Origin of the sequence: Desulfogranum mediterraneum DSM 13871 (assembly GCF_000429965.1) — a bacterium.
Taxonomy (GTDB): domain Bacteria; phylum Desulfobacterota; class Desulfobulbia; order Desulfobulbales; family Desulfobulbaceae; genus Desulfogranum; species Desulfogranum mediterraneum.
Genome location: NZ_AUCW01000016.1, coordinates 1 through 57,671, shown reverse-complemented (window position 1 = coordinate 57,671; position 57,671 = coordinate 1). Strand labels below are relative to the sequence as shown.

Genomic DNA, 57,671 nt, shown 5'->3' with positions numbered 1-57,671 from the left:
CCCGCCTACGGCTATCTCTTTCCTGAAGCCGGGACCAGTGAACCTGGCCAGGAGAACGAGCAGGAGTCGCCCCTCTTATCCGCCGAATTTATCCGCCTGAGCGCGCTCTACACCCCGCTCCACGATCACCTTGCCGACAGCGATCAGGGTGATCGCAGCAACTGAACGAGCCAAGCCATGCACCCACTTGATCCCTACCAGATCCCCCTGACCGGCAGCCGTCTGATCGAAGCCAGCGCCGGCACCGGCAAGACCTATACCCTGACCCTGCTCTACCTGCGGCTGCTCCTGGAGCGTGGCCTGGGCGTAGACCAGATCCTGGTGGTCACCTTTACCCGGGCGGCAACCGATGAGCTGCGTACCCGGATCCGCGGGCGACTGCGGGAGGCCCTGGACACGGCCGATGCCCTGGAGAGCCGCCAGGAAGCCGGGTCTGACCCCGCCCTGGAGGCTCTGCTGGCCGGCCAGGAGCGGGAGCAGACCCGGCAACGACTCAACGACGCCCTGATCCGCATGGATGAGGCCGCCATCTTCACCATCCACGGCTTCTGCCAACGGGTGCTCCAGGAAAATGCCTTTGCCTCAGGCCTGCCCTTTGCCATGGAACTGCTGGAGAGTGAACAGGCCATTCGCCTGGAAATTATTCAGGATTTCTGGCGCAACCGCTTCTACGGGGTCAGTACGGAGATGAGCCGCTGGCTGCGTAGTCACTGGCCCGATCCCGAGACCCTCCTCAGGCGGCTGAGCAGTACCCTCTCCCTTCAACAGGCCAGGGTGCTGCCCGAGATCGACCCCCGGGAGCTGCCTCCGCTGGAGGAGCAGACCAGGCTCCAGCTGGAGCTGGTGATCACCCTCTGGCAGGAACAGCGCAGCGAGCTGAGCACCATCCTGGAAAAAGACCCCTGCCTGCAGCGAAACCAGAAGGCCTATCGCCTGGACATGGTGGAGCAGCTGGTCGGCGGGATGGACCGGCTGGCCGAGGAGCAGACCCTGCCCTATCTGCTGCCGGACCTGCTGAAGCTCCTCTGCCAGGACTCCCTGGAGCGCTTGATCCTGAAAAAGTGCGCCACCGGGCCCAGCCATCCCTTCTTTGGCCACTTTCAACAGTTTTTCCGGCTCCATCACCGCTACCTGGAGCAGTTACGCCTCAGCCTGCTCCAGGAGGCCAGGAGCTACCTCCAGAACGAACTGCGCCGCCGCAAGGAGGAACAGGCCCAGCTCTCCTATGACGATCTCCTCACCACCCTCCATCGGGCCCTGGAAGATCAGGAGAGCGGTCCCCGCCTGGCCGCGGACCTGGCCCGCCAGTACCCCGCCGCCCTGGTAGACGAGTTCCAGGATACCGACCCCCTCCAGTACCGGATCTTTACCGCCATCAGCGCCGCAGGGAAAGGGCAGAGTCTCTTCATGATCGGCGACCCCAAGCAGGCCATCTACAGCTTCAGGGGGGCAGACATCTTCACCTATATGGGCGCCCGCAGTCGCACCCCGGCGGACAACCGCTACACCATGTCCACCAACTACCGCTCCTCTGCCCCCATGGTCCGGGCGATCAATCGGCTCTTTGCCCGGGATACCCCCTTTCTCTTTGCCGATATCTCCTTTTATCCGGTCCAGGCAGCTCCGGCTGCTGAAGGGCAGGCCCTGAAGGTCGACGGCCGCCCCCTGCCCCCCTTAACCGCCCTGCTGCTCTCCAGCGAGCGCGTCCCGGTCAGCTCCCGGAGCAAGGCCATCAACAAGGAGAACGCCACCGCCGCTGCGGCCCGGGCCACGGCCGAAGAGATCGCCACCCTGCTGGGCCTGGCCGCAGCCGGGCGTGCCACCATGGATGAAGCCGGCAGCGATCCGAGGCAAAGGCCCCTGACTGCCGGGGATATCGCCATCCTGGTCCGCACCCATCGGGAGGCCGAGACCATCCAACAGGCCCTGGGGTACCACCGCATCGCCTCGATCTGCTCCAGTCGCCAGTCGATCTTCAACACCCCCCAGGCCCGGCAGCTGCTCCAGCTGCTCACCGCCCTGTTGGACCTCTCCGACAGCGGCGCGGTCTGCAATGCCCTGGCCAGCGACTACTTCGGCCTGGATGGCGTAGCCCTGGCCGAGCTGCAGAGCGGCCACGAGGCCTGGGAAAATCAGCTCGATCGCCTCCACCACTATCAGCAGCTCTGGCAGGAACAGGGGATCATGCCCATGCTCCACCAACTGCTGGCCCGTGAGCGGGTGGTGGCCCGGCTCAGCGCTCAGCTGGGCGGAGAACGCAAGCTGACCAACATCCTCCACCTGGCCGAACTCCTCCAGCAGGCGGCGGCAGGCCTCCATGGCCACGCCAGCCTGTTCCGCTGGTTCACAAACCAGCTCCACGGCCCCGATCCCGAGGCCGAGCCCCAGCAGCTTCGCCTGGAAAGTGACGAACAGCTGGTCAAGATCGTCACCATCCATAAGGCCAAGGGGCTGGAGTACCCGCTGGTCTTTCTCCCCTTTCTCTGGAGCAGCCGTTCCCTCAATGACCAGGAGCCGCTGATCTTCCATGACCGGGCAACGCTTGCCCCTGTGGTGGACCTGGGCAGCGGCGAACCCTCCTCCCTCCGGCTGGCTAAAGAAGAGCACCAGGCCGAGGCCATCCGTCTGCTCTATGTGGCCCTGACCCGGGCCCGCTGCTGCTGCTTCTTCTCCTGGGGTACCATTCTGGGCATGGAACAGGCCGCCCTCAGCCGCCTGCTCCACCCCCTCTCCATGGAGGGCCCGCTTGGGGAGGGACAGATCCTCCAGGACCTCGAGCTCCTCAACCGGGAAGAGCCCCTGGTAGAGATCCAGCTGGTGCCCAAAGCAACCCGTCCCTCCCTCCTGCCCAGCCAGAGGGAAGAGGCAGCGCTGCTGGTCAGGCCCTTTGAGGGGTCCATCCGGCCGGGCTGGCTGATGACCAGTTACTCCCAGCTGACCGCGGAGCATGGCTCCCGACCGCCCTCTGCCCCAAGCCAGGATGCAGACAGGGACCTGCAGGAAGAAGAAGAGGGCCTCAATGCCTTCTCCTTTCCCCGTGGCCCGGCCGCCGGCACCTGTCTCCATGCCGTGTTGGAACAGGTCGACTTCACCGCCCCTGCGGCCAGTTGGAGCGGGATCATCGCCAAGGAGTTCAGTCGGGCCGGGATCGACGAAGAGTGGATCCCCTGCGCTCAGCAGTGGCTGGAGGCGGTGCTCGCCGTTCCCCTGATCGATACCCCCCCACTGAACCTGGTCCCCAGCCACAGGCGGGTGGACGAGCTCGCCTTCCTCTTCCCCCTGCACCAGCTGCAAGCCAGCCGCTTCAACCAGGTACTGGCCGGCTGGTCCATCCCTGCCCTGATCCACTCCGCCCAGAGCATCGACGGGATGATGAAGGGCTTCATTGACCTGGTCTTTGCCCATGGAGGACGCTACTTTATCGTCGACTACAAGTCCAACTTCCTGGGGCCGGCTAGCGACTGTTACCGGCAGGAGGGGCTGGCCCGCGCCATGATCGAGCATCGCTACGACCTCCAATACCTGATCTACACCCTGGCCCTGCACCGCTACCTGCAAGGCCGACTGGCAGACTATGACTATGAGCAGCACTTTGGCGGGGTCTACTACCTCTTTCTCCGGGGCATGGACCCAAGCTATCCACCGGGAAACGGGGTCTACGCGACCAGGCCGGAGCAGGAACTGATCCGCGAACTTGACCAATGCTTCCAGGGAAACAGACCATGAGGCCCGACTTGAGAGAACTCCTGGCCAACACGACCCTGCGGCCCATAGACCTCCAGGCCGGGCGCTTCCTGGAACAGTTGACCGGCAAGAGCGACGAACCAGCGATCCTCCTGGCCGCAGCCCTGACCTCCAGGGCCGTGGCCGACGGCCATGTCTGCCTGCCCCTGGACCAGCTCCAGCTGCAGTGCAACCGGCTGATCCCGGCAATGGCGGCCTCCCCGGCCGAGTTGCGCAGCCGCCTGCTGGCCACCCCGGTGGTGGGCTCCCCCGGGAGCCCCACCCCGCTGATCCTGGACCAGGAGGACAACCTCTATCTCCACCGCTACCATGCCTACGAGGAAGGCATTGCCCGGGAACTCCGCCGCCGAAACCGGCTCCGCCTGGAACCGGACCTGGCAGCGGGGCGTGCCGTCCTGGGCGAACTCTTCCCGGCAGCTGCAGAGAACGGAACAGCCCCAGCCAAGGACCCGGACTGGCAGTATGCAGCCACCGCCCTCTCCCTGTTGAGCCCCCTGCTGGTGGTCTCCGGAGGTCCGGGTACGGGCAAGACCTTCACCGTGGCCCGGATCATCGCCGCCCAGATCGCCATGGCCCCGGAGCCCTTACGGATCGGCCTGGCCGCGCCCACGGGCAAGGCGGCCACCAGGCTCAAGGATGCGCTGGCCCAGGCCCAGGGTGCGCTGCCCCCACGCTTTGCCAGGCAGATGCCTGACCAGGCCCTCACCCTCCACCGTCTGCTGGGGTTTCAGCCGGCTACAGGCCGATTCCGCCACAACCGCGACAACCCCCTTCACCTGGATATGCTCCTGGTGGACGAGGCCTCCATGATCGACATCCCCCTGATGGCCGGACTGATGGAGGCCCTGCCCCCAAAATGCCGACTGATCCTCTTTGGCGACAGGCATCAGCTGGCCTCGGTGGAGGCCGGCAACCTCCTGGCAGATATCTGCAGCCCTGGCCTGCCCCAATGGTCCAGGGCCACCTCTGCCGACCTGGAGGCCCTCACGGCTCACTCCTATCCCGGCGGCACGGCCTCTCCTGCGGAGATGGACGACAGCGTGGTCCAGCTGCAAAAGAGTTATCGTTTCCAGGCCGGTTCCGGAATCGCCACCCTGGCCAAGGCCATCCAGAGTGATGATCCCCAGGCCCTGGCCCGCTGTCTGCGCACCCCCTACCCTGACCTGGAGCTGACCGCCCCTGACCCCGGCCGGTCTCGACCCAGGCTGGAAGACTTTATCCGTCACTCCTTTAAACCCATCTTCAGCGCCCGCTCCCCCATGGCAGCCCTGCACTGTTTTGAACAGAGTCGGATCCTCTGCGGGGTCCACCAGGGAGAGAACGGGGTCAAGGCCGTCAACCAGCTGGCACAGGAACTGCTTCTCGGGCCCGGCCGGCAGCCGGCACCTGGCCGGCACTACCGGGGACAGCCCCTGATGATCCTCCAAAATGATTACGCCCTGGGCCTGTTCAACGGTGACAGCGGCCTCATCTGGCCCGATGAGCAGGGAAAGCTCCAGGCCTGGTTCCCGGGCGCTGACGGCAGCCTGCGCACCATCTTGCCCAGGCGCCTGCCGCTCCATCAGACCGGCTACGCCATCACCGTGCATAAATCCCAGGGCTCGGAGTTTGATCGGGTGCTGCTGCTCCTCCCTGGACGAGACACCCCCATCCTCAACCGGGAACTGCTCTACACCGGGGTCACCAGGGCCCGCAAACACCTCACCCTGGAGGCCAGCCCGGAGCTCCTGGAGAGCACGGCCGCCCGGCCGGCCCAGCGTTTTTCCGGGCTGCATCACAAGCTGCGCATCCCCTGGTAAGACAGCTGCAGAGCCCCCTGACAACGGACGAAAAGCATATGGATATCAGAAAACTGGAAGTATTTTGCAAGGTGATAGAGCTGAAGAGCTTCACCAAGGCCGCAGAGTGGGCCATGCTCTCCCAGCCCACGGTCAGCGAACACATCCGCAGCCTGGAACAACAGCTGGGGCAGCAACTGATCGACCGCCTGGGACGTACGGTGGAGGTCACCCCGGTGGGCCGACTCTTCTATGGCTATGCCCTCAAGCTCATCCGCCTCCAGGAGGAGTCGCTCCAGGCCGTTGAACGCTTCAGCGGCCACCTGGCAGGGCGGGTAATCCTGGGCTCCAGCACCATCCCGGGGACCTATATCCTGCCCCGGCTCCTGGCCGCATTGTTCAAGGCACATCCCGACATCCAGGCAGACCTCAACATCGCCAACTCACGTGCCACGGCCCGCAAGGTGATGGACGGCAGCTATGACCTGGGAATCGTCGGAGCCCGTTGGAACGACCGCAGCCTCCAGTGGACCAGGATCTACCAGGATCGGCTGACCCTGGCCGTTCCCCCGGGTTCGCCCCTCACTGCCCGCAGTTCTGTCCAGGTGGAGGATCTCCTGGGGCACCCCTTTATCCTCCGTGAACCCGGTTCAGGCACCCGCAAGATGGTGGCCCGGATCCTGGAACGGAAGGGCTGCCGGGAGAACGACCTCCAGAAGGTGACGGTCATCGGCTCCACGGCCGCGGTCAAGGAGGCGATCAAGGCAGGCCTGGGTATCTCCATCCTCTCCAGAAGAGCGCTCTCCGAGGACATCGACCGCGCCACCATCATTGGCCTCAGCCTGGAAGACGATGCCATGGAGCGTCCCTTTTACCTGATCCAACGCAAAAATCGCGCCCTGACACCGGTGGCCGCGGCCTTCTCCGCCCTCCTCCTCCGGGATGCCGAGCTGACAAGCAGGCCCCCGCTTTCCGAAGAGCCCGACCGGCTCTAGCCAAATGCCGGGGCCGAGGCCCCCTGCCCCTCAACCCGGTGCAGCTCTCTCAAGCGACACCCCAGAGCCCGGCTGGCTGGGGTTTGCCGGTTTGACAAGCAGCGGAACCATTGCTACCTGTTTCTGAAGAGAGTGCTACCCCGGGCGGCAGCCCGCAGCCCCCTCTGTCCACGGATACTACCCAGGAGAATCCCATGACCGATAACGCCATAGCCATGGTTCTGGCCTCGTTCACCGCCGATGCCCTTGCCCTGGCCCCCCACTGGATCTACGACACCCAGGCCATCAAGGAACAGTTCGGCCGGGTGGATCAGCTGCTCCAACCCCGGCCCGGCTCCTACCACGCCGGCAAAAAACGGGGGGACTTCACCCACTACGGAGACCAGGCCCTGGTCCTGCTCCAATCCCTGGCCCGACACCAGGGGTTTCAGCTGGATGCCTTCTGCCGGGACTGGCAGCAGTTGTTCAGGGCCGACTATACGGGCTACCTGGACGGGGCCACCAACACGACCCTGGCCAAGCTGGAGGAGGGCACGGAAGCCGAGAGCTGCGGCTCCTCCTCCGCAGATCTGGGTGGAGCGGCCCGGATCGCACCCCTGATCTTCTGGTATCATCAGGAGGAGGAAGCACTCCTCCGGGCCGTGAGCGCCCAGACCGAGATGACCCACAACCACCCGGCCACCGTTGCCGGAGCCCTGTTTCTGGCGCGCTCTGTTGCTGCCATCCTCCGCGGAGACGAGCCGCGCACTGCCATAACCCGAACCCTGGAGGCTGGGCTTGCTGATCTGGACCTGGATATCCGCCTGCGCAGCGCCCTGGATAGCGAAGACCAGGACTCCGGCGAGGTGATCAGAGGCTTTGGCCAGGCCTGTTCCATCTCCTCGGCCCTGCCTGGTGCGGTCCATCTGGTACTTGCCCACCCCGACGACCTCCAGGCTGCCCTGATCGCCAATGTCATGGCCGGAGGTGATTCTGCGGCCCGCGGCCTGGCCGCCGGCATGCTCCTGGGCGCCCATCTCGGAGTCGAACAGATCCCCCAGCCATGGCTCAGGGAGATGAGTGCCTACCAGCAGATCATGACCCTGTTGGCCCGAAAAAGCAGCAGCTGAATAAGCGCTTTCCCTGACTCTTCTCCATCAGCACAGGGGGGAAACCACAGCTCCCCCCTTGTTGGGATCCCCCTTGACCTTCCCCGCCCCAGCCCCTGGTGCCGCCCCTGGGGGTATGCTGCCGGGGATCTTCCCTTGACCCTGCTGATTCCAGCGAGGCTCCAGGAGCGGGCTCCGCTCCTCCAGGCATCCTCTTTTTCCGAAAAGCGACCAGGAAGATGTTTCATTCTGGTGAGTCATCTCCTATGATGTATAACTGTATAGATATACAGATGTATAACAGATGGATAACAAATGGATACTGATCGTGTTCTTTGCCTGCCCCAAGAGCACTCGACCCTGCCCCGACGACCCTTGAGAAGCAGCGAGCGATTACGCGGGCGCAGCGATACCCTGGAGCGCCGGCCCCGCCCCCAGCTCCCACAAGCAAACGACCTTTATTGGAGGTACCATGAGCGCATTGAAAGACACCCAGACGGAAAAAAATATCCTCACCGCCTTTTGCGGCGAATCCCAGGCCAGAAACCGCTACACCTACTTCGCCTCCCAGGCCAAAAAGGACGGCTATGTCCAGATCTCCCATATCTTCGAAGAGACCGCCAACCAGGAAAAGGAGCATGCCAAACGTTTGTTTAAACTGCTGGAGGGCGGCGAGGTTGAGATCAGCGCCTCCTTCCCGGCCGGGGTGATCGGCACCACCGCAGAAAACCTGGCTGAAGCCGCCCAGGGGGAAAACTACGAACACACCACCATGTACCCGGAGTTCGCGCTTACCGCCCGCCAGGAAGGCTTCCCGGAGATCGCCGAGATCTTCGAGGCCATTGCCGTGGCCGAAAAACAGCATGAAAAGCGCTACCTGGAACTGAAGGCCAACATCGAGCAGAACCGGGTCTTTTCCCGCTCCGAGTCCAAGAGCTGGCGCTGCCGCAACTGCGGCTACCTCCACCAGGGTACGGATGCGCTGGAGCGCTGTCCGGCCTGTGACCATCCCCAGGCCCACTTTGAGCTGCTGGGAGAGAACTGGTAGGCGGCAGCAGCGAGGCCTGCCCCCGGGGGTGAACCCTGCCGCTCCTTTGCCGCCAGTTCCCCCCGCCTCGCCCCAGGTCACCGGCCTCAATCTTTAGCTTTCATTTCAGGCGATTAGTTTTTTTCAAAAAAAAACAGACCACTCCTTTACAGCCAAAAGAGAATGATTACTCTATGCAACTAGTTATTATTATCAACAGCTATCGCCTCTAAAAAGTCATCGAAATTAACAACTTGCACAACAGACTTTCAGAGGTACCATTTTTTCCAACCACCATAAGGAGAACACCATGGCTCAGATTACCCTGCAGGGCAACACCATCGATACCGTCGGCACCCTACCCGCTCCCCAGTCTGTTGCACCTGCATTCTCTCTGGTCAAGACCGACCTTTCAGAGGTCAGCGCCGCTGACTTCAAGGGCAAAAAGATCGTCCTCAACATCTTTCCCAGCATCGACACCGCGGTCTGTGCCGCCTCGGTACGCCGCTTCAACCAGATCGCCTCTGAGAAGGAAAACACCGTGGTCCTCTGCGTCTCTGCAGACCTGCCCTTTGCCCACCAGCGCTTCTGCGAAGTCGATGGCCTGGACGACGTGATCCCGGTCTCGGTCTTCCGTTCTCCGGCATTTGGCCAGGACTACGGAGTGACCATCAGCTCCGGCCCCATTGCCGGGCTGCTCTCCAGGGCTGTGGTGGTCATTGACGCCGACGGCAAGATCAGCTACAGTGAACAGGTACCTGAGATCACCCAGGAGCCTGACTATGATGCGGCCCTGGCCGCACTTGACTGATCCAGATTCGAGCCCCCTGGTCCCTTGAAGAGCTGGAGTTTCAGCCAGCAACGCTTCCAGGGACACCTGTCCGATTCATCTGCTCTGCCCCGGTCGCCCTCCCCGGACGACCGGGCAGCATCCCGGAGGAGCTGATCATGCAGTGGCGACAATTCCTGACCCCGGTCCGATCCCTCACCCCGGCCCAGACCGACGCCTATCTCAAGGCCCATCCCCTCGATTCCTACACCCTGCTCGATGTCCGCCAAGCCAAGGAGTACCAGGCCGGTCACCTTGCCGGTGCCAAGCTGATTCCTGTGGGAGAACTGGACCAGCGACTGGAAGAGCTGGATCCGGGCAAGCCCATCCTGATCTACTGAGCCATTGGCGGTCGGAGCCGAGTTGCGGCTCAACTCCTCAAAGGCAGAGGTTTCAAAGAGGTCTACAACCTGAGCGGGGGAATCAAGGCCCGGCAGCAACCGACGGCCCGCGGACCGAAAGAACTCGGCCTGGCCGTCTTTACAGGCCCCCTCTCCTTTAAGGAGATCATCCTCACCGCCTATGGCCTGGAACAGGGACTGCGCGATTTTTACCTGGAACAGCGTTCCCGGACAAAAAATTCCGCGGCCCAGGGACTGTTCTCCACCCTGGCCCAAGTCGAACTCCTCCACCAGGAGCAACTGCTGGCACTCTACAACGAGCACCACACTGCCCCCCTTGAACAGGACCAACTGGAAGAGCTGGTCCGCCAACGTGGCATGGAGGGTGGGATGACCACCCAGGAGTACCTGGATCTCTACCAACCGGACCCGGACAACCTGGACCACACCCTTTCCCTGGCCATGGCCATCGAGACCCAGGCCCTGGACCTCTACCTCCGAGCCGGCGACCAGGCCCGGGAACCTGGGAGCCAAACCATCTTTTACCGGATCGCCGAACAGGAGCGCACCCATATCAAACACCTGGCCAACCTCATCCAGGAGCAGACTCACGACCCGGACCATGGCCCCACCCCTGGCTGAAGCCGTGGGCAGCACAGACCCAGACACGACAGCGAGGCTGACCATGACCCCAAAAGAGCTGGTCCTCCTGGGCGGAGGACATGCCCACATGACCGTCCTGGCCCACCTGGCCGACCTCCAGCAGGCCGGCAGCCGGGTGACCGTGATCCAGCCCTCTGCCCATCACTACTACTCGGGCATGGGGCCGGGCATGTTGGGGGGCAGCTATACCCCCGAACAGATCCGCTTCCCCACCAAGCGCCAGGTGGAAGAGCAGGGGGGGACCTTTATCCTGGACCGGGCGGTGCGGATAGACCCCGAGGCCCAGCTGATCCACCTTCAACAGGCTGATCGCCCCCTTGGCTACGACCTGCTCTCCTGCAACGTCGGTTCCCAGGTGCGCAGCGATGCTATCCGCCCGGACAACACCAGCCTGTTTACGGTCAAGCCCATCGAGACCCTGGTCGCAGCCCGCAGCCGAATCCTCAGCCAGGGCAGAGAGCGGCCGCTCTCCATCGCCGTGCTCGGCGGGGGGCCCTCGGCCGTGGAGATCGCCGGCAACCTCTGGCGGCTGGGCGACTCCGGGGCCATCCTACCCCCGACCATCACCCTGATCAGCGGTAAACACTTCCTGGCCCGGCTGCCGTCCCGGGTCCGCACCCTGGCCCTCAACTCGCTTAAACGGCGGCAGATCACGATCCGCTCCGGTCACTATGTGCAGCAGGTGGCGGGCAGGACCATCATCCTGGACAACCAGGACACCCTCCAGGCCGATATCATCTTTTCCGCCATCGGGATCCAACCCTCCCCCCTGTTCCGCGACTCAAGCCTGGCCGTCGGCCCTGAGGGAGGCCTGCGGGTCAACCGCTTTCTCCAGAGTGTCGACCACACCAACATCTTCGCTGGTGGAGACTGCATCTTCTACCAGGAGCAACCCCTGGATAAGGTGGGAGTCTATGCAGTCCGCCAGAACCCGGTGCTCCTCCACAACCTGCTGGCCTCACTCCGGGGCGAGCCCCTCCAGGCCTTTACCCCGGGCGGCAGCTACCTGCTGATCTATAATCTGGGGGATGAGCGCGGCATCTTCTCCAAGTGGTCCCTGGTCTTTGGCGGCCGTCTGGCCTTTGCACTCAAGGATTGGATTGACCGCCGTTTCATGGCCAGTTTTCAACCCAGCCGCCAAGACAGCTGAACCAGGCAGGGGAAGGGCACCCCTCTGCCGAAAAACTGCTGGTATCGTCAATTGCGAACAACTTTATTGACAATACCCTCAATTTTCTTTATCCATAATGAAATATCAGCTGGACCCAGGGATTCTTCATGAAAATTGATGCCATAAATATTGCCATTATAAATCACCTCAAGGATGGGCGGGCCTCCTACAAGAAAATCGCCGACAAGCTCTCCTTGGCCGAGGGGACCGTCCGTTCCAGGATCAGGAAACTGATTGATGAGGGCATCCTCTCCATCAACGGCCTGGTCAACCCCGAGGCCCTGCCCGATCAACAGGTCGTCATGGTCGGGGTCCGGGTCAAGGACATGGATCTGGTCAAGAAGGGTGAGGAGTTCAGCAAACTCAAAAACGTGATCTCGGTCTGTGTGGTCACCGGTCGCTTCGACCTGATCGTCACGGTGATGCTCGACAATGTCTTTGGTCTGCTGGAATTTTTCACCGAAGAGGTGGCCACCATCGACAACATCGGCTCGGTGGAGACCTTTGTGGTCTACAAGAGTTTCAACCTCAAAGTCCCACTCCCGGGCTGAGCCAGGAACCGCGATCCATGGCCCGCCAACCTCAGAGTAAGGAGTCAGAGATGAAAACAACCCCCCTCCACAACTGGCACGTTGCCCAGGGTGCCAACATGGGCACCTTTGCCGCCTATGAGATGCCCCTCTGGTATCCTGCCGGGGCCAAGGCGGAACACCTGGCCGTGATCACCGCTGCCGGGCTGTTTGACACCAGCCACATGGCGGTACTCACCATCCAGGGCCCAGGGGCCCGTGCCCTGCTCCAACGCTGCCTGAGCAAGGACCTGGACACCTGTATCGGCAAGGATAAGACGCCCCTGGTGGCCGGCCGCTGTGTCTATGGGATCTTTCTCAGCCCCTTGGGCGGGGTCATCGACGATGCCATTGTCTACCAGTTTACGGCCACGCAGTTCATGCTGGTGGTCAACGCCGGCATGGGAGCCACCATCGCCGCCCATCTCCGTGAGTACAGCGGCGACGAGCAGGTCACGGTCGACGACCTCACCGACCAGGTGGGCAAGATGGACCTCCAGGGCCCGGCCGCAGGTCGCATCCTGGCCAAGATCATCAAGGATCCGGCCGCCCTGTTCCGGAAGATGATCTACTTCTCCTTCAAGGGCTCCTTTGACCAGGCTCGCCTGGCCACGGCCGAGATCACCCTCAAGGACGACACCCCGCTGATGGTCTCCCGCACCGGCTATACCGGCGAGTTCGGTTTTGAACTCTTTGTCGCCCCCGAGCATATCGCCAAGCTCTGGCAGCAGCTGCTGGAGGCTGGCCGGGACGAGGGTCTGATCAGCTGCGGCCTGGCTGCCCGGGACTCCCTCCGCTCAGGCGCCGGACTCCCCCTCTCCCACCAGGATATCGGCGACTGGCCCTTTACCAACAACCCCTGGCTGTTCACCCTGCCCTGGGATGCCGACGGCAGCGGCTTCAGCAAGGAGTTCATCGGCCGGGCCGGTTTGGAGCAGAGCAGTGAGAGCTCCTGGACCCTGCCCTTTGCCGGCTATGACCTGCGCAAGATCCCGCTGGGCAAAGAGAGCCGGGTCACCGATCTTGACGGCACCCCCATCGGTGTCCCCCTGACCTGCACCACAGACATGGCCATCGACCGGCTCGGAGAGACCATCGTCAGCCTGGCCACGCCGAGTTCAACGGGTCGGCCCGAGCCATTCTCCCCCCGGGGGCTCTGCTGCGGTTTTGTCAAGGTGAACAGCCCCTTGGCCGTCGGCAGCCAGGTGCTGCTCACCGACGGCAAACGTAAACTCAAGGTGGAGATCCGCAACGATATCCGACCGGACCGCACCGCCCGAAAACCCATCGCCCAGATGGTCTCCAGCCAGGAGTAAGCCAAAATCAGAGGGTCGCCCCTGGCCGGCGACCAGCCAGCCAACAAACAAAACAATCAACCACGCTGAGGAGAAACCATGAAAGAGTTACAGGAACTGCATCTGCCGGAGAATCTTGGCTACACCGAAGACCACGAATGGGCCCAGCTGACCGGCGACACCATTCGGGTGGGTGTCAGCGACTATGCCCAGGATCAGTTGGGTGACATCGTCTTTGTCGAACTGCCTGCAGTGGGCGACAGCTTCAACCGGGGCGACGAGTTCGGCACCCTGGAATCGGTCAAGGCGGTCTCGGAACTCTACCTGCCGGTCTCCGGCCAGGTGGTGGCCGTCAATCAGGAGCTGGAAGACGCCCCTGAACTGCTCAACGAAGATCCCTACTCCAACTGGATCCTGGAAATCAAGCCTGCGGCCGCCGAGGAGTATGACCAGCTGCTCACGGCTGCTGCCTACCTGGAACTCCTCCAAGGATAAGCCCATGCGATACCTCCCCCATACCCAGGAAGAAATCAGCGCCATGCTCCAGGTGACGGGCAACTCCAGCCTGGAGGATCTCTTTGCAACGATCCCGGATACGTGTCGGATGAGCGACCAGTGGGAGCAGCTGCCCGAAGCCCTGAGTGAATGGGAGTTGGACAGCCATATCCAGGCCCTGGCCGATACCATGGAGGTGGACCAGCGGGCCACGGTGCTGATCGGTGCCGGCAGTTACCACCACCATATCCCGGCTACGGTCAAGGCCCTGATGAGTCGTTCGGAATTCCTCACCGCCTACACCCCCTACCAGCCGGAGATGGCCCAGGGCACCCTCCAGGGCATCTTTGAGTACCAGACCCTCAGCGCCAGACTGCTGGGCATGGATGTGGTCAACGCCTCCATGTATGACGGCGCCTCGGCCCTGGCCGAGGCCATGCTCATGGGACTGCGGGTGGCCAAGAAGAAGCGCCGGGTGGCCATCTCCCAGGCCGTCCACCCCCACTACCGGGAGGTGGTCCGGGCCTACCTCAGGCCGACCCCCTATGAGCTGGTGGAACTGCCCCATGGGACAGACGGCCGCACCGACCTCTCGTCCCTGGCCGAGATCGAGGATCTGGCAGCCGTGGCCATCCAGTCGCCCAACTTTTTCGGGGTGATCGAGGATCTGGGCACGGCCGGGGAGGAGATCCATGGCCAGGGGGCCCTGTTCATCACCGCTTTTTCCGAGCCCCTGGCCTACGGCCTGCTCAAGAATCCCGGGGCCTGCGGGGCCGACATCGTCTGCGGCGAGGGCCAGAGCTTCGGCCTCTCCCGCAGCTTCGGCGGCCCGGGACTGGGCATGTTCGGCTGTCGCCAGCCCTTTACCCGTAACCTGCCCGGCCGCCTGGTGGGTGAGACCCGGGATCTGGACGGCAAACGGGGCTATGTCCTCACCCTGGCCACCAGGGAGCAACATATCCGTCGGGACAAGGCCACCTCCAATATCTGCTCCAACCAGGGCATCTGCGCCATGACCGCCGGGATGTATATGGCCTCCCTGGGGGGCACCGGCCTGCAGGAGCTGGCCCGGCTCAACTATGACAAGAGTCACTACCTGATGGCGGCCCTGCAGGAACGCGGGGCACGCTGCTGCTTCAGCGCCCCCTTCTTCAACGAATTTGTGGTGGAGTTCCCCACCGAGTTCAAGGCCGCCCACCAGCGGCTGCTGGCCAAAAATATCGTTGCCGGGATCGACCTGGGACGCTGGTATCCTGAAATGAGTGGTCGCTACCTCTTTGGAGTCACCGAGACGGTCTCCCGAGAGGTCATGGACACCATAGCCAATGAGGTGCAATCATGAACCATTCCATCGCCACCAGCGGCCTGATCCTGGACGAACCCCTGCTCTGGGAAAAGGGCAAGAAGGGACGCCGGGGCATGTCCATCCCCTCAAGTGATGTCCCGGCAGCAGCCTTGGACCCGAATCTGCTGGGGGAAGCGGTCGATTTCCCTGACCTGAGCGAGATCGATGTGGTCCGCCACTACACCAGGCTCTCCCAGTGGAACTTCGGGGTAGACACCGGGATGTACCCCCTGGGCTCCTGTACCATGAAGTACAATCCCAAGACCAACGAGCAGCAGGCCGCCAACCCGGCCATCGCCGCGGCCCACCCCATGCTGGCAGATGAACAGAGCCAGGGCGTACTCCGCCTGCTCTTTGAGCTCCAGCAGCTCCTGGCCCTGATCACCGGCCTGGACGCGGTCTCGCTCCAGCCGGCGGCAGGCGCCCATGGTGAACTCACCGGGATGCTGATCTTCAACGCCTACCATGATAGCAGGGGCTCCAAACGGACCAAGATCCTGATCCCGGATACAGCCCACGGCACCAACCCGGCCTCGGCCGCGCTCTGCGGCTACCGCTCCATCCCGGTCAAATCCGATGAGCACGGCATGCTCAGGGCCGAGAGCGTGGCCGCACTGATGGATGAGGAGACCGCCGGGATCATGCTGACCAATCCCAACACCCTGGGACTGTTTGAGCAGGAGGTGCGGGAGATCGCCGCCATCGTCCATGCCAAGGGCGGTCTGGTCTACGGCGACGGGGCCAACATGAATGCCGCCTTGGGGATCATGGATGCCAAGAGATGCGGGGTGGACGTGCTCCACCTCAACCTCCACAAGACCTTTTCCACCCCCCACGGCGGCGGCGGCCCCGGTGCCGGCCCGGTCTGTGTCACCAGCGAGCTGGAACCCTTTCTGCCGGTGCCCCGGGTGATCCACGACGGCGAGTGCTTTCGGCTGGAAGAGGAGCAGCCCCTCTCTGTGGGGCGGGTCCATGCCTTCCACGGCAACTTCGGAGTACTGGTGCGGGCCTACAGCTACATCCTCTCCATGGGCAGGGAGCTGAAGAGAGCCAGTCAGCTGGCGGTGCTCAATGCCAACTATATCAAGGAGCGGCTCAAGGGCGACTTTCACCTGCCCTATGACCAGCCCTGCATGCACGAGTGTGTCTTCAGCGACAAGCTCCAGCAGGAGTACAAGGTCAGCACCCTGGATATGGCCAAACGCTTAATCGATTGCGGCTTTCATCCGCCCACCATCTACTTCCCGCTGGTGGTCCACGGGGCCCTGATGATCGAGCCCACCGAGACCGAGTGCAAGGAGGAGATCGACCAGTTCATCGCTGCCCTCAAACATATCGCCCAAGAGGCCAGGGAGCAGCCGGAACTCCTCCGGGCCGCTCCCCAGCGGACCAAGGTCAGACGGCTGGACGAGGTCCAGGCCGCGCGCTGTCCCTGCCTCATCGGCGCGGTCGCCCAGCCCGGGGAGTAACAACAGATGGAGGCAGCCTGGTGTGATCTGGAGCAGATGGAGTACGACCGTGCCTACTCCCTGCAGACCCGCCTGGTGGAGCTCTGCCGCCGCCGGCGGCAGTCGGTCTTTATCCTCAACGTGGAGCACCCCCGGGTCTTTACCCTGGGCCGCAGGGGCGGTCGGGAGCACCTGATGGTCAGCCCCGAACGCCTGGAGGCAGAGGGGATCCAGCTGGTCCAGATAGAGCGGGGCGGCGAGATCACCTATCATGGCCCCGGCCAACTGGTGCTCTACCCGATCTTCCACCTCCGCAGCCTGGGACTGTCGGTCTCCGCCTATGTGGAGCTCCTGGAAGAGGTGATGCTGCGCACGGCCGCCGACCATGGGATCAGGGCCTGCCGTGATCCACGCAACCACGGCGTCTGGGTGGGTGACGACAAGCTGGGCAGCATCGGCATCGCCATCCGTCATGGGGTGACCTTCCATGGCCTGGCCCTCAACGTCAACACCGAGCTGACCCCCTTTGGCTGGATCAATCCCTGCGGCCTGACCAACACCCGGATGACCTCCTTTGCCTGCCAGGGACAAGCACCGGAGCCCAGGGAGGTGCAGCAGCGGCTGAACCACCACCTGGCCGCGCTGCTCAACCTTACCCTCACCCCAACCCCCTTAACCACCCTGGAGGCCGCCTTGGAGGCGGCCCGGAAAGACTGATCATGGATACCCCTCCCCCCCCTGAGAAGAACCATAAGCCTGAGGCCCCTGCCAGGCCGAGAAAACCCAAGTGGCTCAAACGCAGGCTGCCCACCGGCCCCACCTATGAACGAATCCGCGGCCTAGTCAAGGAGAGCCAGCTGGCCACGGTCTGCCAGGAGGCCATGTGCCCCAACCAGTTTGAATGCTACGGCAAGGGTACCGCCACCTTCATGATCCTGGGCCATGCCTGCAGCCGAAACTGTCGCTTCTGTGCGGTCAGCCACGGCCCCTCGGGGCCGCCCGATCCCGAGGAACCCCGACGACTGGCCCAGGCCGTGGCAAGCATGGGACTGCACTATGCGGTGATCACCTCGGTGACCCGGGATGACCTGGCCGACGGCGGGGCCAACCACTTTGCCCGGACCATCCAGGCCATCCGCCAACACTCCCCCGGGGTCAGAATCGAGGTCCTGATCCCCGACCTCCAGGGCGATGAACAGGCCTTGGAGACCATTGTCCGGGCCGGGCCCGATGTGCTCAACCACAACCTGGAAACCGTGGCCCGCCTCTATCCCCTGGTCCGGCCCCAGGCCATCTATAGACGCTCCCTGGAGCTGCTGGCCCGGGTCAAGGCCATGGACCCGGCCATGATCACCAAGTCAGGCCTGATGGTGGGGCTGGGAGAGAGCGCTGCAGAGCTGCACCAGGCCTTTGCAGACCTGCTGGCAGCCCACTGCGACCTCCTCACCCTGGGCCAGTACCTCCAGCCTTCAAAAGAGCACCTGGAGGTGGTCCGCTACCTGCCTCCCGAGGAGTTCGCGCTCCTCAAGGCCCGGGCCCTGGAGCTGGGCTTTGGTGGAGTGGCGGCCGACCCCTTTGTCCGCAGCTCCTACCAGGCCGAGGAGCTCTATAGCCTGGCCAGAGAGCGGGCCAGCGGGTCGGCTCAGCACCGCTGAAGGCAACTCGGAGCTAGACATAGAAAAGGGCGCCTGAAAAGGCGTCCTTTTTTGGTTAACCGCTGGATAAGCCCAATTAAACCGTGGTCACCCCCTTCTGCTCAAGAAAACGGAAGTACTCCTCCACCGTGGGCAGCTTGCCTGCCAGACCGCTGATGGCGGTGAGTTCGGCTGAGCCCAGGAAGACCCGGGCCCCGTCACCGAGACGGTTATCAAAGTTGCGGGTGGAGGTGGAGATCACCGTGGAACCGGGACGGACCCGGGCCTGGTTGCCCATACAGAGGCTGCAGCCCGGGATCTCCACCCGGCCGCCCACCTGGGCATAGACACTCAGCCCCCCCTCCTCCCGCAGACGGTCCCGCTCCATCCGGGTGGCCGGCGCCACCCAGACCCGGGCCGCGGCATAGGGCTCGTTGCGAAACAGCCGGACCGCCTGACGGTGATGCCCCAGATGGGTCATGCAGGAACCGATGAAGGCCTCATCCACCGGGGTGCCGGCCACCTCCTCCAGCAAGCGGACATCGTCCGGGTCATTGGGACAGGCCAGGATGGGCTGACTGAGCCGGTCCAGATCGATCTCCACCACTGCCTTGTAGGAGGCCCCCTCATCGGCCCTGAGCAGGTGGGGAGCGGCCAGCCAAGCCTCCAGCGCCTCCACCCTGCGGGCCAGGGCCTCCCGGGCCTGATAACCCTCGGCGATCAGCTCGCGGAGCAGGGCCACATTCTTTTCCACCTGGGCCACCACGGCCTCCAGGGGCAGGGCCAGGGTACAGGCGGCGGCACTGCGTTCTGCCGAGGCATCGGCCAGCTCAAAGGCCTCCTCCACCCCCAGGTCGTCGATGCCCTCGATCTCCAGGATAGTACCGGCAAAGACGTTCTTCTTGTTCTTCTTCTCCACGCTGAGCAAGCCCTCCTGGATGGCCTGATAGGGGATGGCGTTGACCATGTCCCGGACCGTGATCCCGGGGCGGCGGCGGCCGCGGAAGCGGACCAGCACCGACTCGGGCATCTCCAGGGGCATGAAGCCCAGGGCTGCGGCAAAGGCCACCAGGCCGGAGCCTGCCGGAAAGGAGATCCCCAAGGGAAAGCGGGTGTGGGAGTCCCCGCCGGTGCCAACGGTATCGGGCACCAGCATCTTGTTGAGCCAGGAGTGGATCACCCCGTCTCCGGGCTTGAGCGCCACCCCGCCGCACTCCACGGTGGTCTCGGTCATGGTCTGCCAGCGCCCCGGATCCGAGGCCTTGGGATAGGCGGCGGTATGGCAGAAGGACTGCATCACCAGCTCGGCCTTGAAGCGCAGACAGGCCAGCTCGGCGATCTCCTGCATGGTCATGGGACCGGTGGTATCCTGGGAGCCCACCGTGGTCATGGCCGGCTCGCAGACCGTGCCCGGCACCACCCCGGCCACTCCGCAGGCCCGACCGATCATCTTCTGGGCCAGGGTATAGGGCTGATCCGCCGGAGGTTCCGGGTTGCTGACCTCGGCAAAGACCGCAGGCGCCGGCAGCTCCAGGGCCTCAGCTGCCCAACGACTCAGGTTGCGGCCGATGATCAGGTTCAAGCGTCCCCCGGCCCGATACTCATCCAGGAGGGTGGCCGGCGGCGGCTGGAGGCTGATGGTGCTGCCGTCGAGCCGGGTCAGGGTCCAGCCATGGGGGTCGAGGATCAACTCCTCGCCGCTCTCCAGGCCGCCGAGATCGCACTCCACCGGCAGCATCCCGGCATCCCGGGCCGTGGCATAGAAGATGGGGGCAATGGTACTGCCCAGGATCACGCCGCCTCGCTTCTTGTTGGGAATAAAGGGCACCTCTTCGCCGATATGCCAGGCCATGGAGTTGATGGCCGACTTGCGGGAGGAGCCGGTGCCGACCACGTCTCCGCCAAAGGCCACCCGCTCTCCCTGGGCACGGTAGCGGCTTATGGCAGCGATCCCCTCCGGGAAGCGGCTGTGGCCGAAGAAGGTGGCGTGCAGGGGGATATCTGCCCGGGACTGGGCCTGGTTGCCGGGGGAGAAGTCATCGGTGTTGATCTCGCCGCGGACCAGATAGGCCCGCAGCCGGAGCTCTGCCGGCAGGGGTGGCCTGCTGGTGAACCACTCGGCCCGGGCCCAGGACTCCAGCACCCCCCGGGCATGGGAGTTGTGTTGGCCCAGGCTGACCACCTCCTGGAAGGCATCATAGACCTTGATCAGCCCCTTCAGGGCCTCGGCAGCCGCAGCAGCCACCTCCTCCACCTGGAGCAGCCTGATCAGGGCGCTGACATTATAGCCGCCCTCCATGGTGGCCAACAGCTCCACCGCCGCCTCCCTGGAGAGCAGTGCGATCCTGCACTCCCCCAGGGCCACCTGTTCCAGCCAGGCCGCCTTGACCTGTGCCGCCTTACTGACCCCCGGCTCCACCCGATCCCGGAGCAGTTCCAGCAGCCGGGCCTGGTCCTGATCCTCTGCCGGTAACAGGGCGGTAATCTCTCTGACCTGCTCGGCAGTGAGCGGCAGTGGAGGCAGGCCCTGGGTACGACGTTCTTCTGCGGCCACGGTATACTGTTCAAGCATGAGCTACTCCTTATCTGATCAATCAAATGAATACGCGACTATCACCGGCTAAGATTAGCAGATTTCAATTAAGTTGGCGTCTGTTTTTCGCATACCAGCCATGGTTTCCGGCCCTGCTGGGAACGATTCCCAGCCACAGCCGGTTACATGGGGGTGATTTCCGTTGAACTTTCCCTGAAGAGATATAGGTTAACTGGAAACTTTTACATCCCTTTTAACCACCTCAGAACCAAAAAACCTCCCATGAAACCGTCTCAGACCACCGTTAGCGAGGACAAGGATCGCTTCCAGCTGGGCAGGGTCCTTACCCTCTCGATCTGCCACTTCATCCACGATGCCTACACCAGCTTCCTGGCCCCCCTCTTGCCCCTGCTCATCGAAAAACTCTCCATGTCCCTGACCCAGGCCGGACTCCTGACCACCGTCATGCAGATCCCGGCCCTGCTCAACCCCTACCTGGGCAGTCTGGCAGACAAGGTCTCGGTCCGCTACTTCATTATCTTTGCCCCCGGGGTGACCGCCATCTGCATGAGCCTGATCGGGGTGGCCCCCAACTACGCCACCCTGGTGCTGCTCTTCTTTATCGCCGGAATCAGCGTGGCCTTGTTCCACGTGCCGGCACCGGTCCTGATCTATCGCTACTCCGGGATGCGCAAGGGTCTGGGCATGAGTTTTTTCATGACCGGCGGCGAGCTGGCCCGTACCCTGGGGCCGCTGGTGGCCATTGGCGCGGTTTCGCTGCTGGGCCTGGAAAACATCGCCCCCCTGATGGTGGTGGGCATCGCTGCCTCCCTGCTGCTCTACTTCCGCTTCCAGCATGTGCCGGTAGCCAAGAGGGCCAACCACTCGGCCACGATGAAGGATGCCTGGCAGGAGAGCCGCCATATCTTCCGGCCCCTGGGTGCGATCCTCTTTTTCCGCGGTTTCATGCACGCCTCGGGTGCCACCTTTCTCCCCACCTTTGTCAACGAGTACACCGGCAGCCTCTGGCTGGCAGGAATCAGCCTGACGGTCTACGAGAGCGCCGGGGTGCTCGGGGCCATGAGCTGCGGCCACCTCAGCGACCGCTTCGGCCGGCGCAGGCTGCTCCTGCTCACCCTGCTCTCGGCTCCTCCCTTTCTCTTTGCCTTTGTCCTCTTAAACGGCTTCTACTGGCTCCAGCTGATCACCCTCTTTGGCCTGGGCTTCACCCTGCTCTCCACCACCCCGGTGATGCTGGCCATGGTCCAGGAACATGCCCCGGACCATCCGGCCACGGCCAACGGTTTTTTCATGATGATCTCCTTTCTGGCCCGCTCCGCGGTGGTGGTGCTGGTCGGGGCCATCGCCGATCTCATCGGCCTGGGCAACACCTACCTCTTCAGCGCTGCCCTGGGCCTGGGAGCCATCCCCTTTATCCTGAGCCTGCCCGGAGAGGTGCAGCGCCTTAAGGAAGAACCAGCGGAGGAACCGGCCTGAAACACCCCTGCCAAGGAGGGCAAGGGCCGAACCAGGACCATGCTAAGCGGTCAATCTAGCGGCAAAAACCACACTTCAAAAATAAATCTTTACATAAAGAAACGCATCGGGTAAAGTCGTTCCTTTTTACCAATTCTGAACACAGACGTACTTGCTCAACCATTGAATACACATAACTCATGGTAGTCAGTCGTTATTTTTCGGGGTTGCCTCCTAACCCTGCAGACTACTTTCGACGTATGTACTAAGGAGTTGCAGAACCGCTGTAACTCCTTTTTTTTTATTTACTGTAGCATTTACAAGAATAATTCCCAAGCGGCCTGAAAGCAGCAACCGAGGAACGCGTAATGAAGAAAGATTTAGCAAAAGTCCGTAACATTGGAATCAGTGCCCACATTGATTCAGGAAAGACCACTCTGACCGAGCGTATCCTGTTCTATACGCAGCGAATCCATGCCATCCACGAAGTGCGCGGCAAGGATGGCGTCGGTGCTACCATGGATTCCATGGAACTGGAAAAGGAACGCGGTATCACCATCCAGTCTGCGGCCACCTACTGCTCCTGGAAAGATCATGATATCAACATCATCGACACCCCAGGTCACGTCGACTTCACCATCGAGGTAGAGCGCGCCCTCCGGGTCCTTGACGGCGCGGTACTGATCCTCTGCTCCGTGGGCGGGGTCCAGTCCCAGTCCATTACCGTCAACCGCCAGATGACCCGCTACAAGGTGCCCAGGATCGCCTTTATCAACAAGTGTGACCGCACCGGGGCCAACCCCTACCGGGTCACCGGCCAGCTCCGCGACAAGCTGGACCTGAACGCCATCATGATCCAGCTCCCCATCGGCCTGGAAAACGACCTGGAGGGTATGATCGACCTGGTCACCATGAAGGCGGTCTACTTTGACGGCGAGCAGGGCGACGAGATCCGGATCGAAGAGATCCCGGCCCACCTCCGCGACGACGCAGACGAGAAGCGCGAAGAGCTGCTCGACGCAGTCTCCATGTTCTCCGATGACTTGATGGAGGCCATGCTCGAAGAGGAAGAGATTCCCGAAGAGATGATCCACGAGGCCATCCGTAAGGGAACCCTGAGCCTGGAGCTCACCCCGGTAATGATCGGTTCTGCCTACAAGAACAAGGGTGTCCAGCTGCTCCTGGATGCGGTCAACTCCTATCTGCCCTGCCCCACGGATATCGAGAACATCGCCCTGGACCTGGACAAGGAAGAAGAAGAGATCCCGGTCTCCAACGATCCCGAGGACAAGCTGGTGGCCCTGGCCTTCAAGCTGGAGGACGGCCGCTATGGTCAGCTGACCTATATCCGGACCTATCAGGGCACCATCAACAAGGGTGACTCCATGATCAACAGCCGTACCGGCAAGAAGGTCAAGATCGGCCGACTGGTACGGATGCATGCCGACGAGATGGAAGAGATCGACCATGCAGGCTCCGGTGACATCATCGCCCTGTTCGGGATCGACTGTGCCTCCGGAGACACCTTCTGTAACGACGGCCTCAACTGGTCCATGAGCTCCATGCATGTGCCGGCCCCGGTTATCTCCCTGGCCATCAACCCGGTGGACAACAAGGCCCAGGTCAACATGTCCAAGGCCCTGAACCGCTTCACCAAGGAAGACCCCACCTTCAAGACCTATGTGGACCACGAGACCAACGAGACCATCATCTCGGGCATGGGCGAACTCCACCTGGAGGTCTACATCGAACGGATGAAGCGGGAGTACAAGGCCGAGGTGGAGATCGGTGCACCCCAGGTGGCCTACCGGGAGACCATCCTCCAGCGGGCCGACTTCGACTACACCCACAAGAAACAGACTGGTGGTTCCGGTCAGTATGGTCGGGTTGCCGGTTACCTGGAGCCCATCGAAGAGAGTGATTACGAATTTGTTGACGAGATCGTCGGTGGTGTCATTCCCCGCGAATTTATCAGTTCCTGTGATAAAGGCTTTAAGAAATCCCTGGCCAAGGGTACACTGACCGGATCACCCATCACCGGCATCAAGGCGGTGATCAATGATGGTAGCTTCCATGCTGTCGATTCCTCGGACGTGGCCTTCCAGCAGGCGGCCGTAGGTGCCTTCAGACAGGGCTTTGCCAAGGCCAACCCTGTGATCATGGAACCCATCATGAAAGTGGCCGTGGAAGGACCTTCTGAGTTTCAGGGTTCGGTCATGGGCAGTCTCAACCAGCGACGCGGTGTGATCATCGGTACCTTTGAAGAGGGCAACTACACCGTGGTCGAGGCAGAGATCCCGCTCTCTGAAATGTTTGGCTACTCCACAACCCTTCGTTCCCTTACCCAGGGCAAGGCGGAATTCACCATGGAATTCTCCACCTACAAGCAGGTGCCCAAGAGCGTGAGCGAAGAGTTGATTAAGGCGTACGAGGCACAGAAGAAAGACGCGTAAACTTTCTGGACACCAACCTTGATGTGCAACAAAGATTTAACCTTGATGAGGTAACATTATGGGATACGAACAACTGGTAAGCCAGAATCCGGTCCAGTCGCTGTCCATGGGCGACAAGAAAAACCAACTGGGCCTGGTCATGGCCCGCGCAGGCCTGGGCAAGACAGCACTGCTCGTCCAGATCGCCCTTGACTCTATTCTTCGTGGCAACAAAGTCATCCACGTGAGCATCGGAGAGTCCATCGACAAGACCCGGCTCTGGTACGATGACATTCTCAAGTTGATCATCGAGGAACAAAAGCTGGAGAATGCCACAGAGCTGATGGAGATGGTCGCCCGCAATCGGATGATCATGACCTTCAAAGAATCCGCCTTCAGCAGGCCCCGCCTGGAAGAGCGACTCAATGACCTGGTGCTCCAGAACATCTTTCAGCCCTGCTGCCTGGTGGTGGATGGTTTTGATTTTGAAAACTCGGACCGGCCCATGCTGGAAGACATCAAGGACCTGAGCGAGAGCATGAGCCTCCAGGCCTGGTTCTCCGCGATCAGCCACCGGGGCGACGACCGTTTCTCTCCCACAGGGGTACCGGCACCCTGCCACGAGGTCGACGACCTCTTTGACACCGTGATTCTGCTCAAGCCGGAATCCGATGCCACCATTCAGCTGGATGTTATCCGTAACTCCGGCGAGTTGGTGGAGACCGGCAACGGCCTCAGCCTGGACCCCACCACCATGCTGGTTAAAAAAAGCTGAAAACCGGCCAAGGTGGCCGTCTCCCGGAGACGGCCACCCCCCTCCGGCTCCCTCCTATGCGCTTTCGCCCCTGCATCGACCTCCATCAAGGCAAGGTCAAACAGATCGTCGGCTCAACCCTGTCCGACGACAACCAGGCCGCCCTGCAAGTCAACTTCTCCTCCAGCCAGCCCCCAGCCTTTTATGCCGGGATGTACCGCCGGGATCAACTCCGCGGCGGCCATGTGATCATGCTTGGCCCGGGCAGCGAAGAAGCGGCCCAGGAGGCCCTGGAGGCCTGGCCTGGCGGCCTCCAGGTCGGCGGCGGCATCTGCATCGACAATGCCCGCCAGTGGCTGGATCTGGGCGCCTCCCACATCATCGTCACCTCCTGGGTCTTTCACAACGGCATCCTGGATCAAGAACGGCTGGCGCAGTTGGTCCGGCTGGTCGGCAGAGAACGGCTGGTCCTGGATCTGAGTTGCCGCAGGCAAGGGGAACACTACTATGTGGTCACCGACCGCTGGCAGCGTTTCACCAGCCTGGAGGTCAACGCTGAAGTGCTCACCGGACTGGCCGACTCCTGCGCCGAATTTCTGGTCCACGCCGTGGATGTGGAAGGCAAGGGCATGGGCCTTGACCCTGAGCTCCTGGAACTCCTGGCCTCCCATAGCCCCATCCCCACCACCTATGCCGGCGGCATCGCCTCCATGGCTGATATCCGGCTGATTCAATCCGCCGGTCAGGGGCGGATCGACTATACCGTGGGCTCAGCCCTGGACATCTTCGGAGGCACCGGCCTGGGATATCAACAGCTGGTCGATCTCCATGAGCACACCCCCTGAAGCCGGCGGCGAGCAAGAGCTGGCCGAGATCAAACTGTTCGTCCCTCCCCATCTCTATCGCGCCTTCCAGCGTTGTCTCTGGATCCAGGTCCATGAAACCGGCAAGAGCCGGCTGGAGATCATGGAAGCCTTGGTCCACGACTTCCTCTGCAAGCATAACTGCTGACGAATCTCCGGAAAACGAGGAGTTTCCTTGACCAGGAATTCCAGGTTATTTAGTATACAGCAGAGAATCCACATTTTTGAAAGCAGTTAGATCAGAGGATGACGCCATCCCCCCCTTTCCTCGGTTATAGATATTCCATGAGCAGCAGGGACAAGAGAATAAAGAAAATTCAAGACGTTGTCAGCAAGATGCCCAGCCTGTCCACCACGGTGAGCAAGGTGCTGGAGATCTGCAGCCGGCCGGATACCGCGCCCAACGATCTCAACAAGGTCATCTCCCTGGATCCGGTCCTCACCGGTCAGGTCCTGAAGCTGATCAACTCGGCCTACTACTCGCTGATGAACAAGGTCACCTCGCTGACCAGGGCCATCATCATGCTGGGCCTGAATACCGTCAAGAACCTGGCCCTGTCCACGGCGGTCATCCGCTGCGTTGGTCAGGCCAAGAAGTCCAAGGCCCTGCCCATCAAGCACTTTTGGGCTCACTCCATCGGCGTGGGGGTCATGGCCAAGCTACTGGCCGCCGAACGGGGGGTGGACATGGGAGAACGGGAGGAGTACTTCGTGGCCGGGCTGCTCCACGACCTGGGCAAGATCCCCTTTGGCGACGAGTACACCGAGGTGGTCCGGATGACCCGCAGGCAGCAGACCTCCCTGATCCAGGTGGAACAGGAGATCCTGGACATCGACCACGAAGAGGTAGGGCAGATGATTGCGGAGAAATGGAAACTCAACAGCGCCCTCACCGATGCCATCTGTCACCACCATACCCCCCAGGAGGCGGCCCCGGAAAACCAGGCCCTGGTCGCCACCGTGGCCCTGGCAGACTTCTACACCTGCCTCTTTGATATCGGCAATGCCGGCAATCGCTTTCCTGACGAATCCCAACTCCCCACCCTCCTGGCCTTGACCGGCCTGGAGTGGAAAACCATCAGCGGTTTATCCGAACTCGTCGAACAGGAGATCACCAGGGCCGAGGTCTTTCTCCAGGTCTAGGCATTTCGCTTCCAGCAGCTATCACGCTTCCCTCAACCAGTGGGCTAACAAATGATTCAGGTTAAATTCTGGGGTGTTCGCGGCTCCATCCCCTGTCCCGGGCCAAACACCATGAAGTACGGTGGTAATACCGCCTGCATCGAGCTCCGTTTCCCGGAAGTGAATCGCCATATCATCATCGATGCCGGCTCCGGCATCCGTGAACTGGCCAACTCCATGCTCAAGAACGACCTGCCCAAGGGCCCCATCTCCACCGAGATCTACCTCAGCCACACCCACTGGGATCATATCATGGGCTTTCCCTTCTTTGTGCCGGCCTATATTCCCGGAACCACCATCAAGGTCTACGGTCCGGTAACCTACGAGGATGAGCCCCTGGAGGCGGTGGTCGGCGGCCAGATGAAATATCGCTACTTCCCGGTGAACATGGGGGACCTGGCCGGCAACATCGAGTACCACCGCCTCAAGGAAGACCCCCACATCGATCTGGGGGACGGCATCATCCTCTCCACGGCGATCATCAACCATCCCATCACCGCCCTGGGCTACCGTTTCAGCTTCAGGGATGCGGTCTTTTGTACGGCCTATGACACCGAACCCTACCGCAACCTCTTTATCACCGATCCGGAGCATCCCGACTACGACGAGCTGATGGCCTACGAGGGTGAACAGGCGGCCCGGGAACAGAACCTCCTGCTGGAGCAGTTCTTTGCCGGAGCCGACCTCCTGGTCCATGACGCCCAATACACCCAAGAGGAGTATGAGAACGGCAAGATCGGCTGGGGACACACCTCGATTGAGTCGGCCATTGAGGCCGCCAAACGGGCCGGGGTCAAACAGCTGGCCCTGTTCCACCATGACCCGGAACGCAGCGACAGCCAGCTGGACCAGATGAGCGAGAGCTACTGCCAGGGGGAAAACGGACGGAACATGGAACTCTTCTTTGCCCGGGAGGGGCAGGAGATCATTCTCTGAGCCCCCTGACAATACCTTCCTGAGCCGGCCCTGCCCCGGGGCTCATTCGCCGGACCTGGGGGCATCGTTGCGCCGGGGTCAGGCCGCGGCTCATCCTCCTGGATTGCAAAAAACAGGCCGCAGACCTATAGTTGATACCAGGGTCGTTGCCTTTTCCACCGTTTTTTGAGTATTCTTTTTTAGTATAACGCCGAGATTGGCCCGAGAGGTATTCAGGAGTATCCTTGGATACCATAGGTATTGAAAACCAGGCACCGGCTAACCGATAAGGACCACACCATGAGTAGTGTACATCTTGACTGCCTCGACCTGCCCTGCCCCAAGCCGGTACTGAAAACCAAACAAGCCTTTGACCAGGGTGCCACGGAAATCAGCGTGCTTCTGGACAACGAGTCCTCCATGCACAACGTCTCCAGATTCGGCCGTAATCAAGGCTGCAGCGTGGAGGTCAGCAACCAGGATGACGGCACCTTCCTGCTGACCATCACGGCCCCGGCTGAGGGACCAACAGCGGCCCCCCTTGCCGAGGAGGAGTATCAGTGCCAACTCCCCCCAAAGCAGGGGCTCATCTATGTGATCGCCGCCGACACCATGGGTCGCGGCGACGACGAGCTGGGCTGGGCCCTGCTCCAGACCTTTGTTCAGACCATCAAGGAGGTGGAACCGCTTCCGGAGAAGATCCTGTTCTACAATGGTGGGGTCAAGTTGGTCACCGAGGGCTCCGGAGCCCTGGAGGCCCTGCTGGCCCTACAACAGCTCCAGGTGGAGATCCTGGTCTGCGGAACCTGTCTTGATTTCTACGGGCTCAAATCCGCCATCAAGGTGGGCCAGATTTCCAACATGTACGATATCATGAGTGCCATGGCCGAGTCCTCCCAGGTCATCAGTCCCCACTGATGACCGACCGACCATGCCTGTTGCCACCTCTTTTTCCAGGCCGTCCCCGGGCTGTAGCCGGAACCTTGCCGGGCTCTCCCCCGGGGTATGCCCCTCTGGCCGGCTCCTCTCTGCAGGGGTCAGCTCGGGCACTCCCTCTGACCCTGCGCTCTGCGACGCCATGATCCACAGCCCAGGGATAGCCGGAATGGTTATCCCGGCTGCCGGCCGCAGGCTCCACCCACAGCGCCCTCAGCTGCAACCAATTTATTCGGGTCATCATCCCGGCTAAATACAGCCCCATAGAGAATCCCATGCCTCGATTCACTCCCCCCATCGCCTGCCTACTCCTGCTCCTCACCCTGCTGGTTCCCTCTGGCTGGGCCAAGGTCTTTCCCGTTGAGTTCAACGCCAGCCGCAACCAGATCATTGCCTACATCCTCAGTCATCAACTGCCGGCTCAACACTTCTCCCACGAGCCCTTTGACAACAGCCTCTCCCAGGCGGCATTTCAGCTCTACATCCGCCAGCTCGATCCCCGCAAACGCTTTCTGATCCAGTCTGATGTGGACCAGCTGGGTGCCTTTGCCGACCATATTGACGATGAGCTCAAACGGGGCCGCATCGTCCTGGCCGATGCCGGGGCCGAACTGCTCAATGACCGGATCCGCAAGGTCCAGGGGTTCATCGATCCCCTGATAGCCGAGGGCTTTGATTTCAACCAGGCCGAGTACCTGGAGGTGGACCCGGAGAAGGTCGAGTATGTCGCCGATCTGGCCGCTCTTAAAGAGCGCTGGCGCAAGACCCTGCAGCTGCAGATCCTGGACACCTACTTTGACACCCTGGATGCCGAGAAGAAGAAGGCCAAGGCAAAGGAGCCGGCGGCAGCCAAGAAGAGCAGCCCGCCGGTCAAGACCCGGGAGCAGCGGCTGGCTGCGGCCGCCGATAAGGTGCAGAGCCGAACCCATCGCGTCCTGAAGCGGCTCCTCCAACAGAGCCGTCAGGACCATTACAATCGTTATTTTGATGCGGTGGCCCGTGCCTTTGACCCCCATACCAACTATATGCCGCCCACCTCCAAGGAAGATTTCAACATCCACATGAGCGGCTCCCTGGAGGGTATCGGCGCCCTGTTGCGGGAAGATGACGGCATGATCAAGGTGGTCCGGATCATCCCTGGCAGTGCAGCAGAACGCCAGGGTCAACTCCAGGGTGAGGATACCATCCTGGCGGTATCGGAAAAGGACGGGGATCCGGTGGAAATCAGCGATATGCGCATCCGGGAGGCGGTCAGTTACATCAGAGGCCCCAAGGGCAGTGAGGTCCGGCTGACGGTCCAAAAACCCGATGGTTCACGCCTGGTCATCCCCATCATCCGTGACGTGGTCCAGATTGAAGAGACCTATGTCAAATCCACCATCCTTCCGGCTGAGGATCGGGCAAAGATCGGCTACCTCCGCATTCCCAGTTTTTATCGGGACTTTGCCGCCACCTCCAACGGTAAAAAGGGGCGCAACGTCACCGACGATACCCGGCGCGAGCTGGAAAGGCTGAACCAGGACAAGATCGACGGCCTGATCCTGGACCTGCGCAACAACGGCGGCGGTGCCCTCACCGATGCAGTCTATATCTCCGGTCTGTTCCTGCCCGGAGGACCGGTGGTTCAGGTCAAAAATTCACAGGGAATGATCAGGGTCCTGGAAGACGAGGACAGCGGGGTGGTCTATGATGGCCCCCTGATCGTCCTGGTCAACCAGTTCAGCGCCTCGGCCTCGGAGATTCTGGCCGCAGCACTCCAGGATTACGGCCGGGCCCTGGTCATCGGCGGCAAGCATACCCATGGCAAGGGCACAGTCCAGGCCCTGCTGGACATGAACCGCAACCTGCCCCTGCTCCAACTGAAGAAGTATGATGATCTGGGGGCGCTCAAACTGACCATCCAGAAATTTTACCGGATCAACGGCGGCTCCACCCAGTTCAAGGGGGTGGAACCGGATCTGGTGGTCCCCTCGATGCTCGATTACCTGGAAAGCGGTGAACAGTACATGGACAACTCCCTGCCCTGGGATCAGGTCGAGGACGTGGGCTATGAGCAGTGGCAGGGGGCACGATTTGAGCGCGACCCAGCCAGGCGGCAGGGCCTCGGCTGGGTGCAATCCAGTAAAAAATTCCAGCAGATTCGCCAGGAGGCCGACAGGGCAAAAGATCGGCAGGAAAACACCCGGGTGGCCATCTCCCTGGAGGGGATGAGAGGGGAGCGCGAGGCGCTGGAGGCGACCCGCAAAAAAGCCCGTGAGGCCGGGCTCATGGACGACGCTGCCGACGACGACAGCGAGCGCAGGGAACGCCCACTGAGCGAGCAATTGGACGACGATCCCTTTGTCCAAATATCGCTGTATTTATTGGAAAACAGCGCAATTACAGGGCAGGTACTCAGCGAATCGCCGTAATTTTTACCTTGAAATCACCTGCTAATCATGATAGAGCATGTGCTGCATGAATCATCATTCATTTTCCTGCGCGAATTATGCCCTCCATCAGTGATATGGGCTTGAGCCAGGGGCTGTCGTTCTAAAGACAGTCCTTTCAAGCATAACGCCGTCGCTGATTTGACTATGCGCAGGGGTACCCTGGCCTGGTCCAGCACTGGCAGCGAATATCATGGAATTAACAGAGGCTCTTCAGCATAAGCAAAAAGATATCCACGCGCTCTGGCTCGATAGAACGCTGAACAGTTACGTTTCGCCGGGTTTTTTCAAGAAGGCGAAGGATCCCTTTGCCAACCCCGTCGGGGTCAACATCAGCAAGGCCCTGGAGTCGATCTTCAGCCTGCTGGTGGCCAGGGCAGAACAGAGCGAATTCTCCCAACCTCTGGATCAAATCATCCGCATCCGTGCGGTCCAGGATTTTACTCCGGCCCAGGCAGTAGCACCGCTACTGGAGCTGAAATGGGTCATCAAGGAGATTTTCAAAAAGAACGATAAGACCAGGGATCTGCTGAGTCAACTGGATAATTTCGATTGCGAGATTGACCGGGTGGCCCTGGCAGGGTTCGATATCTACACCGAATGCCGGGAACAGCTGCATCGCTGCCGGATTCGTGAACTGAAAAGCGGCAGCCATCTGATCACCGATGGCGGTTGTCCTTCCCGTCTGCTGGACAAAGAGACGGCGTTGGCAGACAATAAGCAGTCAGACAAGTAAACACCTCATACGTGTGACCGGCCGGATGGTTACAGCAACGTCACCTGTAACCCTGTAGTTCGGCTTTTGTTATAACTTTTAAGTTATATTTAACTTGAAATGCGAAGGAGTGATCGATGAAGTACGCCTTCCCGCTCGCGGCAGTGGTTGCCTTGGTGCTGATAGCGCTAATCGGTGTGCAGATACCAGGAATGCAATACTTTTTCGGTGTTGTGATTCCCTATCTGGCAATGGCGCTGTTCCTCGGAGGGTTTTGCTACAGGATTATCAGCTGGGCAAAATCACCTGTTCCCTTTAAAATTCCGACCACCTGCGGTCAGGGCTATTCTCTGCCCTGGATCAAGCAGGACAAGTTGGAAGCGCCCGTGAACACCTCTCAGGTGGTGGCGAGGATGTTTTTAGAAATATTCCTCTTCCGCTCTCTCTGGCGTAACACAAAAGCGACCGTCTATGACGGTCCCAAACTGACCTATGAGTCCAGCAAATGGCTCTGGCTGTTTGGTATTCTCTTCCACTACAGCTTCCTGCTGGTGGTTATTCGTCACATGCGCCTGTTCCTTGATCCTGTTCCATTTCTGGTTTCCTTTGTCGAAGTCGGAGACTCCCTGCTGCAGATCGGCGCACCGACCATGTACATGACCGATGTCACCCTGGTCCTTGGTCTGCTCTTCCTCTTTGGCCGTCGCCTGGTTAACCCCCATGTGCGCTACATCTCCCTGGCCAATGACTACTTTCCGCTGTTCCTGATCTTTGGGGTCGCGACCACCGGAATCCTGATGCGCTTCTACCTGAGAAGCGATGTCGACATCAACGCCATCAAGCAGCTCGCCGTTGGCCTGGTGACCCTTCATCCTACCATCACCGCCGAGATCAGTGCTCTGTTTTACGCGCATCTCTTCCTGGTCTGTGCGCTGCTGGCCTACTTCCCCTTCAGCAAGCTGATGCACATGGGCGGCGTCTTCATGAGCCCCACCCGCAACATGGCCAACGACACCCGGATGAAACGTCACGTCAACCCATGGAACCCCACCATCAAGCCGCACTCCTATGCCGGCTACGAGGATGAGTTCCGTGCAGATATGGTTGAGCAGGGTATTCCCGTTGAGAAAGAGTTGCCGCCGAAAACCGACGAGTAAGCTCGACAAAATATAGAGTAAAAGGATAACGCAATGGCAGTAGTAAAGGTAGATAAATTGGCACGAAGCGTTGCCGAGGGACCCTCGTTGATGACGGGCGCCTTTCCGACCAAGGACTGGATGGAAGTGCCTGCGGTTTTCAAACCTGGCAACTATGCGTACCCCACAAAACCGGAAAAGCTGGAGTATCTGAACAGCCAGCAGGGAGTGAGCTTCCCCAATGCCCGTGAGTGGAATCCGGAAGACGAAGACTGGAAGCTCCCGGACAACTGGAAAGACATCATCATCCAGGGATTAGCCGAGCGCCTTGATAAGTTCCGCAGCCTGAAGATCTTCATGGATTGCTGTGTCCGCTGCGGGGCCTGCGCCGACAAATGTCACTTCTTCCTGGGCACCGGTGATCCCAAGAACATGCCGGTCCTGCGGGCGGAGCTGCTCCGTTCGGTATACCGGGAAAACTTCACCCTGGCAGGTAAGATCCTGGGTAAGCTGGCCGGTGGTCGCGAGATGACCGTGGGCGTACTCAAAGAGTGGTTCATGTACGCCTACCAGTGTACCGAGTGTCGGCGCTGTTCCGTATTCTGTCCCTACGGGATCGACACCGCCGAGATCACCATGATGCTCCGTGAGCTGCTTCACCTCCTGGGTATCGGGATCAACTGGGCCATGGAACCGGTGGCCAACTCCAACCGCACCGGTAACCACATGGGACTGACCCCACAGGCCTTCAAGGGCAACGTGGACTTCCTCTGTGAAGATATCGAGAATCTTACCGGTGTCACCGTTAACCCGACCTTTAACCGTAAGGGTGCCGAAGTCCTCTTCATCACCCCCTCGGCAGACGTCTTTGCCGAGCCCGGTATCTTCACCTGCATGGGCTACCTGCTCCTCTTCGAGGCCATCGGTCTGGACTATACCTGGTCCACCTATGCCTCCGAGGGTGGTAACTTCGGCCTGTTCACCTCCAACGAGATGATGAAGAAGCTCAACGCCAAGATGTATGCCGAGGCCGAGCGGTTGGGTGTCAAGTGGATCCTGGGCGGTGAGTGTGGTCACATGTGGCGGGTGGTGCATCAGTACATGGATACCATGAACGGCCCTGCCGACTTCATGGATATCCCCAAGTCACCCATCACCGGCACGGTCTTCGAGAATGCTGCCACCTCCAAGATGGTTCATATCTCAGAATTCACCGCTGACCTGATCAAACATGGCAAGGTGAAATTTGACAAGAGCCGCAACGCCCATGTCAAGGCGACCTTCCACGACTCCTGTAACCCTGCACGGGCCATGGGACTGCTGGACGAGCCCCGCTACATCCTCGACCATGTGGTTGACGGTTGGGTCGAGATGCCTGAGAATACCATTCGCGAGAAGACCTTCTGCTGTGGTTCCGGTACAGCCCTGAACACCGACGAGATCATGGAGATCAGGATGCGTTCCGGCCTGCCTCGTGCTAATGCGGTGAAGTATGTCCATGACAAACATGATGTAAACACCCTTGGTTGTGTTTGCGCCATTGACCGAGCTACCCTCACCACCCTGGTAGATTACTGGGTTCCCGGAGTACAGGTAGCCGGATTGAGCGAACTTGTTGGTAACGCATTGGTTATCGAAGGCGAACAACGACAGGAACTGGATGAAGGTCTGCGGACCTTGGTCTAAATCCCGGTTGAAATGGAGGAATAACAATGTATGACAGTGGTAAAATCATTCCGGGACTGATCATTTTTGTCCTGTTTATCACGATACCCATCTGGTACAACCACGGTGACGCAGGCGATGCACCCAAGCCTGAGCTGCCCAAGGATGCCAAGAATTGCGTCCTTCCGGTTGAAGATATACGCGCAAACCATATGCAGCTCCTCAACACCTGGCGTGACGAGGTGCTGCGTGACGGTGAACGAGGCAGCTTTGAGCTGGATGGAAAACAGTATCAGAAAAGTTTGATGTTAACATGCATGGAGTGTCACACCAGTAAGAAGAAGTTCTGTGATACCTGTCATGATTACGCTTCTGTTAAGCCATACTGCTGGGACTGTCACATAGCTCCGGTAGAGTGAACGGCAAAGAAGGAGATATACTGATGGATAAGAAAAGAAGAGATTTCCTCAAGGTTGCCGGAATTTCTACCCTGGCCGGCCTTGGCGGGACCGCCGTGGTTGACCGGCTCGTTTCTGGCAGCAGCCCGGCGGCAGCAAACGCATCTGGCGCGGCCCAGGAAGCACATGGTGTAGAACCAAAGGCCCATGCCCCGGCAACAGCGCCCACGGGTAAACGCTACGGCATGATCGTCGATACCCGTAAGTTCCAGCATGATCCCAGCCTGGGTGAGAAGGTGGAACAGGCCTGTATCACCGCCCATAACGTCCCCCAGTTCCCTGAGAAGAAAGACGATATCAAATGGATCTGGATGACCGACTACGAGAACTGCTTTACCGAGAAGAGCCTGCTCTACAAGGATGAGGCTACCGAAGATCATCAGGTACCGGTACTCTGTAACCATTGCGACAACCCACCCTGTGTACGTGCCTGTCCGACCAAGGCGACCTTTAAGAACAAGGACGGCCTGGTCATCATGGACTTCCACCGCTGTATCGGTTGCCGCTTCTGCATGGCCGCCTGCCCCTATGGCATGCGTAGCTTTAACTGGCGCAATCCCCGGCCCTTTATCAAAGAGATCAACAAACATTTTCCCACCAGGATGCGCGGTGTCGTGGAAAAATGTAACTTCTGCGCCGAGCGGATCGGGGTCGGTGAAATGCCAGCCTGTGTCGAGGCATGTGGCAACACGAAGGCCATGGTCTTTGGTGACCTGAATGATCCTCATTCAGAGATACGGAAGCTGCTGAAGGAGAACTATACCATTCAGCGTAAGCCCTCCCTGGGTACCCATCCATCTGTCTTTTACATAGTATGAGGTTGCCATGTTTGAAAAAGCACTAAAAGGAAACAATTACTACTGGATGTGGCTGGCCTTTCTCGGCTTCTTCATCGGGGTGGCAGTGATCTGCTACCTGCGACAGTACTTCTACGGTCTGGGTCTGACCGGGATGAGCCGGGACGTGTCCTGGGGATTATACATCTCCCAGTTCACCTTCCTGGTCGGGGTGGCGGCTGGAGGGGTGATGCTCGTCCTGCCCTACTATATCCATAACTACAAGGCCTTTGGCCGGATCACCATCCTGGGTGAATTTCTGGCCATCGCCGCCCTGCTGATGTGCCTGATGTTCATCATGGCTGACCTGGGACAACCCCTGCGCGGTCTGAACGTCATGCTCCATCCCACCCCCAACTCGATGCTCTTTTGGGACATGTGTGTGCTCTGGGGATATCTGCTCCTCAACTGTCTCTGCGGCTGGGTCATCCTCACCGCCGAGCGCAAGCAGGTGGCGCCACCGAAATGGATATACTTCTTTGTCTATATATCCATCCCCTTTGCCATCTCCATCCACACCGTAACCGCCATGCTCTACTGTGGTCTGCCCGGCCGTCACTTCTGGCTGTCTGCGATCATCGCGCCCCGCTTCCTGGCCTCGGCCTTTGCTGCCGGTCCTGCCCTGATCGTGGTCATGGCACTGATCCTCAAGCGGGTGGCCAACTTTGACGCCGGTAAAGAGGCGCTCAACAAGATGGTGACCATCATCATCTACGCGGCCCTGGCCAACATGTTCTTTGTGGGTCTGGAGTTCTTTGTCGGCTTCTACTCCAACATCCCGGGCCATATGCATACGCTCACCTACCTGTTCTTCGGGCTGGAGCACCATGGCCATATGTACAACAATCTGGTCCCCTATATGTGGGGCTTTATCATCCTCTTCTTTGTCGGCATCGGCCTGATCAGCCATCCCTACACCCGCAAGCAGAGTGACCTCTGGCTGGGTCTGGGTTGTGCCTCCATCTTTATCTCCTTCTGGCTGGATAAAGGGATCGGCTTTGTCCTGGGCGGCTTCGTGCCCACCCCCCTGGAAGAGATCGTGGAATACTACCCCACTGCCAATGAGCTGTTCATCACCATCGGCATCTGGGCCACCGGATTCTTCATCCTCACCATCCTCTACAAGATCGCCATCGGCGTCGAGCATGAGGTAGAGGCCTAGCACTCCACGAAGACAGGCAGTAATTAAAAAGGCCCCTGGTTCTCCAGGGGCCTTTTTTTGTCTGCTGAGGGGCAATCTTCGGCAGAGCGGCTGCCCCTGCCTGGCCGAGTTCTCTGCTCCTGGGAATCCTGGGAAGCATGGTCCTGCCGCCCCTTAAGCAGGATCCCTCGCCAGGGCGCTCCGCGGCTCAGCTCTGCAGCTGCGGATAGACCAGCGCGCTCCTGCGGGCACACAGCCCAGGCCGGGCTGCCGCCTGCTCCAGTGGGATCTCCACGGCCCGGGCGGCCTGAGGCCGGAGAGTCGGTCCTGCCTCGGTAGTGTGCTCAGCCGGCCATCCTCTGCAGGTAGAGTTGCCAGAGGGCGCTGATCTGTTCGCTGAAGAAGAGGTAGCTGATCGCAGCCAGGGCAAGGAAGGGACCAAAGGGTACCCTGGTCTGGCTGCCCGAACGGCCCCTGATCATCATGACGATGCCGACCAGACTGCCGGTGAGGGAACTGAAGAAGATCACAAAGAGCAGGCTCTGCCAGCCCAGAAAGGCACCGATCATGGCCAGAAGCTTGATATCCCCGCCGCCCATGCCGTCTCTGCGGGTCAGCAGGTAGTAGCCCAGGGCCACCAGGTACAGGACGCCTCCCCCGCAGAGAATCCCCAGACCGGACTGGACCCAGCTGAGGTCGGTCACCAGGAAAGAGCCGCCAAAACCAAGCAAAATTCCGGGCAGGGAGATCAGATCAGGAATAATTTGGTGATGGATATCGATAAATATGATAACCAGTAATCCAGCCAGAAAAACAAAGTAGTAGAGATACTCCCAAGCCAACCCCACCCGGACAAAGAGGGCCGCACTCAACACGGCCATGCAGGCTTCCACCAAGGGATACTGCAGCGATATTCCGGTTCTGCAATACCGACACCTCCCACCTATCAGGCAGTAGCTGACCAAGGGGATATTATCGTACCAGCGCAGGGGAGCACTGCAGGCCGGGCAGTGGGAGCCCGGATAAACGATGGAGGCCCCCTCCTGGGGGAGTCGCAGGATAACCACATTGAGAAACGAGCCGATGATCGCTCCGAACACCGCCAGTATCACCAAGACCATTGACTCCATGGACATCCCCTCCTCTCCGACCCTTGGGCCGGCGCTTGTATTCAGCTGCTCTTTTCTTGAAACCCGGGGCCCAGCACGACGCCTGCCCCTGCTCTCTCTGCAGCAGAGATCCCGGCAGCGGCTCCAGCCGGCCCGCTCTCTGCCACACCATGAACTCCATAGTACCGCTAACCCCCACCCGGTTGAAAGCGAAAAACCATTGCCCAGCTCAACAAACTCCACTCTAAGCTCATCATGTCTAAATTTCAGGTAACATCCCCGATTCGCTCCTGCAGCCAACTGACCCCGGATATTATCCGGGTCTCGCTCCTGGCTCCGACCATTGCCCGGGCCGCCCGGCCCGGGCAGTTTGTGATGGTCGCCGCCGGCAGCAGCCGCGATCCCCTGCTCAGAAGGCCCTTTTCCATCCACAACGTCACTGCAGACGGTGAGGTGGTCCTCCTCTACAAGATCGTTGGTCAGGGGACCCGGTTGCTGGCCCAACTGCGGGTCGGCCAAAGCATCGACCTGGTCGGTCCCCTGGGCAAGGGCTTTTCCCTGAGCCCCGACACCCCGGCCTGTCTGGTCGGCGGCGGTATGGGTATCGCCCCACTACTCTTTCTGGCCAAGGCGCTCTGCTCCTCTCCACGCCCCCAGGAGCATGCCATCCTCCTGGGCGCCCGAACCAGGGATGAGCTGGCGCCCCTGGTCGAGGACTTCCGCGAGCTGGGATACCCGGTTCACGCGGCCACCGATGACGGCTCCTATGGCCACCACGGCTTTGTCACCGAGCTCTTCCAGGAGCACTCCACGCCCGCACACGAGGTCTGCGTCTGTGGACCCACCCCGCTGATGGCTGCCATCGCCCGCCAATGCCTACAGGCCGGGAATCGCTGCCAGGCCTCCCTGGAGACCCATATGGCCTGTGGGCTCGGCGCCTGCCTGGGCTGTACCATCCAGGCTCAGGGCGGCGGCTATAAACATGTTTGCAAACACGGTCCCGTATTTGATGCCAACGAGGTGCTATGGACAATCTAAACCCTTCCCCTGATCTCAGGGTCAACATCGGCAGGCTGGAACTGGCCAACCCGGTGATGACCGCCTCCGGCACCTTTGGCTATGGCCGGGAATTCAGCTCCTTTGTCGACCTGGACCGGATCGGCGCCATCGTGGTCAAGGGCATCTCGCTGGAGCCGCGCGCCGGTAATCCTCCCCCCAGGGTGGTGGAGACCCCCTGCGGCATGCTCAACGCCATTGGCCTGGAGAATGTGGGCGTGGAGCAGTTCCTGGTCCGCAAGCTGCCCTTTCTCCAACAGATCAAATGCAAGGTCCTGGTCAACATCCTGGGTGATTCCGTCGAGGAGTACGTGGCCCTGGCCCGGCACCTCTCCGGTCACCAGGGGATAGACGGCCTGGAGATCAACATCTCCTGCCCCAATGTCAAGAAGGGCGGGGTCGCCTTCGGCACCTCCCCGGAGATGGCCGCTGCGGTCACGGCTGCTGTCAAGGCGGCCACCGATCTGCCGGTGATCGTCAAGCTCTCCCCCAATGTGACCGATATCGTGACCATGGCCAAGGCCGTCGAAGACGGCGGTGCCGACGGCATCTCCCTGATCAACACCCTGATCGGCATGGCCATCGATGCCACCACCCGACGCCCCAGGCTGGGCAACATCATCGGCGGACTCTCCGGCCCGGCGATCAAGCCGGTTGCCCTGCGGATGGTCTGGCAGGTGGCCAGCAATGTGCGTATCCCGGTGATCGGCATCGGCGGCATCGGCACCACCGAAGATGCCATCGAGTTTCTCCTGGCCGGCGCCAGCGCCGTCCAGGTGGGAACCGCCAACTTCTACGCCCCCTCGGCAGCAGATACCATCCGCCAGGGCCTGGCCGACTATCTCAGCGACCAGCCGGAAGAGTCCCTGGGAGAACTGATCGGCTCCCTGATCATCGAGGATGGATCATGAGCCCCGGGCGCGGCCTGGTCTGCGTCTCCCTGGCCGGAGGCGAACCTGGCGGCCAACTCCAAGAGCTGCAGCGGTTGGCCCCCCGGGCGGACGTGGTGGAGATCCGCCTGGACACCCTGGAAAACCCCGATATCGGCAGTTGGCTGGCCACCATGGAGCGGCCCCTGCTCTTTACCAACCGCCCGGCTTGGGAGGGGGGCAACTTCTCCGGCCCGGAGGAACAGCGCCTGGCCCTGCTGGCCCGGGCCATTGAGCTCGACGCCGCCTACATCGATCTGGAACTGGCCACCGAACCCGAGCGGCGCCTGGCCCTGATCGACATGGCCAGGGACAAGACCACCCAGGTGATTGTCTCCAGCCATGACTTCAAAGCCACCCCGCCCCAGGCCGACCTCCGGCAGACCCTGGAGCAGATGATGGCCAGCGGCGCCGACTGCGGCAAGATCGTTACCACGGCCCAGGACAGCGACGATGTCATCCGGGTCCTGGGACTGCTGGAGATCGCCCACCAGGCAGCCTTTCCCTTAAGCGCCTTCTGCATGGGCGGCCCCGGCCGGATCAGCCGCTTTGCCGGCCTCTACCTTGGCGGCTTCATGAACTATGTCGCCCTGGACCAGGCCAGTGCCACCGCACCGGGTCAACTCTCCGCAGCCCACTGCCAATCCCTTATCCAACTCTTTGAAGACTATGCAGATTAACGGAACAACCCGACTCTACGCCATCGTCGGCAACCCGGTGGGCCACTCCCTGAGCCCGGCCATGCACAATGCCGCCTTTGCCCACCTGGGGATCAATGCCGCCTATGTCCCCATCCAGGCCGAGGATATCAAGGCCACGGTGGACGGCCTGCGCCAGCTCGGATTTTGCGGAGCCTCGATCACGGTCCCCTTTAAGGAGGGGGTCATGCGCTGGGTGGATGAGCTCGATCACACCGCCATCCAGATCGGGGCGGTCAACACCCTGGCCTTCCACCGGGGCTCGGATCAGACCATCCACTGTCACGGCTACAACACCGACTGGGTCGGTTCCAACCGGGCCCTGGCCGACCATCTCACCCTAAGCGGCAGCAGTGCTCTGATCCTGGGTGCCGGCGGCGCTGCCAAGGCCGTGGCCTTTGGTCTGGTCAACGCCGGAGTCGAGGTCTTTATTGCCAACCGGACCCACCACAGGGCCAGGCAACTGGCCAACGAGCTGGGCTGCAACGCCGTAGCCCTGGAAGATATTGGCCGGCTGCAGTGCGAGATCCTGATCAACACCACCTCGGTGGGTATGGCACCCCATGACCAGGAGTGCCCTATCCGGGAAGCACTGCTCCCAGGTTTCAGGGTGGTCATGGATATCGTCTACGCCCCCCTGGAGACCCGCCTGCTCAGAGCGGCCCGGGCCTGCGGCTGCACCGTTATCGACGGCCTGGCCATGCTCCACTACCAGGGAGCGGCCCAGTTCAAGATCTGGACCGGCCAGGAACCACCTGCCGAGGTCATGCGTCAGGCTTTGTTCTCCGCCCTCCAGGGTGGCTGATCCCTGCTTGACCGCAGCAGACATCCCAGCTCGCCCACCTCAACCCAAGCGCCGAGAGATCATGATAGAAATCATTCCCGTACCCCGTATAGATACCACCATCTCTGTTCCCGGCTCCAAGAGCCTGACCCAGCGTGCCCTGATCGCCGCTGCCCTGGCCCAGGGCAACTCCTGCCTGAGCGGCCCCCTGGCCAGTGAAGATACGGCCTATACCATCGGCGCCCTACGCTCCATGGGCGTCCGGATCGATGACCAGGACCCTGGCCAGTGGCAGGTCCAGGGCTGTGGCGGCCGCCTGGAGACACCGACCCAGGAGATCTACCTGGGCAATAACGGCACTGCCACCCGTTTTCTGACCTCAGTGGTGGCCCTGGGAAGGGGTCGCTTTCAGATCAACGGCAGCAGACGGATGAGAGAGCGTCCCATCTCACCGCTGATGGAGGCCCTCACCGGCTGGAAGGTGGATATCCGAAGTGATGCCGCCAACGGCTGTCCCCCCCTGACCATCCAGGCCCAGGGCATTGCCGGCGGCAAGACCATTCTCCCGGAGGGCCAATCCAGCCAGTATCTCTCCTCCCTGCTGCTGGTGGCCCCCTATGCGGCAGCTCCGGCCGAACTTGAGGTCCTGGGCGAGGTCCTCTCCCAGCCCTATGTGGAGATGACCCTGGCGGTGATGGCAGACTTCGGCATCCGGGTTGAGGCTGCCCCCCGGCTCAACTACTTCCGGATTCCCCAGGGCTCCTACCAGGGACAAGACTACGCCATCGAGGGCGATGCCTCCAGCGCCTCCTATTTCTGGGCCGCAGCAGCCATCAGCCGCGGCAGGGTGACGGTGGCCAATGTCCCTGTCCCCTCGCTCCAGGGCGATGCCGGCCTGGTACCGCTGTTGGCCCGGATGGGATGTGAAGTGCGCCAGACGGCTGCCGGTTTAGAGGTCAGGGGACCTGAGAGGTTGGAGGCCATAGAGGTGGACATGGGCGACATGCCCGATGTGGCCCCGACCCTGGCGGTGGTGGCTGCCTTTGCCGAGGGAACCACCACCATCAACAACATCGAGCATCTCCGGATCAAGGAGTGCGACCGGGTAGCGGCCGTGGTGAGCGAGTTGCGCAAGCTCGGCGCCGAGGTGGAGGAGGAGCAGGACCGGATTCGCATCCACGGCCGCTCCGGCGGCAGCAACCTCCATGGCGCCACCCTGGAGACCTACGAAGACCATCGCATGGCCATGTGTTTTGCCGTGGCCGGGCTGCGTATCCCCGGGATCAGGATCAGCGGCGAGAGCTGTGTGGCCAAGTCCTTTCCCGATTTCTGGCAACGATTCGACCTGCTCCGTGACTAGAGCTGACCAGAGCTGGCTCAAGGAGTGGCGATGATGAGCCGCCTTTTTCAGGCAGCTCTCTTCTCAAAAAAGGCTTAGGCCAGGTAAACGGCCTGCCCTAAGCCCTCTCTGCCTGCCTTATTGCCTGATGCTCACCTGGCGGAGAACCACCGCAGCCCCCTGTTCCACGCCCAGGAGGGCCGCCGCATCGCCCTGATTGACGGCAACCTCCAGAAAGCCGTCACTGTCCCATAAGAGCCCGGGCCGCCCTCCATCGAGCAGGCCATAGGTCCAGGAGAGGAGCATCACCATCCTCTGGCCGCTAAGCTCAACCTCAAGGGGCAGATCCAGGCGCAGGGCCGTGAGGTCCGTGGCCCGGATGGAGGTCCGGATATTGCCGAAGCTGTCGATGCGCAGCACTGCGCCGCGTACCTCCCCTTCTCCCTGCTCCACCCGCCCAGCCTCCAGGAGGATACAGTCAGCTGGGGCATACTCCTCCCCCAGACTCTTCAATGAGCGTCCCCGAGCCAGATCCGCGGCCAGGGGGGCCATGATATCGCGACCGTGGAAGGTGGCGCTCACCCCGGCCTGGGAATGGCCCACCCTGTGGAGACTCTGAATCTTATGACCGGCCAAAAGGATGGAAAGCAGGCCGTTGTCCGGGGCAATGAAGAGGTGGCCGTCTCCCTGGGCAGCCAGGATGGCCCGGTCCGTGCCCACCCCCGGATCCACCACGATCAGGTGGACGGTGCCTGCTGGGAAATGATGATAACTGGTGGCCAGACAGTAGGCACCCTCCAGCAGGCCGTGGCGCTGAACCTGATGACAGATATCGACAATCTGCACCGCCCGCCAACTGGAGAGCAGGGCGCCCTTCAGCTGGCCCACATAGGGGTCGCTCAGGCCAAAATCAGTGATCAGGGTAACGATACCGGACGGTTCCATATTCTCCTCCAAGATCTCCCCCAGGGGCGAGATCACAGGGTTATTCTCCAGGCAATCCCTGGCAAGGGGATCAGCGAGGGTTCTCTTTGAGCAGCAGGATATAGAGGGCCCCATCCTCCTTCATCCGGCCCGCGGCATTCCCGGCCGCTGCCCCGCTTCCCCAGAACAGATCCACCCGTCCAGGACCCTTGATGGCCGAACCGCTGTCCTGGATGGTGACAAAACGGCGGAGCTCGTCCCAGCCAACCACCCGCTCACCCTGGAGCAGGGGTTTCCTGGAGATCAGAAAGGCCGGTGCCCCGGGAGGGAAGTAACGTTGGTCCGCGGCAATGGAACGGCCGGGGGTGAGTTCCTGACCGATACTTCCCACCGCGCCACGGCTGGTGCTCCATTTAAAAAATATGAACGATTCGTTGTGGTGCAAGACCTGGTCACGTTCCTGGGGATGGGCAGTGAGGTAGGTGCGGATGGTGGTCATACTGGCCTCCTCCAGGCGCATCCTGCCGCTCTCCACCAGCAGCTTGCCGATGCTGCGGTAGGGTCGACCGTTACGGAGCGCATAGTGGACCCCGAGCACCCTCCCATCGCGCAGGGTAATCAAACCAGACCCCTGGATATGGAGGATGAAGGCATCCAGCGGACTGCGCAGCCAGACCAGCTCCTGACCAAAGAGCAGACGCTGCTCCTCGATCTCGCCCCTGGTCCAGTAGGGAACAAAGCGGCCCCCTTCCAGGCGGCCGATCTCCCTGCCTGGAGAAGGGTCGCTGCCGCCACCATGGCGGAGCACCAGGTCGTTGGGAAGGGAGTAGAGGGGAAAGGCATACTCGGCCGAGGGTTCCAGGCTGCCGGCAAAATGGGGCTGGTAATAGCTGGTGACCAGCATGGTCCCCTTTGGGGATCCAGACAGGCCGTCGGCCTGGTAGACCTCAAAGAGACGACGGAGCTGTCTACGGAGTTGTTCAGGCTTCGGCCGGGCAGCCACCAGCCTCCGGAGGGTCCTGATGGAGGCAATCAGCTCCGCAGGGCTGCAGCGTCGCTCACCCAGGGTGTAGCGACTGGCCGGGGGAACCCGCTGCAGGTAGGTCAGGCTCCGCTCCAGAGCAGGGATCAGCGCCTCATAATCCAGGTCATCGCTGAATCCCGGGAAACGCTGGCCAGAGACAAGGGTGGCTGCCTGGAGACTGGCCAGGCTCAGCAAAAGCCCTGCACAGGCGGCCGGAAGATACCTGGCCAGGGCTGACAGCAGGGTCCGCATCTTGGACAAAGACATCATGGGCAAAGGGCTCTCCTTGGTCTGGGTTGGCTTGGCCGCGCTCAACAGCCTGGCTGTTCCGCTGCCGGACGGAGCGGGAAGGAACCTTCCCAGGTCACGCCGGAGTCCCCTGTCCCGATAACCCGGACAGGGACAAGAGGGGCCCTGTCCGCTCCTCTTCCTCCCCCCTGTACCTCCAGGACAAGACATTGGATCTTAAAGTTTTCCCGGAAAATATTGCAGCTGGGCCGGGGTGGACGACCAGGACCGAATGAAGAGGACATTCCTGCCCTCCGCGGCCATGGGGACGGGACAGGGCCCGGCTGACAGGGGTGGTCTGACGATGCAGAAAGAGTTTCAGCGGAAGGGAAGATACTCGGGGACAGCCTAGCCTCTCTCAACCATCCAGGCAGATCAGCGGCTGAAATGGTCTGAAAATTGACGATAGAACTGCTCGACCAGTTCAGCGGGCAGGCTGTTGATCCCGGCGGCAGCGGCTCGACCGCCTCCGCTGGGAAACTGGCGGCAGAGCTGATCGGCGCCCTTGCGCTTGTTCATCGGTGCACGGACACTGATCCGAAGGCTCTGGTCGTGGTTGACAATGACGACGGCATGGGCCTTGGTGGGTTGCTCCCGGGCGATCAGGTTGGAAAAGACCCCGACCACCCGCCTGGACCAGGGCTGGTTGGGGAGTTGAAAGATCCGGCTGCCCTCGGTTTCCCTGAGGGGCGTAAGTTCCCGGGCCTGGCCCATATCGTTGTCATAGCCCTGTTGGAGCATCTCCAGGGTGCGGGACTGGTGATAAAAATCCAGGGGATCCTCATAGGGCTGCACCTCCCGAAAGAGCTCTGCCGGGTGGATCAGCAGATCCTCGGTGCTGAAACCGTAGCCATTGTAGTTGAGCAGTTGGCCGATCTCCCGGAGACACTCCAACTGATCGCTGTTCAGGCCGATCTTCCTGCCCCGCTCTGCGGCCACCTCGTCCAGATTATCGCCAAAGGCACCGGCCAGGGCCCAGGTGGTATGCTGACCCCCCAGGAGCGTGTCGACCAGCAGGGAGGTGCAGGTCTGCTCACTGGGATCGATCCGCACCTCCAGGGCCGGGGAGTCGGGGATGTCACCGCTGTAGTGGTGATCGATGTAGACCAGCTGGTTGTCGGCCGCCAGGAGTTGCTCCAGTTCCGGCCGATTGCGATCCAGGGAGATATCCAGGACCGTGATTCGGGCCCCCCTGACCCCGCTGAGCTGCCGGAGCAGACGGATATCCCGTTTCACCCCGGTGATCAGCCGACTCTGCTCCACCGGTGAGGCCAGACGGAGCTGATGGAGGGCACAGATCCCGTCGGCATCGCCGTTAAAGACATCGATATACTCCATGGCCGTGACTCCTGGGCTAGAAACCGGGCAGATCCAGGCCCAGGGGGTTGCCGATGTTGGCCAGTCTGAACATGATCATGTAGGTCTGATTGCCGGGCTTGTAGTTGGAGAGGAACTCCACGGACCAACAGGCCGGTTGATAGAGCAGCCGGAACTCCTCCTCAATGGTCCGTTCTGCCTCGATGGCCCGCTCGATGCCGTAGCCCACGGCAAAGTTCCAGGGCAGGACCAGCCAGGCATCGGCGCGAATGGAGTTGGTGTTCTTGAGGTCATTGTACTTATAGTCGGCAGAGAGATAATCGCCGCGGTTGCTGCGCAGGTCCGCCTCCACGGTATGGGCAAAGACCCCATCGCCGTAGACATCGATCTCGGTCTTATACTTGAGGCGCAGGTCTTCCAGGGGGTAGTAGGCCAGTTGCGCGTCGATGGGAGTGAGGGGGGTGTCGCTCTCCGCGTTGCGCAGGTCATAGCCCTGCTTGATCTTCAGGTAGCCGTAGTTACGCTCATACTTCTTTTCGTTCTTTTCCCCGAAGATGTCGAAGAAGTTATCGATCCCATAGTAGATGATATTTTTATCGCCTATGGTATCGACGCTGTCCAGCTTGGGCAGATCGTCCTGGTCATCATCGGAGATGAAGTCATAGGAGACATAGGGCCGGAAGGTATGGCTGAAGGCATAGATTTCGCCAAAATCGGCATTAAAATCCCCGATCATGGTGGTGCCGATCTCGGCGCCAAAGTCGGCCAGCAGGCGGTTTTGGGTGTCCCCGTCTTCGAAGGTGCCGTTGGCCTCCTGATTATCGCCGTTGACCTGGAGCGCGTAAAAGGTATCCCTGACCCCGGCCCGGACCGTGGTCTCCAGGTACTTGCTCAGGGGCACGGCCATGGTCAGCTTGGGATGAAGATCAACCCGATGGGCGCCGACCCCCTCTTCCCGCCAGTAGTTGACATAGTCGGCGTTCCAGGAGAAATCGATGCCCGAGTTGTCATAGACCGGCAGCAGCCCGGTATAGGAGAGGGAGGGGAGCTTCCACAGCCGCGAGGGAGAGACATCGGGATCTGAGAGGTCGTTAACCACCAGGAACTGCCCCTGGAGCGAGGTGCCGTTGTCCCAGGAGCGGAGAATCTCGGCGGTATTGTTTCTGAACTGTTCGCTCTTATTCTGAAATCCCCGACCAAAGATCTCCAGGAAACGGTTATGGCTGGTGGTGAATCCGGTGAGACCGGAGGTAAACTCGGTGAGGTAGTCCTTGTCCGAGACCACGTCCAGGTCAAAGCGGGTGGTCCATTCCCCGAAGTCATGGTCGGCCTTACCCCGGATCCAGTAGCGATCCTTGTTGGTATGGGTATAGCCGGTCTCCTGGTAGTACTCCACCTGGGAGGGGTCGCTGAGGTCGTCGGAGAGGTAGTTGGCCATGATGGCCCCCTTATCCGTGGTATCGGCGATATAGCGGAACTCGCCGCCCAGCATCAAGCCCCGTTCCGCCATGTACTGGGGGTAGAGGGTGATGTCGCTGCTGCGGGAGAGGTTGATGAAGAAGGGCAGCTCAAAACCAAAGCCGTCCCGATCCGAGGTGGAGATGGCGGGGAAGAGGAAACCGGTCTGCCGGGTGCGTTTGGCCGGCAGGATCATGTAGGGCGAGTAAAAGACCGGTACATCCTTGATCCTGAAGGTGGCGTGCTTTAAGAAGGCATAACCGCCATCGGTGATCTCGGCATCGGCTGCCCCGAAACTCCAGGGGGGCGTCTCGTCCTCCTTCAACTTACAGGTAATGATCCAGCCGTCTTCGATGTGATAGGTCAGATCGCCGGTCTTCTCCACCACCCTGCCTTCCAGGTGCATATCCTTGTACTGGCGGATGATGGAGGCATTTTCAAAGGTACCGGTTTCATGTTCCAGGTCAACCACCCCTGATTCGGCGCTCAACTGATCGGGCCCGACATCGATGACCAGGTTGCCCCTGGCCTTGACCCGACCCAGGTCGGCATCGTAGACCATCCAGTCGGCCTTGATGGTGGTGAGCACCTTGGTGGTGGTGACCAGCTTATCCTCGTCATCCTGGTCCGCCGGCTCGCCCTCGGCCACGGCCTCCGGCTCCTCTGCCGGAGCCGGCTCTTCGCCCAGGAGATCGCTCCAGCCATCACCCTTTTGCTTCTTTTTCCGGCGGGTGACCGACTCCTTCTTTTCCAGGACCACGTTGCCCTCGGCAATCACCGTGGGCGGGTCTTCGTAGCGGGTCAGTTTATCGGCGGTAATCTCCCATTGCAGGGCATCAACCGTTTCTGCCAAAACCATCTCCGGCAGCAGGCTGACCACAAGGGCGAGCGTACAAACAAGGCTGATGATCGGGGACTGAGTAGTAGAGTGCTTCACCTCGATCTGCTCCTCTGCGAAAGTAAAGGTAATAAAAAGGATCGGCGTCTGTGTTTTCGCCCGTTCTCCGGCCCGACGGGAATGGAACGGAACCATGCCGGGGGATAAAAAAGAAACACGGTATACACCGCTTAAGGTATTCGAAAATACCATGGAAAATCAGTCCAAATGTACGCGCAGGGCCAGGTTGTGTCAAGTCAAAAGTCGCAGATTTGACTTGCAGAGTCCAGCAAATTAGTTTAAGAAACAGTAAGTTAAAAGAACGAAACCTTCGTGGTTTCCTTTGTGTGAAATTTGAACCAGTTAAGACGATAGACACAGCGCAGTCTCCTTTCCCAATACGCCCCTGTATGAAACACCTCTTTGGCCCGGTAAACTCCAGGCGACTCGGCCGCTCCCTCGGCATCGATTTCTACACGGAAAAAACCTGTAATCTCAACTGTGTTTATTGCGAAGTGGGCCTCTCCGCCGTCCTCTACCAGGAGCGGCAGGAGTACACCCCGACTGAAGACATCATTGCCGAAATCGAACAGTTGAGCCAAGACCGGGAGCAACTGGACAGGATCGATGTCATCACCGTCACCGGCAGCGGCGAACCGACCCTCCATAGCGGCCTGGGAGCTGTTATCCAGGCCCTCAGGCAGCGGATCCAAAAGCCCATTGTGGTCCTCACCAACTCCACCCTGCTGATGCGGAAGGATGTCCAGGAGGAGCTGATGGGGGCCGACCGGGTGGTCCCCTCCATGGACGCGGCCAGACAGAGGACCTTTAACCGGGTTGACCGACCGGCCCCGGGCATTCACACCGAAGAGATCATCGCCGGCCTGGAGACCTTTTCGCACACCTTTTCCGGGGAGCTCTGGCTGGAGATCCTCCTGGTCCAGGGAATAAACGATGCCCCAGACGACGTGGAGGCCCTGATCAACGCACTCCGGCCCCTGCGTCTGGACAGGATTCAACTCAACACCATCTTCAGGCCAGCGCCTGAAAGCTTTGCCCACCCCCTCACTCCAGCGGAGCTGAAGGCCATTGGCGCCCGTTTGAGCGCAGAACTTGCCGTTCCCCTGGACCTGCCGGCCCCGGCCCGACAGGTTGAGGCGCCACTCGATGAGATTCAACCTTCCCCCCAATCCAGGCAAGCTGCCGATTGTGTGGAAGATATTATCCAGATGATTAAGCGGCGACCATGTACTGCCGCAGATATTAATCGTACCTTCCAGTTGGGAGGTGCGAAAATAATTGAGCAACTTCTTGAGCCCCTTGTTCAGACAGGTGCAATACAGAAATATCGTCATGAAAACAGCACATTTTATCAATAAGGCCGTGCCCGCCCCAGAGAGGAAGCCGGCGCCATGACGAGTCTACAACACAGACCACCTGACCTGAGCAGGCCAGCTTTATGCTGACAACCTCGATATACCCTGCTGTTCCGGTTGCTCTGGTGTTCAAGAGATCTTGCTTGCTCAAACAAGCCAAGGAACTATAATGACCGACGAAGACAATACGACCTCGAAAAACAGTAAACCCCCCGTCCGCAAGGCAAGCACCGGTGCCTGGTGGAAATCCATCGGCAGCAGTAAGAAGAAAAAAGCCCAGGCCGCTGCTCCTGCCTCGCCCGAGCCTGCCCCTGAGCAGGCGACAGCAACGCCCCCCCCCGTAAGCAGCAGCGAAGACACGCCCGCAGCAGCAGCAAGCGCCGCTGCTCAACCCCAAGCCGAGCGCAGGCCCCAGGCCCAAGAGAAGGGCGAACCCGGTGCCCCCCCCAGCCAACAACACGATTCCGACCCTGCAAACACTGCAGCCAGGACCGGCAACGCCGGCAGAAAAACAACTACTGAGCCGGCTGCCAAGCCGAGCGCTGCGCCGACGACGGATCCGGCGCCTGACCACTCCCCGGCAGCTGCTCCTCCAAGCGATGAGGCGGCTGCGCCCCAGGGCTCAAGCCTTGCTGAGACCACTCCTAAGGCAGCCACCCAGGCAGCCACGCCGGCAACCCCACCTCCCAGCCAGAAAACAGCTGAGCCCGTGGAAGAGGCCATCACCGTAGAGCCCAGCAACCTCTCCAGCGAAGACCGGGAACTGGTTGTCACGGAGACGCCGACCGTGGAGGCCAAGGCTGAGAAAGCGCCACCCAAAAGGGGCCGGGGCAGGCAACGGGCCAAGGCAAAGCAGCAGCCCGAACAGCAGGAGGCCTCCCCGACCGAGGGCGAGGCCGCACAGGACACCGGCTCCCAGGAGAAAGCTGCGCCCTCAAAACGATCCGGCAGAGGCGGTGGCCGAAAAAATGAACGAAAAAAACGGGGCAACGATACCGCTGCAGCCAAGCAGGGCGCTGAAAGAGAGCAGGAACAGGAAAGCCCTCCTGGCAAGACAGTGACCAGCAAGCTGCTGATCAATGCCGAAGAGCCGGAGGAGTGCCGGATCGCCCTGGTGGAAGACGGTCGGCTGGAGTCCTTCCACGTCAACACCGTCTCCCGGGAACGCACCAAGAACAACATCTACAAGGGCACCATCGTCTCCATCGAGCCCAACCTCCAGGTAGCCTTTGTGGACATGGGAACCGGCCGCAACGGCTTCCTCCCCTTCAGCGAGATCCATCCGGAATACTACCGCCAGGACGTGAGCGAACAGAACCGGAAGCTGATCGCCCAGCAGCATTGGAAAAAACTCAAGATCGAGGATGTGGTCAAGAAGGGCCAGGAGGTGCTGGTCCAGGTGGTCAAGGAGGTCACCGGCAACAAGGGGGCCAACATCACCACCTACCTCTCCCTGCCCGGTCGTTTTCTGGTACTGATGCCTGGCAGCGATTCTGCCGGAATCTCCCGCAAGATCACCGGCGAGGAACGCCGCTCCGACCTGCGCCAGATGATGGACGACTTCAAGATCCCCGAAGGGATCGGCTACATCATCCGCACCGCCAGTGCCGAGATCACCAAGCGCTCCTTCCAACGGGACCTGCGCTACCTGCTCAGCCTCTGGGACGACATCAAGTCCAAGGGACAGACCAGAAACGCACCGGCCCTGGTCTATGAGGATCAGGACACCATCACCCGTTTCCTCCGTGACCACTTTACCCCGGATATCCAGGAGATCATGGTGGATACCGACCAGTCCTATGAGCGGGTCGATAACTTTATCCAGCTGCTCCCGGCCAAACAGCGCCAGGTCAGGATCAAGATGCACCGCGGGGCCAAGCCCATCTTCAACCAGCACAACATCGAAGAACAGATCGAGTCGATCTTCAAACCCCAGGTGCCGCTGCCCTCCGGAGGCTCCATCGTCATCGATCCCACCGAGGCCCTGGTGGCCATCGATGTCAACTCCGGCCGTACCTCCAAGAATGCCGATTTTGACGATACCATCTTCCTGGCCAACATCGAGGCGGCCGCTGAACTGGCCCGCCAGCTGCGCCTGCGTGACCTGGGCGGCCTGATCGTGGTCGACTTCATCGACATGCGTAACAAGAAGCACATCCGGGAGGTGGAACGCCAGATCAAGACCAGCATGAAGCGGGACAAGGCCAAGATCGACACCAGCAAGATCTCCCGATTCGGCCTGATGCAGATCTCCCGCCAGAAGATGGGCGCCCCCATTGAGAAGGGCAGTTACCGCACCTGCAGCCACTGTCAGGGCCGCGGGGTGGTTCGTTCGGTGGAGACCCTGGCCCTCTACTACCTGCGGCGCATCCAGACCGGCATCAGCCGCAAGAAGGTGGAACGGATGCAGTGCAAGCTCCCCCTGGAGGTGGCCCAGTACCTGCTCAACAAGAAACGGGCCGAACTCAGCGACCTGGAGCAGAGGCACAACGCCACCATCGAGATCCTGCCCCAGGTGGACATGGCCCCCGGCGACAACCAGATCGAGTACCTCAAAAACCTGCCCGAGAGCAACGGTGTCAACTAGGAGGACGTCGTACAAAAAATCTGGCCCGATGCTGCAAAAAACACTTGCCATCAACGGCCAGGCAGAGTATATAGACATCCACTTATGCGCCAGTAGCTCAGCTGGATAGAGTGCCGGACTACGAATCCGTAGGTCGGGAGTTCGAATCTTCCCTGGCGCGCCAGTAATCCCAAGGGGTTAAGTCTTTTTGACTTAACCCCTTGTTTTATTTCAGGCCTTTTTTGGCCTAGGCCGTCTGCAGGAAATGCAGCTGCACCTTCATCGCCTTACCCCCTGACCCTGCCGACATCCCTGGATATCCCCCTCGACTTAGTAGCTACGTTTTTCCCGTGGACCAGCTCAACCAGGGATCCACAGGGATCCGGATATGAGGCGGTTTTGAACCAGCCATGGTAAGGTATGCTTTTCCTCTGCTCGGCTCTCTTGGCAATAGCCTCATCTTCAACCGCAGCCTGGGGATACCTTGAGGGTACCTTGAAAAATTAGTTTTTTCGATCAAGGTCAAGGCGCACGATACATTTTATTGTAGGCATATATTTGATATTCCGAGGATAAAACCTTGAGCGCAACGCCGAGATTGGAAGAAAAACTTTTTCCCAAGGTGACCTTGAGATGATCCCTGCACAGGGTATGTTATGCTCCACCAGAAAATTGAACTCCTGGCCCCGGCCAAAGACCTTGCCTGCGGCACCAGCGCCATCGATCATGGCGCCGATGCGGTCTATATCGGCGGCCCCCAATTTGGTGCCCGGCTGGCGGCAGGCAACAGCCTGGCTGATATCGAACAACTCATCCGCCATGCCCATCGCTTCAGGGCAAAGGTCTATATCGCCCTGAACACCATCTTTGATGACCGCGAACTTGCACTTGCGGTGCAGCTCTGCCACCAACTCTACGCCATGGGTGCAGATGCGCTTATCATCCAGGATCCAGGGCTGCTCGAATCAGAGCTGCCGCCCATCCCGCTCCACAGTTCGACCCAGATGGACAACCGGACACCCGAGAAAGTTCGCTTCCTGGAAGAAGTCGGCTTCCGCCAGGTGGTTCTCGCCCGGGAACTGGGTCTTGAGCAGATCCGGGAGATCCGTGCCGCAACCACTGTCCCCCTGGAATTTTTTGTCCATGGAGCGCTCTGCGTTGCCTACAGCGGGCAGTGTTACATCAGTGAGGTCGTGGCCGGCCGCAGTGCCAACCGGGGCGCCTGTGCCCAGTTCTGTCGCCATAGATTTACCCTGAGAGATGGCCGGGGAGAGGTGGTGGAGCGGGATCGCTACCTGCTCAGCCTCAGGGACCTGGATCTTTCCGCCCATCTGGGCGCCCTTATCGAGGCGGGCATCTCTTCCTTTAAGATAGAAGGTCGCCTCAAAGATGAAGCCTATGTGAAAAATGTTACCGCCTACTATCGTCAGGCCCTTGACCGCCTCATCGATGCAGACCCGAAGCTGCAGCGGGCCTCATCCGGACGGTGCAGCTTCGGCTTTTCCCCGGACCCGACAAGATCCTTCAACCGCGGCCAAACCGAGTATTTTTTGACCAAAAGGCGGGCCAGGCCAGCGGAGATCAGGAGTCCGAAGTCCCTTGGCCGGCAGCTGGGCCCGGTGACAGAGTCAAGACCCGGCGCCTTCACCCTGGAAACGGCTGAACAGATCTGCAACGGTGACGGGCTCTGCTTTTTTGACCCTGCACAGGGACTGGTGGGGATACGGGTGAACCGAGCCCAAGGCAAGACCATCTACCCCAAAGATTCACTGCTCCTGCCCGTGGGCACGCTTGTCTACCGAAACAAGGATACCGCCTTCAGCAAACTCCTGGACCAAAGCGGGCAATGCCGCACCATTGCCATACGCGTAACACTCGAAGAATACTCCGAAGGCCTGCGGCTGAGGATAGAGGACGAGGACGGGCTGCAGTCCGAGACCTGCATCCGGGTTGCCAAGGAAAAAGCCAGGAAGGCGGGCACCGCCACAGCTCTGGCCGAACGACAGCTCAAAAAAAGCGGGGGCACCCCCTTCACGCTTGCAGAGGTCCGGGTGGAACTTCGTCCGGAGCTGTTTTTTCCGGCAGCGGTCTTCAACGACCTGCGTCGAAGGGGTTTTGCCCGACACATGGAACAGAGGCTCCTCCACTACCCGGTCGAAGAGGCGGCCATAACCCCCAATACCTTTCCCTGGCCGGCCGAGGAGGTGGGCTATCGTGACAACATCCTCAACCGGAAGGCAGAAGCCTTTTATCGACGCCATGGAGTGGCCCACATCGACAGGAAGACCCTGCGTGCCGCAGAGGTCGAAGAGTGTGCCCTGATGACCACGAGATATTGCCTGAAGGCACAGCTGGATCGCTGCCCCCATATCAACAAGAAAGCCGTCCAACTTGCAGAACCCCTGGTCATCAGCGATAACAGCGGCAGCTATGAACTTGGCTTCGACTGCAGACGCTGTGAAATGACCCTTAAGGCTCAATAGAGAATCAATAGAGATCAACCGGAGATGGGAATGAAACCCTATGACTGCTACCTGTTCGACGCCGACGGCACCCTTTTTGACACCGTCGAGCTGATCTGTACCTGCTTCCAGTATGTTGCCGAGAAATATGCCGCCAAGACCATGGACAGGGATACCATCATCAAGGGGATCGGCCTGCCGCTCAAGGGCCAACTGATAACCCACCTGGGGGCTGACCTCGACCATGAGCAGATTCTTGATGATTATCTCCAGTACCAGCTGCGCATCATGGAGGAGAGCATCAGCCCATTCCCCCAGGTTGCCGAGACCCTGGCAGCGCTGCAGGCGGCCGGGAAAAAGCTGGCCATCGTCACTTCACGGAGACGACTCAGCCTGGAGAAGATCCTGGAGTCCACCGATACTGGCGCTTACTTTGACCTGCTGATAACCCCTGAGGACACCAGCAGACACAAGCCTGACCCGGAACCGGCCCTCAAGGCCATGTCCCTGCTTGGTGCAGAGAAAAGCAGCACAGTCTTTATCGGTGACGCCTGCTACGATATCTGCAGCGGAGCCAGCGCCGGCACTGACACCGTCTTTGTCAACTGGAGCCACGCAGAACGCTCCTCCCTGCCCGTAGCCCCCACCTGGAGCATCGACTCCCTGGAGGAGCTGACCCTCTGCCTGGACCGCTGATGGCCTGATCTCCAGGGGAGGTCTTGGCCGCCCCCCGGCAAGGCCCTGGCCAGCACACCATGGCAACAGCTCAAGGAAATTTTCCAGGCACCGGCCCACGCCTGCCTGTTTCCCTTTCAGCGATCTTGCCTCTCGAATTCAAGGAGTCTGCGTTTTATGGAAAGGCCGTGGGCAAAACCGGTGAGTGAGCCATCCGCACCGATAACCCGGTGACAGGGAATGATCAAAGGAAGAGGGTTGTTGCTGTTGGCCATCCCAACCGCCCGGCTCGCTTTTTCGTTCCCTATGGCTGCGGCTATCTCTCCATAGGTTCGCACTTCGCCAAAAGGGATATCCTGGAGGGCAGACCAAACACCTTGCTGGAACTCGGTCCCCTCCACCTCCAGCGCCAGGGAAAATCGTTTCAACCGACCGCTGCAGTAGGCCTCAATTTGCTCCCTTGCATCGCCAAAGGCGGATTCATTGCGAATCCAGGCAGGATCAATCGAAAACGCTCTCTTGCCCTCCCCCGTATCCAGGTGCAGTCCGGAGACTGCGTCTGTTGTTCCCACCAGTATCATCCGGCAGAAAGGGGTGTTGAAGGTGGTATACAAGGTCATGGTCTTATTTCTCCGGTCCCTGGGGTAGCTTGAAGATGCAATTTTGCGATCACGATCAAGGCATGGCCAAAATTTTATTGCAGGCATACATCTGATATTCCGAGGATATATTTTTCACCATAACACAGAGATGGGAAGAAAAAGCAACTTTTCAAGGTCAGCTTTTATCTCACCTTTTATATGAGGCCTCACGGTAAAGAGCTGGATGCCCGCCTTCGCGGGCATGACGGTAGAGGCGCAGGCATGGCGGTAGAAGACCTCATCGACGAATCCATC

The 57,671-nt window shown here is 60.6% G+C and carries 48 protein-coding genes and 1 tRNA gene (1 of these 49 running past the window's edge); 42 read left to right on the top strand and 7 right to left on the bottom strand.

The window, feature by feature from the left end; all coding sequences use genetic code 11:
* The 17 genes from recC to lipA all read left to right on the top strand — a co-directional run.
* Window positions 1-165, top strand: the end of a protein-coding gene (gene recC / locus G494_RS22550; protein ID WP_035245919.1) for an exodeoxyribonuclease V subunit gamma. The gene continues 3,063 nt to the left of window position 1, outside the view; only the last 165 of its 3,228 coding nucleotides appear in the window; its start codon lies off the left edge, out of view; it ends in the stop codon at window positions 163-165.
* A gap of 12 nt (window positions 166-177) precedes the next feature.
* On the top strand, window positions 178-3,726 hold the full coding sequence (recB, locus tag G494_RS0108255; protein ID WP_028584153.1) for an exodeoxyribonuclease V subunit beta: 3,549 nt from the start codon (window positions 178-180) through the stop codon (window positions 3,724-3,726).
* Entirely contained in the window at window positions 3,723-5,543 is a 1,821-nt protein-coding gene (gene recD / locus G494_RS0108250) for an exodeoxyribonuclease V subunit alpha (RefSeq protein WP_051305531.1), read from the top strand. The genes recB and recD overlap by 4 nt, the downstream gene beginning before the upstream one ends.
* Window positions 5,544-5,581: 38 nt before the next feature.
* Window positions 5,582-6,517: a selenium metabolism-associated LysR family transcriptional regulator gene (locus tag G494_RS22545; RefSeq protein ID WP_084456575.1), complete on the top strand. Its 936-nt coding sequence runs from the start codon at window positions 5,582-5,584 to the stop codon at window positions 6,515-6,517.
* A 194-nt stretch (window positions 6,518-6,711) separates the two neighbouring features.
* Window positions 6,712-7,626, top strand: coding sequence for an ADP-ribosylglycohydrolase family protein (locus tag G494_RS0108240; RefSeq protein ID WP_028584151.1), 915 nt, complete (start codon window positions 6,712-6,714; stop codon window positions 7,624-7,626).
* Window positions 7,627-8,077: 451 nt separating this feature from the next.
* Entirely contained in the window at window positions 8,078-8,653 is a 576-nt protein-coding gene (gene rbr / locus G494_RS0108235; protein ID WP_028584150.1) for a rubrerythrin, read from the top strand.
* A 289-nt stretch (window positions 8,654-8,942) separates the two neighbouring features.
* Window positions 8,943-9,443 carry a thiol peroxidase gene (gene tpx, locus G494_RS0108230; RefSeq protein WP_028584149.1) on the top strand — a complete coding sequence of 167 codons (501 nt, stop codon included), beginning with the start codon at window positions 8,943-8,945 and terminating at the stop codon, window positions 9,441-9,443.
* A gap of 137 nt (window positions 9,444-9,580) precedes the next feature.
* The gene (locus tag G494_RS26685) at window positions 9,581-9,802 is read left to right on the top strand and encodes a rhodanese-like domain-containing protein (RefSeq protein WP_153305806.1); all 222 of its coding nucleotides are present in this window, start codon (window positions 9,581-9,583) and stop codon (window positions 9,800-9,802) included.
* Window positions 9,803-10,192: 390 nt separating this feature from the next.
* Complete coding sequence (locus tag G494_RS25305; protein WP_028584147.1) at window positions 10,193-10,444, top strand: ferritin family protein; 252 nt, start codon at window positions 10,193-10,195, stop codon at window positions 10,442-10,444.
* 43 nt (window positions 10,445-10,487) lie between these two features.
* Window positions 10,488-11,615 carry an NAD(P)/FAD-dependent oxidoreductase gene (locus G494_RS0108215; RefSeq protein ID WP_035245958.1) on the top strand — a complete coding sequence of 376 codons (1,128 nt, stop codon included), beginning with the start codon at window positions 10,488-10,490 and terminating at the stop codon, window positions 11,613-11,615.
* Window positions 11,616-11,743: 128 nt separating this feature from the next.
* Complete coding sequence (locus G494_RS0108210) at window positions 11,744-12,187, top strand: Lrp/AsnC family transcriptional regulator (protein WP_028584145.1); 444 nt, start codon at window positions 11,744-11,746, stop codon at window positions 12,185-12,187.
* A 50-nt stretch (window positions 12,188-12,237) separates the two neighbouring features.
* The gene (locus tag G494_RS0108205) at window positions 12,238-13,521 is read left to right on the top strand and encodes an aminomethyltransferase family protein (RefSeq protein WP_028584144.1); all 1,284 of its coding nucleotides are present in this window, start codon (window positions 12,238-12,240) and stop codon (window positions 13,519-13,521) included.
* Between the two features lie 78 nt (window positions 13,522-13,599).
* A complete protein-coding gene (gcvH, locus tag G494_RS0108200; RefSeq protein WP_028584143.1) occupies window positions 13,600-13,995 on the top strand; it encodes a glycine cleavage system protein GcvH in 396 nt (131 codons plus the stop codon).
* A gap of 4 nt (window positions 13,996-13,999) precedes the next feature.
* Window positions 14,000-15,337, top strand: a complete 1,338-nt coding sequence (gene gcvPA, locus G494_RS0108195) for an aminomethyl-transferring glycine dehydrogenase subunit GcvPA (RefSeq protein ID WP_028584142.1) — start codon at window positions 14,000-14,002, stop codon at window positions 15,335-15,337.
* The gene (gene gcvPB / locus G494_RS0108190) at window positions 15,334-16,809 is read left to right on the top strand and encodes an aminomethyl-transferring glycine dehydrogenase subunit GcvPB (protein WP_028584141.1); all 1,476 of its coding nucleotides are present in this window, start codon (window positions 15,334-15,336) and stop codon (window positions 16,807-16,809) included. Before gcvPA ends, gcvPB begins: the two co-directional genes overlap by 4 nt.
* Window positions 16,810-16,815: 6 nt before the next feature.
* The gene (lipB, locus tag G494_RS22535) at window positions 16,816-17,505 is read left to right on the top strand and encodes a lipoyl(octanoyl) transferase LipB (RefSeq protein WP_051305530.1); all 690 of its coding nucleotides are present in this window, start codon (window positions 16,816-16,818) and stop codon (window positions 17,503-17,505) included.
* 2 nt (window positions 17,506-17,507) lie between these two features.
* Complete coding sequence (gene lipA, locus G494_RS22530; RefSeq protein WP_051305529.1) at window positions 17,508-18,443, top strand: lipoyl synthase; 936 nt, start codon at window positions 17,508-17,510, stop codon at window positions 18,441-18,443.
* 76 nt (window positions 18,444-18,519) lie between these two features.
* Here lipA and G494_RS22525 read toward each other — a convergent pair whose 3' ends face one another.
* The gene (locus G494_RS22525; protein ID WP_051305528.1) at window positions 18,520-20,994 is read right to left on the bottom strand and encodes a bifunctional aconitate hydratase 2/2-methylisocitrate dehydratase; all 2,475 of its coding nucleotides are present in this window, start codon (window positions 20,992-20,994) and stop codon (window positions 18,520-18,522) included.
* Between the two features lie 243 nt (window positions 20,995-21,237).
* Between G494_RS22525 and G494_RS22520 the strand changes: the two genes are divergently transcribed.
* The 15 genes from G494_RS22520 (at window position 21,238) to dsrP (ending at window position 37,914) form a co-directional block, all read left to right on the top strand.
* The gene (locus G494_RS22520; RefSeq protein ID WP_051305527.1) at window positions 21,238-22,452 is read left to right on the top strand and encodes an MFS transporter; all 1,215 of its coding nucleotides are present in this window, start codon (window positions 21,238-21,240) and stop codon (window positions 22,450-22,452) included.
* Between the two features lie 347 nt (window positions 22,453-22,799).
* Window positions 22,800-24,884 carry an elongation factor G gene (gene fusA / locus G494_RS0108165; protein WP_028584140.1) on the top strand — a complete coding sequence of 695 codons (2,085 nt, stop codon included), beginning with the start codon at window positions 22,800-22,802 and terminating at the stop codon, window positions 24,882-24,884.
* A 58-nt stretch (window positions 24,885-24,942) separates the two neighbouring features.
* Window positions 24,943-25,638: a hypothetical protein gene (locus tag G494_RS0108160; RefSeq protein WP_028584139.1), complete on the top strand. Its 696-nt coding sequence runs from the start codon at window positions 24,943-24,945 to the stop codon at window positions 25,636-25,638.
* Between the two features lie 56 nt (window positions 25,639-25,694).
* Window positions 25,695-26,462: a phosphoribosylformimino-5-aminoimidazole carboxamide ribotide isomerase gene (gene hisA / locus G494_RS0108155; protein WP_028584138.1), complete on the top strand. Its 768-nt coding sequence runs from the start codon at window positions 25,695-25,697 to the stop codon at window positions 26,460-26,462.
* On the top strand, window positions 26,446-26,628 hold the full coding sequence (locus tag G494_RS0108150) for a hypothetical protein (RefSeq protein ID WP_035245916.1): 183 nt from the start codon (window positions 26,446-26,448) through the stop codon (window positions 26,626-26,628). The genes hisA and G494_RS0108150 overlap by 17 nt, the downstream gene beginning before the upstream one ends.
* Before the next feature lie 137 nt (window positions 26,629-26,765).
* The gene (locus tag G494_RS0108145; RefSeq protein ID WP_028584136.1) at window positions 26,766-27,623 is read left to right on the top strand and encodes an HDOD domain-containing protein; all 858 of its coding nucleotides are present in this window, start codon (window positions 26,766-26,768) and stop codon (window positions 27,621-27,623) included.
* A 51-nt stretch (window positions 27,624-27,674) separates the two neighbouring features.
* Window positions 27,675-28,598: an MBL fold metallo-hydrolase gene (locus tag G494_RS0108140; protein ID WP_028584135.1), complete on the top strand. Its 924-nt coding sequence runs from the start codon at window positions 27,675-27,677 to the stop codon at window positions 28,596-28,598.
* 279 nt (window positions 28,599-28,877) lie between these two features.
* Window positions 28,878-29,495: a sulfurtransferase-like selenium metabolism protein YedF gene (gene yedF, locus G494_RS0108135; protein WP_028584134.1), complete on the top strand. Its 618-nt coding sequence runs from the start codon at window positions 28,878-28,880 to the stop codon at window positions 29,493-29,495.
* A 293-nt stretch (window positions 29,496-29,788) separates the two neighbouring features.
* A complete protein-coding gene (locus G494_RS22515) occupies window positions 29,789-31,924 on the top strand; it encodes a carboxy terminal-processing peptidase (protein WP_051305526.1) in 2,136 nt (711 codons plus the stop codon).
* A 211-nt stretch (window positions 31,925-32,135) separates the two neighbouring features.
* Window positions 32,136-32,678, top strand: a complete 543-nt coding sequence (locus G494_RS0108120) for an RsbRD N-terminal domain-containing protein (RefSeq protein WP_028584132.1) — start codon at window positions 32,136-32,138, stop codon at window positions 32,676-32,678.
* Between the two features lie 116 nt (window positions 32,679-32,794).
* The gene (dsrM, locus tag G494_RS0108115; protein ID WP_028584131.1) at window positions 32,795-33,814 is read left to right on the top strand and encodes a sulfate reduction electron transfer complex DsrMKJOP subunit DsrM; all 1,020 of its coding nucleotides are present in this window, start codon (window positions 32,795-32,797) and stop codon (window positions 33,812-33,814) included.
* Between the two features lie 33 nt (window positions 33,815-33,847).
* Window positions 33,848-35,479 carry a sulfate reduction electron transfer complex DsrMKJOP subunit DsrK gene (gene dsrK, locus G494_RS0108110; RefSeq protein WP_028584130.1) on the top strand — a complete coding sequence of 544 codons (1,632 nt, stop codon included), beginning with the start codon at window positions 33,848-33,850 and terminating at the stop codon, window positions 35,477-35,479.
* Between the two features lie 26 nt (window positions 35,480-35,505).
* Window positions 35,506-35,877 carry a sulfate reduction electron transfer complex DsrMKJOP subunit DsrJ gene (gene dsrJ, locus G494_RS0108105; protein ID WP_028584129.1) on the top strand — a complete coding sequence of 124 codons (372 nt, stop codon included), beginning with the start codon at window positions 35,506-35,508 and terminating at the stop codon, window positions 35,875-35,877.
* A gap of 23 nt (window positions 35,878-35,900) precedes the next feature.
* Window positions 35,901-36,734, top strand: coding sequence for a sulfate reduction electron transfer complex DsrMKJOP subunit DsrO (gene dsrO / locus G494_RS0108100; RefSeq protein WP_028584128.1), 834 nt, complete (start codon window positions 35,901-35,903; stop codon window positions 36,732-36,734).
* A gap of 7 nt (window positions 36,735-36,741) precedes the next feature.
* Window positions 36,742-37,914, top strand: a complete 1,173-nt coding sequence (dsrP, locus tag G494_RS0108095; protein ID WP_028584127.1) for a sulfate reduction electron transfer complex DsrMKJOP subunit DsrP — start codon at window positions 36,742-36,744, stop codon at window positions 37,912-37,914.
* A 323-nt stretch (window positions 37,915-38,237) separates the two neighbouring features.
* Here the strand turns inward: dsrP and G494_RS0108090 are convergent, their stop codons facing one another.
* A complete protein-coding gene (locus tag G494_RS0108090; protein WP_035245914.1) occupies window positions 38,238-39,029 on the bottom strand; it encodes a prepilin peptidase in 792 nt (263 codons plus the stop codon).
* 228 nt (window positions 39,030-39,257) lie between these two features.
* Here G494_RS0108090 and G494_RS0108085 point away from each other — a divergent pair, with 228 nt between their 5' ends.
* The 5 genes from G494_RS0108085 to aroA all read left to right on the top strand — a co-directional run bounded on the left by G494_RS0108085 (window position 39,258) and on the right by aroA (window position 43,829).
* On the top strand, window positions 39,258-40,040 hold the full coding sequence (locus G494_RS0108085) for a dihydroorotate dehydrogenase electron transfer subunit (protein WP_035245911.1): 783 nt from the start codon (window positions 39,258-39,260) through the stop codon (window positions 40,038-40,040).
* The gene (locus G494_RS0108080; RefSeq protein WP_028584124.1) at window positions 40,028-40,969 is read left to right on the top strand and encodes a dihydroorotate dehydrogenase; all 942 of its coding nucleotides are present in this window, start codon (window positions 40,028-40,030) and stop codon (window positions 40,967-40,969) included. Before G494_RS0108085 ends, G494_RS0108080 begins: the two co-directional genes overlap by 13 nt.
* Complete coding sequence (aroD, locus tag G494_RS0108075; protein WP_035245909.1) at window positions 40,966-41,667, top strand: type I 3-dehydroquinate dehydratase; 702 nt, start codon at window positions 40,966-40,968, stop codon at window positions 41,665-41,667. Before G494_RS0108080 ends, aroD begins: the two co-directional genes overlap by 4 nt.
* Window positions 41,657-42,490, top strand: a complete 834-nt coding sequence (locus G494_RS0108070; protein WP_028584122.1) for a shikimate dehydrogenase — start codon at window positions 41,657-41,659, stop codon at window positions 42,488-42,490. Before aroD ends, G494_RS0108070 begins: the two co-directional genes overlap by 11 nt.
* 61 nt (window positions 42,491-42,551) lie before the next feature.
* Complete coding sequence (aroA, locus tag G494_RS0108065; protein WP_028584121.1) at window positions 42,552-43,829, top strand: 3-phosphoshikimate 1-carboxyvinyltransferase; 1,278 nt, start codon at window positions 42,552-42,554, stop codon at window positions 43,827-43,829.
* A gap of 117 nt (window positions 43,830-43,946) precedes the next feature.
* On the opposite strand, the gene G494_RS0108060 is transcribed toward aroA, so the two are convergent.
* The 4 genes from G494_RS0108060 to G494_RS0108040 form a co-directional block, all read right to left on the bottom strand.
* Window positions 43,947-44,753 (bottom strand): SAM hydrolase/SAM-dependent halogenase family protein, encoded by an 807-nt coding sequence (locus tag G494_RS0108060; protein WP_028584120.1) that lies wholly within the window; start codon window positions 44,751-44,753, stop codon window positions 43,947-43,949.
* A gap of 70 nt (window positions 44,754-44,823) precedes the next feature.
* The gene (gene mltA / locus G494_RS22510) at window positions 44,824-46,026 is read right to left on the bottom strand and encodes a murein transglycosylase A (RefSeq protein WP_161629958.1); all 1,203 of its coding nucleotides are present in this window, start codon (window positions 46,024-46,026) and stop codon (window positions 44,824-44,826) included.
* Between the two features lie 393 nt (window positions 46,027-46,419).
* On the bottom strand, window positions 46,420-47,382 hold the full coding sequence (locus G494_RS0108045) for a DHH family phosphoesterase (protein WP_028584119.1): 963 nt from the start codon (window positions 47,380-47,382) through the stop codon (window positions 46,420-46,422).
* A gap of 16 nt (window positions 47,383-47,398) precedes the next feature.
* Window positions 47,399-49,672, bottom strand: a complete 2,274-nt coding sequence (locus G494_RS0108040; RefSeq protein WP_161629957.1) for an LPS-assembly protein LptD — start codon at window positions 49,670-49,672, stop codon at window positions 47,399-47,401.
* A gap of 434 nt (window positions 49,673-50,106) precedes the next feature.
* Between G494_RS0108040 and G494_RS0108035 the strand changes: the two genes are divergently transcribed.
* The 5 genes from G494_RS0108035 to G494_RS0108015 all read left to right on the top strand — a co-directional run bounded on the left by G494_RS0108035 (window position 50,107) and on the right by G494_RS0108015 (window position 56,796).
* On the top strand, window positions 50,107-51,075 hold the full coding sequence (locus G494_RS0108035) for a radical SAM protein (protein ID WP_028584117.1): 969 nt from the start codon (window positions 50,107-50,109) through the stop codon (window positions 51,073-51,075).
* A gap of 166 nt (window positions 51,076-51,241) precedes the next feature.
* Window positions 51,242-53,659: an Rne/Rng family ribonuclease gene (locus G494_RS22505; protein WP_084456564.1), complete on the top strand. Its 2,418-nt coding sequence runs from the start codon at window positions 51,242-51,244 to the stop codon at window positions 53,657-53,659.
* A gap of 86 nt (window positions 53,660-53,745) precedes the next feature.
* Window positions 53,746-53,822 (top strand) — tRNA-Arg (locus G494_RS0108025).
* Between the two features lie 472 nt (window positions 53,823-54,294).
* A complete protein-coding gene (locus tag G494_RS0108020; protein ID WP_028584116.1) occupies window positions 54,295-56,121 on the top strand; it encodes a peptidase U32 family protein in 1,827 nt (608 codons plus the stop codon).
* Window positions 56,122-56,151: 30 nt separating this feature from the next.
* The gene (locus G494_RS0108015; RefSeq protein ID WP_028584115.1) at window positions 56,152-56,796 is read left to right on the top strand and encodes an HAD family hydrolase; all 645 of its coding nucleotides are present in this window, start codon (window positions 56,152-56,154) and stop codon (window positions 56,794-56,796) included.
* A 116-nt stretch (window positions 56,797-56,912) separates the two neighbouring features.
* Here G494_RS0108015 and G494_RS0108010 read toward each other — a convergent pair whose 3' ends face one another.
* Window positions 56,913-57,395, bottom strand: a complete 483-nt coding sequence (locus G494_RS0108010) for a methylated-DNA--[protein]-cysteine S-methyltransferase (RefSeq protein WP_028584114.1) — start codon at window positions 57,393-57,395, stop codon at window positions 56,913-56,915.
* Between the last annotated feature and the right edge of the window lie 276 nt (window positions 57,396-57,671).

Coding starts and splice junctions, on each gene's coding strand:
- G494_RS0108060 (WP_028584120.1), bottom strand. CDS start 44,753: ATGGAACCGTCCGGTATCGTTACCCTGATCACTGATTTTGGCCTGAGC.
- G494_RS0108145 (WP_028584136.1), top strand. CDS start 26,766: ATGAGCAGCAGGGACAAGAGAATAAAGAAAATTCAAGACGTTGTCAGC.
- gcvPA (WP_028584142.1), top strand. CDS start 14,000: ATGCGATACCTCCCCCATACCCAGGAAGAAATCAGCGCCATGCTCCAG.
- G494_RS0108070 (WP_028584122.1), top strand. CDS start 41,657: ATGCAGATTAACGGAACAACCCGACTCTACGCCATCGTCGGCAACCCG.
- G494_RS0108090 (WP_035245914.1), bottom strand. CDS start 39,029: ATGTCCATGGAGTCAATGGTCTTGGTGATACTGGCGGTGTTCGGAGCG.
- G494_RS0108035 (WP_028584117.1), top strand. CDS start 50,107: ATGAAACACCTCTTTGGCCCGGTAAACTCCAGGCGACTCGGCCGCTCC.
- rbr (WP_028584150.1), top strand. CDS start 8,078: ATGAGCGCATTGAAAGACACCCAGACGGAAAAAAATATCCTCACCGCC.
- yedF (WP_028584134.1), top strand. CDS start 28,878: ATGAGTAGTGTACATCTTGACTGCCTCGACCTGCCCTGCCCCAAGCCG.
- G494_RS22545 (WP_084456575.1), top strand. CDS start 5,582: ATGGATATCAGAAAACTGGAAGTATTTTGCAAGGTGATAGAGCTGAAG.
- lipB (WP_051305530.1), top strand. CDS start 16,816: ATGGAGGCAGCCTGGTGTGATCTGGAGCAGATGGAGTACGACCGTGCC.
- G494_RS0108150 (WP_035245916.1), top strand. CDS start 26,446: ATGAGCACACCCCCTGAAGCCGGCGGCGAGCAAGAGCTGGCCGAGATC.
- G494_RS0108205 (WP_028584144.1), top strand. CDS start 12,238: ATGAAAACAACCCCCCTCCACAACTGGCACGTTGCCCAGGGTGCCAAC.
- mltA (WP_161629958.1), bottom strand. CDS start 46,026: ATGATGTCTTTGTCCAAGATGCGGACCCTGCTGTCAGCCCTGGCCAGG.
- recD (WP_051305531.1), top strand. CDS start 3,723: ATGAGGCCCGACTTGAGAGAACTCCTGGCCAACACGACCCTGCGGCCC.
- dsrJ (WP_028584129.1), top strand. CDS start 35,506: ATGTATGACAGTGGTAAAATCATTCCGGGACTGATCATTTTTGTCCTG.
- G494_RS0108045 (WP_028584119.1), bottom strand. CDS start 47,382: ATGGAGTATATCGATGTCTTTAACGGCGATGCCGACGGGATCTGTGCC.
- G494_RS22525 (WP_051305528.1), bottom strand. CDS start 20,994: ATGCTTGAACAGTATACCGTGGCCGCAGAAGAACGTCGTACCCAGGGC.
- G494_RS26685 (WP_153305806.1), top strand. CDS start 9,581: ATGCAGTGGCGACAATTCCTGACCCCGGTCCGATCCCTCACCCCGGCC.
- G494_RS0108160 (WP_028584139.1), top strand. CDS start 24,943: ATGGGATACGAACAACTGGTAAGCCAGAATCCGGTCCAGTCGCTGTCC.
- G494_RS0108020 (WP_028584116.1), top strand. CDS start 54,295: ATGCTCCACCAGAAAATTGAACTCCTGGCCCCGGCCAAAGACCTTGCC.
- hisA (WP_028584138.1), top strand. CDS start 25,695: ATGCGCTTTCGCCCCTGCATCGACCTCCATCAAGGCAAGGTCAAACAG.
- G494_RS0108140 (WP_028584135.1), top strand. CDS start 27,675: ATGATTCAGGTTAAATTCTGGGGTGTTCGCGGCTCCATCCCCTGTCCC.
- G494_RS0108120 (WP_028584132.1), top strand. CDS start 32,136: ATGGAATTAACAGAGGCTCTTCAGCATAAGCAAAAAGATATCCACGCG.
- aroA (WP_028584121.1), top strand. CDS start 42,552: ATGATAGAAATCATTCCCGTACCCCGTATAGATACCACCATCTCTGTT.
- G494_RS22515 (WP_051305526.1), top strand. CDS start 29,789: ATGCCTCGATTCACTCCCCCCATCGCCTGCCTACTCCTGCTCCTCACC.
- G494_RS0108015 (WP_028584115.1), top strand. CDS start 56,152: ATGAAACCCTATGACTGCTACCTGTTCGACGCCGACGGCACCCTTTTT.
- G494_RS0108080 (WP_028584124.1), top strand. CDS start 40,028: ATGGACAATCTAAACCCTTCCCCTGATCTCAGGGTCAACATCGGCAGG.
- G494_RS0108010 (WP_028584114.1), bottom strand. CDS start 57,395: ATGACCTTGTATACCACCTTCAACACCCCTTTCTGCCGGATGATACTG.
- G494_RS22520 (WP_051305527.1), top strand. CDS start 21,238: ATGAAACCGTCTCAGACCACCGTTAGCGAGGACAAGGATCGCTTCCAG.
- gcvPB (WP_028584141.1), top strand. CDS start 15,334: ATGAACCATTCCATCGCCACCAGCGGCCTGATCCTGGACGAACCCCTG.
- gcvH (WP_028584143.1), top strand. CDS start 13,600: ATGAAAGAGTTACAGGAACTGCATCTGCCGGAGAATCTTGGCTACACC.
- G494_RS0108085 (WP_035245911.1), top strand. CDS start 39,258: ATGTCTAAATTTCAGGTAACATCCCCGATTCGCTCCTGCAGCCAACTG.
- G494_RS22505 (WP_084456564.1), top strand. CDS start 51,242: ATGACCGACGAAGACAATACGACCTCGAAAAACAGTAAACCCCCCGTC.
- fusA (WP_028584140.1), top strand. CDS start 22,800: ATGAAGAAAGATTTAGCAAAAGTCCGTAACATTGGAATCAGTGCCCAC.
- dsrP (WP_028584127.1), top strand. CDS start 36,742: ATGTTTGAAAAAGCACTAAAAGGAAACAATTACTACTGGATGTGGCTG.
- tpx (WP_028584149.1), top strand. CDS start 8,943: ATGGCTCAGATTACCCTGCAGGGCAACACCATCGATACCGTCGGCACC.
- G494_RS0108215 (WP_035245958.1), top strand. CDS start 10,488: ATGACCCCAAAAGAGCTGGTCCTCCTGGGCGGAGGACATGCCCACATG.
- aroD (WP_035245909.1), top strand. CDS start 40,966: ATGAGCCCCGGGCGCGGCCTGGTCTGCGTCTCCCTGGCCGGAGGCGAA.
- G494_RS25305 (WP_028584147.1), top strand. CDS start 10,193: ATGACCACCCAGGAGTACCTGGATCTCTACCAACCGGACCCGGACAAC.
- dsrM (WP_028584131.1), top strand. CDS start 32,795: ATGAAGTACGCCTTCCCGCTCGCGGCAGTGGTTGCCTTGGTGCTGATA.
- dsrO (WP_028584128.1), top strand. CDS start 35,901: ATGGATAAGAAAAGAAGAGATTTCCTCAAGGTTGCCGGAATTTCTACC.
- recB (WP_028584153.1), top strand. CDS start 178: ATGCACCCACTTGATCCCTACCAGATCCCCCTGACCGGCAGCCGTCTG.
- dsrK (WP_028584130.1), top strand. CDS start 33,848: ATGGCAGTAGTAAAGGTAGATAAATTGGCACGAAGCGTTGCCGAGGGA.
- G494_RS0108210 (WP_028584145.1), top strand. CDS start 11,744: ATGAAAATTGATGCCATAAATATTGCCATTATAAATCACCTCAAGGAT.
- G494_RS0108240 (WP_028584151.1), top strand. CDS start 6,712: ATGACCGATAACGCCATAGCCATGGTTCTGGCCTCGTTCACCGCCGAT.
- lipA (WP_051305529.1), top strand. CDS start 17,508: ATGGATACCCCTCCCCCCCCTGAGAAGAACCATAAGCCTGAGGCCCCT.